Annotated in this window: 50 protein-coding genes, 1 tRNA gene, 1 pseudogene and 1 riboswitch (1 of these 53 only partly in view); of the genes and pseudogenes, 24 read left to right on the top strand and 28 right to left on the bottom strand. The window is 71.0% G+C overall.

What is annotated here, in order from left to right:
• Positions 1-60: 60 nt before the first annotated feature.
• Positions 61-297 carry a 30S ribosomal protein S18 gene (rpsR, locus tag AB0K80_RS15365; RefSeq protein WP_003949403.1) on the top strand — a complete coding sequence of 79 codons (237 nt, stop codon included), beginning with the start codon at positions 61-63 and terminating at the stop codon, positions 295-297.
• An 18-nt stretch (positions 298-315) separates the two neighbouring features.
• On the top strand, positions 316-762 hold the full coding sequence (gene rplI, locus AB0K80_RS15360; protein ID WP_358784575.1) for a 50S ribosomal protein L9: 447 nt from the start codon (positions 316-318) through the stop codon (positions 760-762).
• Positions 763-840: 78 nt separating this feature from the next.
• Here the strand turns inward: rplI and AB0K80_RS15355 are convergent, their stop codons facing one another.
• A complete protein-coding gene (locus AB0K80_RS15355; protein ID WP_365669587.1) occupies positions 841-2,178 on the bottom strand; it encodes an MATE family efflux transporter in 1,338 nt (445 codons plus the stop codon).
• 459 nt (positions 2,179-2,637) lie between these two features.
• Between AB0K80_RS15355 and dnaB the strand changes: the two genes are divergently transcribed.
• Positions 2,638-4,116, top strand: coding sequence for a replicative DNA helicase (dnaB, locus tag AB0K80_RS15350; RefSeq protein WP_365669585.1), 1,479 nt, complete (start codon positions 2,638-2,640; stop codon positions 4,114-4,116).
• A gap of 102 nt (positions 4,117-4,218) precedes the next feature.
• Positions 4,219-5,604, top strand: a complete 1,386-nt coding sequence (locus AB0K80_RS15345) for a serine hydrolase domain-containing protein (protein ID WP_365669582.1) — start codon at positions 4,219-4,221, stop codon at positions 5,602-5,604.
• A gap of 49 nt (positions 5,605-5,653) precedes the next feature.
• On the opposite strand, the gene AB0K80_RS15340 is transcribed toward AB0K80_RS15345, so the two are convergent.
• Both AB0K80_RS15340 and AB0K80_RS15335 read right to left on the bottom strand, forming a co-directional pair.
• Positions 5,654-6,106 (bottom strand): GNAT family N-acetyltransferase, encoded by a 453-nt coding sequence (locus AB0K80_RS15340; protein WP_365669580.1) that lies wholly within the window; start codon positions 6,104-6,106, stop codon positions 5,654-5,656.
• A 37-nt stretch (positions 6,107-6,143) separates the two neighbouring features.
• Positions 6,144-6,608 carry a MarR family transcriptional regulator gene (locus AB0K80_RS15335; protein ID WP_365669578.1) on the bottom strand — a complete coding sequence of 155 codons (465 nt, stop codon included), beginning with the start codon at positions 6,606-6,608 and terminating at the stop codon, positions 6,144-6,146.
• 143 nt (positions 6,609-6,751) lie between these two features.
• Between AB0K80_RS15335 and AB0K80_RS15330 the strand changes: the two genes are divergently transcribed.
• Together AB0K80_RS15330 and AB0K80_RS15325 are read left to right on the top strand one after the other, a co-directional pair.
• Positions 6,752-7,960 carry an MFS transporter gene (locus tag AB0K80_RS15330; RefSeq protein WP_365669576.1) on the top strand — a complete coding sequence of 403 codons (1,209 nt, stop codon included), beginning with the start codon at positions 6,752-6,754 and terminating at the stop codon, positions 7,958-7,960.
• A gap of 105 nt (positions 7,961-8,065) precedes the next feature.
• Entirely contained in the window at positions 8,066-8,485 is a 420-nt protein-coding gene (locus tag AB0K80_RS15325; protein WP_365669574.1) for a heme-binding protein, read from the top strand.
• Positions 8,486-8,566: 81 nt separating this feature from the next.
• Here the strand turns inward: AB0K80_RS15325 and AB0K80_RS15320 are convergent, their stop codons facing one another.
• The 6 genes from AB0K80_RS15320 to AB0K80_RS15295 all read right to left on the bottom strand — a co-directional run bounded on the left by AB0K80_RS15320 (position 8,567) and on the right by AB0K80_RS15295 (position 13,334).
• Positions 8,567-9,427 (bottom strand): GNAT family N-acetyltransferase, encoded by an 861-nt coding sequence (locus AB0K80_RS15320; RefSeq protein ID WP_365669572.1) that lies wholly within the window; start codon positions 9,425-9,427, stop codon positions 8,567-8,569.
• A 167-nt stretch (positions 9,428-9,594) separates the two neighbouring features.
• Positions 9,595-10,077, bottom strand: a complete 483-nt coding sequence (locus AB0K80_RS15315) for an NUDIX hydrolase (RefSeq protein ID WP_224736534.1) — start codon at positions 10,075-10,077, stop codon at positions 9,595-9,597.
• Between the two features lie 87 nt (positions 10,078-10,164).
• Entirely contained in the window at positions 10,165-11,070 is a 906-nt protein-coding gene (locus tag AB0K80_RS15310) for a LysR family transcriptional regulator (RefSeq protein WP_365669570.1), read from the bottom strand.
• Positions 11,071-11,266: 196 nt separating this feature from the next.
• A complete protein-coding gene (locus tag AB0K80_RS15305) occupies positions 11,267-12,463 on the bottom strand; it encodes a cystathionine gamma-lyase (protein WP_365669568.1) in 1,197 nt (398 codons plus the stop codon).
• Positions 12,460-12,951: a low molecular weight protein-tyrosine-phosphatase gene (locus tag AB0K80_RS15300; RefSeq protein WP_365669566.1), complete on the bottom strand. Its 492-nt coding sequence runs from the start codon at positions 12,949-12,951 to the stop codon at positions 12,460-12,462. The genes AB0K80_RS15305 and AB0K80_RS15300 overlap by 4 nt, the downstream gene beginning before the upstream one ends.
• 5 nt (positions 12,952-12,956) lie before the next feature.
• Positions 12,957-13,334, bottom strand: coding sequence for a phage holin family protein (locus AB0K80_RS15295; RefSeq protein ID WP_365669564.1), 378 nt, complete (start codon positions 13,332-13,334; stop codon positions 12,957-12,959).
• A 58-nt stretch (positions 13,335-13,392) separates the two neighbouring features.
• On the opposite strand from AB0K80_RS15295, the gene AB0K80_RS15290 reads away from it, so the two are divergent.
• The 4 genes from AB0K80_RS15290 to AB0K80_RS15275 all read left to right on the top strand — a co-directional run bounded on the left by AB0K80_RS15290 (position 13,393) and on the right by AB0K80_RS15275 (position 15,665).
• The gene (locus AB0K80_RS15290; RefSeq protein WP_365669721.1) at positions 13,393-13,710 is read left to right on the top strand and encodes a cupin domain-containing protein; all 318 of its coding nucleotides are present in this window, start codon (positions 13,393-13,395) and stop codon (positions 13,708-13,710) included.
• Between the two features lie 182 nt (positions 13,711-13,892).
• Entirely contained in the window at positions 13,893-14,105 is a 213-nt protein-coding gene (locus AB0K80_RS15285; protein WP_333931721.1) for a DUF5326 family protein, read from the top strand.
• Between the two features lie 301 nt (positions 14,106-14,406).
• On the top strand, positions 14,407-15,132 hold the full coding sequence (locus AB0K80_RS15280) for an IclR family transcriptional regulator C-terminal domain-containing protein (RefSeq protein WP_365669562.1): 726 nt from the start codon (positions 14,407-14,409) through the stop codon (positions 15,130-15,132).
• Positions 15,133-15,230: 98 nt separating this feature from the next.
• Positions 15,231-15,665 carry an SsgA family sporulation/cell division regulator gene (locus AB0K80_RS15275; protein ID WP_365669560.1) on the top strand — a complete coding sequence of 145 codons (435 nt, stop codon included), beginning with the start codon at positions 15,231-15,233 and terminating at the stop codon, positions 15,663-15,665.
• A gap of 95 nt (positions 15,666-15,760) precedes the next feature.
• On the opposite strand, the pseudogene AB0K80_RS15270 reads toward AB0K80_RS15275, so the two are convergent.
• Positions 15,761-17,152 (bottom strand): annotated as a pseudogene (locus AB0K80_RS15270) (YibE/F family protein); the annotation flags it as partial.
• A 489-nt stretch (positions 17,153-17,641) separates the two neighbouring features.
• Positions 17,642-17,831: riboswitch (TPP riboswitch) on the top strand.
• On the opposite strand from AB0K80_RS15270, the gene thiC reads away from it, so the two are divergent.
• Both thiC and AB0K80_RS15260 read left to right on the top strand, forming a co-directional pair.
• On the top strand, positions 17,824-19,617 hold the full coding sequence (thiC, locus tag AB0K80_RS15265; protein WP_365669559.1) for a phosphomethylpyrimidine synthase ThiC: 1,794 nt from the start codon (positions 17,824-17,826) through the stop codon (positions 19,615-19,617). It overlaps the preceding riboswitch by 8 nt.
• Before the next feature lie 70 nt (positions 19,618-19,687).
• On the top strand, positions 19,688-21,151 hold the full coding sequence (locus AB0K80_RS15260) for a VWA domain-containing protein (protein WP_365669557.1): 1,464 nt from the start codon (positions 19,688-19,690) through the stop codon (positions 21,149-21,151).
• A gap of 60 nt (positions 21,152-21,211) precedes the next feature.
• Here the strand turns inward: AB0K80_RS15260 and AB0K80_RS15255 are convergent, their stop codons facing one another.
• The 3 genes from AB0K80_RS15255 to AB0K80_RS15245 form a co-directional block, all read right to left on the bottom strand.
• Positions 21,212-22,081: a hypothetical protein gene (locus tag AB0K80_RS15255; protein WP_365669555.1), complete on the bottom strand. Its 870-nt coding sequence runs from the start codon at positions 22,079-22,081 to the stop codon at positions 21,212-21,214.
• Positions 22,082-22,264: 183 nt separating this feature from the next.
• Positions 22,265-23,356, bottom strand: coding sequence for a metallophosphoesterase (locus AB0K80_RS15250; RefSeq protein ID WP_365669719.1), 1,092 nt, complete (start codon positions 23,354-23,356; stop codon positions 22,265-22,267).
• Between the two features lie 378 nt (positions 23,357-23,734).
• Complete coding sequence (locus AB0K80_RS15245; protein WP_365669554.1) at positions 23,735-24,847, bottom strand: LacI family DNA-binding transcriptional regulator; 1,113 nt, start codon at positions 24,845-24,847, stop codon at positions 23,735-23,737.
• A gap of 431 nt (positions 24,848-25,278) precedes the next feature.
• On the opposite strand from AB0K80_RS15245, the gene hisC reads away from it, so the two are divergent.
• From hisC to AB0K80_RS15220, 5 genes are all read left to right on the top strand, one after another.
• Entirely contained in the window at positions 25,279-26,358 is a 1,080-nt protein-coding gene (hisC, locus tag AB0K80_RS15240; protein WP_365669553.1) for a histidinol-phosphate transaminase, read from the top strand.
• A gap of 346 nt (positions 26,359-26,704) precedes the next feature.
• On the top strand, positions 26,705-28,213 hold the full coding sequence (locus tag AB0K80_RS15235) for a cytochrome ubiquinol oxidase subunit I (RefSeq protein WP_365669551.1): 1,509 nt from the start codon (positions 26,705-26,707) through the stop codon (positions 28,211-28,213).
• 20 nt (positions 28,214-28,233) lie between these two features.
• The gene (cydB, locus tag AB0K80_RS15230; protein WP_365669549.1) at positions 28,234-29,238 is read left to right on the top strand and encodes a cytochrome d ubiquinol oxidase subunit II; all 1,005 of its coding nucleotides are present in this window, start codon (positions 28,234-28,236) and stop codon (positions 29,236-29,238) included.
• Positions 29,239-29,250: 12 nt separating this feature from the next.
• A complete protein-coding gene (gene cydD / locus AB0K80_RS15225) occupies positions 29,251-32,862 on the top strand; it encodes a thiol reductant ABC exporter subunit CydD (RefSeq protein WP_365669547.1) in 3,612 nt (1,203 codons plus the stop codon).
• Between the two features lie 142 nt (positions 32,863-33,004).
• The gene (locus tag AB0K80_RS15220; RefSeq protein WP_365669545.1) at positions 33,005-34,060 is read left to right on the top strand and encodes a M23 family metallopeptidase; all 1,056 of its coding nucleotides are present in this window, start codon (positions 33,005-33,007) and stop codon (positions 34,058-34,060) included.
• 55 nt (positions 34,061-34,115) lie between these two features.
• Here the strand turns inward: AB0K80_RS15220 and AB0K80_RS15215 are convergent, their stop codons facing one another.
• From AB0K80_RS15215 to AB0K80_RS15200, 4 genes are all read right to left on the bottom strand, one after another.
• A complete protein-coding gene (locus AB0K80_RS15215) occupies positions 34,116-35,003 on the bottom strand; it encodes a Cof-type HAD-IIB family hydrolase (RefSeq protein WP_365669543.1) in 888 nt (295 codons plus the stop codon).
• Positions 35,004-35,084: 81 nt separating this feature from the next.
• Positions 35,085-35,987 (bottom strand): LLM class flavin-dependent oxidoreductase, encoded by a 903-nt coding sequence (locus AB0K80_RS15210; protein WP_365669541.1) that lies wholly within the window; start codon positions 35,985-35,987, stop codon positions 35,085-35,087.
• 40 nt (positions 35,988-36,027) lie between these two features.
• Positions 36,028-36,576, bottom strand: coding sequence for an RNA 2'-phosphotransferase (locus AB0K80_RS15205; protein WP_365669539.1), 549 nt, complete (start codon positions 36,574-36,576; stop codon positions 36,028-36,030).
• A 138-nt stretch (positions 36,577-36,714) separates the two neighbouring features.
• Positions 36,715-38,469 (bottom strand): SDR family oxidoreductase, encoded by a 1,755-nt coding sequence (locus tag AB0K80_RS15200; RefSeq protein WP_365669537.1) that lies wholly within the window; start codon positions 38,467-38,469, stop codon positions 36,715-36,717.
• A gap of 216 nt (positions 38,470-38,685) precedes the next feature.
• Between AB0K80_RS15200 and AB0K80_RS15195 the strand changes: the two genes are divergently transcribed.
• The 6 genes from AB0K80_RS15195 (at position 38,686) to AB0K80_RS15170 (ending at position 42,924) form a co-directional block, all read left to right on the top strand.
• Positions 38,686-39,648: an ABC transporter ATP-binding protein gene (locus AB0K80_RS15195; RefSeq protein ID WP_365669717.1), complete on the top strand. Its 963-nt coding sequence runs from the start codon at positions 38,686-38,688 to the stop codon at positions 39,646-39,648.
• Positions 39,638-40,546, top strand: a complete 909-nt coding sequence (locus AB0K80_RS15190) for an ABC transporter permease (protein ID WP_365669536.1) — start codon at positions 39,638-39,640, stop codon at positions 40,544-40,546. Before AB0K80_RS15195 ends, AB0K80_RS15190 begins: the two co-directional genes overlap by 11 nt.
• On the top strand, positions 40,543-41,454 hold the full coding sequence (locus AB0K80_RS15185; RefSeq protein WP_365669534.1) for an ABC transporter ATP-binding protein: 912 nt from the start codon (positions 40,543-40,545) through the stop codon (positions 41,452-41,454). Before AB0K80_RS15190 ends, AB0K80_RS15185 begins: the two co-directional genes overlap by 4 nt.
• A gap of 10 nt (positions 41,455-41,464) precedes the next feature.
• Positions 41,465-42,187, top strand: coding sequence for an ABC transporter permease (locus tag AB0K80_RS15180; RefSeq protein ID WP_365669532.1), 723 nt, complete (start codon positions 41,465-41,467; stop codon positions 42,185-42,187).
• Positions 42,188-42,284: 97 nt separating this feature from the next.
• The gene (locus AB0K80_RS15175) at positions 42,285-42,524 is read left to right on the top strand and encodes a hypothetical protein (RefSeq protein ID WP_365669530.1); all 240 of its coding nucleotides are present in this window, start codon (positions 42,285-42,287) and stop codon (positions 42,522-42,524) included.
• A 306-nt stretch (positions 42,525-42,830) separates the two neighbouring features.
• Positions 42,831-42,924, top strand: a tRNA-OTHER gene (locus AB0K80_RS15170).
• Between the two features lie 20 nt (positions 42,925-42,944).
• Here AB0K80_RS15170 and AB0K80_RS15165 read toward each other — a convergent pair.
• The 9 genes from AB0K80_RS15165 to AB0K80_RS15125 form a co-directional block, all read right to left on the bottom strand.
• Positions 42,945-43,763, bottom strand: a complete 819-nt coding sequence (locus AB0K80_RS15165; RefSeq protein ID WP_365669529.1) for a Cof-type HAD-IIB family hydrolase — start codon at positions 43,761-43,763, stop codon at positions 42,945-42,947.
• On the bottom strand, positions 43,760-45,037 hold the full coding sequence (gene serS, locus AB0K80_RS15160; protein WP_365669527.1) for a serine--tRNA ligase: 1,278 nt from the start codon (positions 45,035-45,037) through the stop codon (positions 43,760-43,762). Before serS ends, AB0K80_RS15165 begins: the two co-directional genes overlap by 4 nt.
• Before the next feature lie 534 nt (positions 45,038-45,571).
• Positions 45,572-46,504: a prephenate dehydratase gene (gene pheA, locus AB0K80_RS15155; RefSeq protein ID WP_365669525.1), complete on the bottom strand. Its 933-nt coding sequence runs from the start codon at positions 46,502-46,504 to the stop codon at positions 45,572-45,574.
• A gap of 63 nt (positions 46,505-46,567) precedes the next feature.
• Positions 46,568-47,863, bottom strand: a complete 1,296-nt coding sequence (gene efeB, locus AB0K80_RS15150; RefSeq protein ID WP_365669524.1) for an iron uptake transporter deferrochelatase/peroxidase subunit — start codon at positions 47,861-47,863, stop codon at positions 46,568-46,570.
• A gap of 8 nt (positions 47,864-47,871) precedes the next feature.
• Positions 47,872-50,025: a copper resistance protein CopC gene (locus tag AB0K80_RS15145; protein ID WP_365669522.1), complete on the bottom strand. Its 2,154-nt coding sequence runs from the start codon at positions 50,023-50,025 to the stop codon at positions 47,872-47,874.
• Between the two features lie 11 nt (positions 50,026-50,036).
• On the bottom strand, positions 50,037-50,585 hold the full coding sequence (locus AB0K80_RS15140; RefSeq protein WP_365669521.1) for a copper chaperone PCu(A)C: 549 nt from the start codon (positions 50,583-50,585) through the stop codon (positions 50,037-50,039).
• Positions 50,582-51,229, bottom strand: coding sequence for an SCO family protein (locus tag AB0K80_RS15135; protein ID WP_365669519.1), 648 nt, complete (start codon positions 51,227-51,229; stop codon positions 50,582-50,584). Before AB0K80_RS15135 ends, AB0K80_RS15140 begins: the two co-directional genes overlap by 4 nt.
• 109 nt (positions 51,230-51,338) lie before the next feature.
• Positions 51,339-52,079 (bottom strand): YcnI family protein, encoded by a 741-nt coding sequence (locus tag AB0K80_RS15130; protein ID WP_365669517.1) that lies wholly within the window; start codon positions 52,077-52,079, stop codon positions 51,339-51,341.
• Positions 52,080-52,312: 233 nt separating this feature from the next.
• The gene (locus tag AB0K80_RS15125; protein ID WP_365669515.1) at positions 52,313-53,137 is read right to left on the bottom strand and encodes a hypothetical protein; all 825 of its coding nucleotides are present in this window, start codon (positions 53,135-53,137) and stop codon (positions 52,313-52,315) included.
• A 332-nt stretch (positions 53,138-53,469) separates the two neighbouring features.
• Between AB0K80_RS15125 and AB0K80_RS15120 the strand changes: the two genes are divergently transcribed.
• The gene (locus tag AB0K80_RS15120; protein WP_365669513.1) at positions 53,470-53,934 is read left to right on the top strand and encodes an ATP-binding protein; all 465 of its coding nucleotides are present in this window, start codon (positions 53,470-53,472) and stop codon (positions 53,932-53,934) included.
• A 17-nt stretch (positions 53,935-53,951) separates the two neighbouring features.
• On the opposite strand, the gene AB0K80_RS15115 is transcribed toward AB0K80_RS15120, so the two are convergent.
• Both AB0K80_RS15115 and AB0K80_RS15110 read right to left on the bottom strand, forming a co-directional pair.
• Positions 53,952-55,319, bottom strand: a complete 1,368-nt coding sequence (locus AB0K80_RS15115) for a PLP-dependent aminotransferase family protein (RefSeq protein ID WP_365669511.1) — start codon at positions 55,317-55,319, stop codon at positions 53,952-53,954.
• A 153-nt stretch (positions 55,320-55,472) separates the two neighbouring features.
• Positions 55,473-56,826: the 3' portion of an aminopeptidase P family protein gene (locus AB0K80_RS15110; protein WP_365669509.1), read on the bottom strand. Its footprint extends 107 nt past the window's final position; the window shows 1,354 of its 1,461 coding nt (coding positions 108-1,461); its start codon lies beyond the right edge, outside the window; the stop codon is at positions 55,473-55,475.

Genomic DNA, 56,826 nt, shown 5'->3' with positions numbered 1-56,826 from the left:
GGCCCGGCCGGGTCAAGGGCGGGTCGTACCCACACTTCTTGATCACACAGGAGAAACACCATGGCGAAGCCGCCTGTGCGCAAGCCTAAGAAGAAGGTCTGCGCGTTCTGCAAGGACAAGGTCACGTACGTGGACTACAAGGACACGAACATGCTGCGGAAGTTCATTTCCGACCGCGGCAAGATCCGTGCCCGCCGCGTGACCGGCAACTGCACGCAGCACCAGCGTGACGTCGCCACGGCTGTGAAGAACAGCCGTGAGATGGCGCTGCTGCCCTACACCTCCACCGCGCGCTAAGGGAAGGGTGACCGACTCATGAAGATCATCCTCACCCACGAGGTCACCGGCCTCGGCGCTGCGGGCGACGTCGTCGACGTCAAGGACGGTTACGCCCGTAACTACCTGATCCCGCGGAAGTTCGCGATCCGCTGGACCAAGGGCGGCGAGAAGGACGTCGAGCAGATCCGTCGTGCTCGCAAGATCCACGAGATCCAGACCATCGAGCAGGCCAACCAGGTGAAGGCCCAGCTCGAGGGCGTCAAGGTCCGCCTGGCCGTCCGCGCCGGCGACGCCGGTCGTCTCTTCGGTTCCGTCACCCAGGCCGACATCGCCTCGGCGATCAAGGCTGCCGGTGGCCCGGAGGTCGACAAGCGTCGCATCGAGGTCGCCGCGCCGATCAAGACGCTGGGCGCTCACGAGACGTCCGTGCGTCTGCACCCCGAGGTTGCCGCCAAGGTCAACATCGAGGTTGTCGCTGCCTGAGTGCCGCGCTCGCTGGAGCAGTGAGAGGGGCCGCACCTTGTGGGGTGCGGCCCCTTCCGCATGTTTCACGTGAAACGGTCACCGTGTCGCGCCCGTGACGAGCCAGCGGCCCGAACGGGCCCGGAGCCACAAGGTGAGCATCCGCACGGTCATCATCAGCGTCATGGCACCCCACAGCGCGGTGAGCCCGCCGCCGACAGCAGGGACGAGCAGGGCGACCGGGGTGAACACCACCAGGGTCAGCAGCATCGCCCAGGCGAGATACGGTCCATCGCCCGCTCCCATCAGGACTCCGTCGAGGACGAAGACGATGCCGGAGATCGGCTGAGAGACCGCCACGATCACCAGGGCGGGCAGCGCGGCGTCCTTGACCGCCGAGTCACTGGTGAACAGGGGGAGGAACGCCGGCCGGGTGGCGATCACCAGCACACCGAGGACGACGCCGACCGCGATGCCCCACTCCACCATCCGTCGGCACACATCGCGGGCACCCTGGGTGTCGCCCGCCCCGAGGTAGCGGCCGATGATGGCCTGTCCGGCGATGGCGATGGCGTCCAGAGCGAAGGCGAGCAGCGTCCACAAGGTGAGGATGATCTGGTGGGCCGCGATGTCGGCATCACCAAGGCGGGCCGCGACGGCGGTGGCGATCAGCAGGATCGCGCGCAGCGAGAGTGTCCGTACCAGCAGGGGTGCACCGGCTTGCGCGGAAGCCCGGATGCCGGCGGCGTCGGGACGCAGGGAGGCACCGTGTCTGCGGGCGCCGCGCAGTACCACCGCCAGGTAGGCCGCGGCCATGCCGCACTGAGCGATGACGGTGCCCCAGGCCGATCCGGCGATGCCGAGGCCGGCGCCATAGACCAGTCCCGCGTTGAGAGCGGCGTTGGCGACGAAGCCGGCGACGGCGACATAGAGCGGCGTCTTGGTGTCCTGCAGGCCCCGCAGCACACCGGTCGCGGCGAGCACGACCAGCATGGCCGGTATGCCCAGTGCGGAGATCCGTAGGTAGGTGGTCGCGTACGGAGCAGCTGTGTCCGAGGCGCCGAAGAGGTCCACCAGGGCGGGAGCGGTGGGCAGGACGGCGGCGATGACGGTGGCGCCGAGCAGCAAAGCCAGCCAGATGCCGTCCATGCCCTGGCGGATGGCGGCCTGCAGGTCACCCGCTCCGACCCGGCGGGCGACGGCCGCGGTGGTGGCGTAGGCCAGGAAGACGAAGATGCTGACGGCCGTGGTCAGCAGGGCAGAGGCGACGCCGAGTCCGGCGAGCTGGGCGGTGCCGAGGTGGCCGACGATCGCCGTGTCGGCCATGAGGAAGAGAGGCTCGACGACGAGGGCGCCGAAGGCCGGGAGCGCCAGCGCGACGATCTCTCGGTCGTGCTGGCGGCGGGCCGCTCGGGGACGCGCGGGGGCCTGTGTCATGTGCACCAATCTAATCGTCCACAGGTAAGTGATGCAAAGCTTTTGTGACCCTTACTTGGCTCAGGGTGGTCCGCACGCGTGTGTGCGGTCGTCGGCGATCTTGGCCCGAGCGGAGAAGTTTTTCTTCTGCACAGCCCGTGGATGGCAAAGCAGCAGGTCAAAGCCTGTTGGTGGGAGAGATTGGGGGCTTGTTCACAGGCCTGTCCACCGGGTCGTGCACAGGTTTCGCGGAGTTCTCCACAGCATTGGGCCTGTCGTCCACATGGCCTGTGGATAACCGGATTGGCTGACGGTGCAGACGGGCCTACGGTGGTCCGGCGCCTGCTCCGTCCGCCGGTTCGCGAATCCACGCAAAACCGGCGCGCCGTAACCGGAGTTGGGTCTCTTAGTTGTCAGTGCCGTGCCCTACAAAGGAGGGGCACGGTGAGGTCCGCTCGGCGGACGGGAGGAGGTGGCTCGGTGAGCATTTCCGAGCCCTTGGACGATCCGTGGGCCGACAGCGGTCCCAGCGATCGTCTGCCCGCCTCCCGCCGGCGCGGTGACGGCGTCCGGGGCCGTGACGAACAGCACGACCGCGGCCGGGACAGCGGGGCGTGGGACGGCTCGGGCCCCTCGTTCGAGCGTGTCCCGCCCCAGGACCTGGAGGCCGAGCAGTCGGTGCTGGGCGGCATGCTGCTGTCCAAGGACGCCATCGCGGACGTCGTCGAGGTCCTCAAGGGCCACGACTTCTACAAGCCGGCCCACGAGACGATCTACCAGGCCATCCTCGACGTCTACGCGAAGGGAGAGCCGGCCGACCCCATCACGATCGCCGCCGAGCTCACCAAGCGCGGCGAGATCAACAAGGTCGGCGGAGCGGCGTATCTGCACACCCTTGTGCAGACCGTGCCGACGGCCGCCAACGCGGCGTACTACGCGGAGATCGTCCACGAGCGCGCCATCCTGCGACGCCTGGTCGAGGCCGGTACCCGCATCACGCAGATGGGATACGCGGCCGACGACGACGTCGACGAGATCGTCAACCGCGCCCAGGCGGAGATCTACGCGGTCACCGAGCAGCGCACGAGCGAGGACTACCTGCCGCTGGGCGACATCATGGAGGGCGCGCTCGACGAGATCGAGGCGATCGGCTCGCGCAGCGGCGAGATGACCGGGGTGCCCACGGGCTTCACCGACTTCGACTCGCTCACCAACGGCCTGCACCCGGGGCAGATGATCGTCATCGCCGCGCGTCCCGCCATGGGTAAGTCCACCCTCGCGCTGGACTTCGCCCGGGCGGCGTCCATCAAGCACAACCTGCCGAGCGTCATCTTCTCGCTCGAGATGGGCCGCAACGAGATCGCGATGCGCCTGTTGTCCGCCGAGGCCCGCGTCGCCCTGCACCACATGCGCTCGGGCACGATGACCGACGAGGACTGGACGCGCCTGGCCCGCCGGATGCCGGATGTCTCGGCCGCCCCGCTCTACATCGACGACTCCCCGAACCTGTCGATGATGGAGATCCGCGCCAAGTGCCGTCGTCTGAAGCAGCGCAACGACCTCAAGCTGGTGGTCATCGACTACCTGCAGCTGATGCAGTCCGGCGGCTCCAAGCGCGCCGAGAGCCGTCAGCAGGAGGTCTCGGACATGTCCCGTAACCTCAAGCTGCTGGCCAAGGAGCTGGAGATCCCGGTCATCGCGCTGTCGCAGCTCAACCGTGGTCCCGAGCAGCGCACCGACAAGAAGCCGATGGTCTCCGACCTGCGTGAGTCCGGCTCCATCGAGCAGGACGCCGACATGGTCATCCTGCTGCACCGCGAGGACGCCTACGAGAAGGAGTCGCCGCGTGCCGGCGAGGCCGACCTGATCGTGGCCAAGCACCGAAACGGGCCGACGGCAACCATCACGGTCGCCTTCCAGGGGCACTACTCGCGGTTCGTGGACATGGCCCAGACCTGACTTGCCGTGGCGTGGCGAGTGCGGCGGCACACCTCGGCGGTGTGCCGGCTCGCGGCCGAAATGCGCTCGACGTGGGGTGGCGGGGAAGGTGGACTGATCCCTGTGACAACACCTCAGGAAGAGCTGCTCCCCGGCACCCGTCGCGCACTGCTGCACCGGGTCGCCGTCGCCCAGGCCGAAGGGCGGGCGCCCTCGCTCGTCGCGACCGTCGTACGGGGCGGGAACACCGTGTGGACGGGTGCGCGGACGTGTGTCGAAGGGCATGGGCCGGACGAGAACGTCCAGTACCGGATCGGCTCGATCACCAAGACGTTCACCGCCGTCCTCGTGCTGCGGCTGCGTGACGAGGGGCTGATCGACCTCGATGACCCGGTGGAGAGGCATCTGCCCGGCACTGGCGCCGGGAAGGCGACCATCGCCCACCTGCTCGCCCACACGGGAGGTCTGGCGGCCGAGACACCAGGGCCGTGGTGGGAGCGCAGCCCAGGATCCCTGCGCCCCGAACTCTCCGATGTCCTCGGCGAGCATCCCCTGCTGCATCCGGCCGGGCGCCGGTTCCATTACTCCAATCCGGGCTACGCGCTGCTCGGAGCGCTCGTCGAGAAGCTACGCGGCGCCTCGTGGGAAGAGGTTCTTCGGCGGGAAGTGCTCGAACCCCTGCGTCTGGAACGGACGAGCGTGCGGCCGCAGGCACCGCATGCGGGCGGCTGGGCGGTGCACCCGTGGGCCGACGTGATGCTCCCCGAGCCCGCCGAGGATCTCGGGGTGATGGCGCCGGCGGGGCAACTCTGGTCGACCGCAGGCGACTTGGCCCGCTTCGCCGCGTTCCTCGTGCAAGGCGACGAGCGCGTGCTGAGCGCCGAGTCGCTGCGGGAGATGAGGACGCCGGCGGCACCGGCCGAGGTGGCGGACGTGGCGAGCGGCTACGCGTACTGCCTGGGCATGGAGATCCGGCATCAGGGCGGACGTACTCTCGTCGGACACACGGGATCGCTGCCGGGCTTCCTCGCGTGTCTCACGATGAGCGTGGCGGACGACGTGGCGGCGATCGTGCTGGCCAACTGCACGTCGGGTCCGCTCTTGTTCACCGTCGCGGCCGATCTTGTCGGCATCGTCGCCGATGCGGAACCGCGCATCCCCAGTCCCTGGCGGCCGCTGGCCGATGTCGACCCGCTGGTGCTGGAGCTGGTGGGGCAGTGGTACTGGGGGACGTACGGCTTCGTTCTGCGGCTGACGGCCGATGGACTGGCCGTGCTGGAGCCGCTGTCCGGCAAGGGCCGCGGTTCGCGGTTCCGTTGCAACGGTGACGGCACCTGGACGGGGCTGGAGGGCTACTACGCCGGAGAGATCCTGAAGCCGGTACGGCGGCCGGACGGGTCCCTGAGTCACCTCGACCTCGGGTCGTTCGTGTTCACCCGCCAGCCCTACGACGAGGGAGCGCCCGTGCCGGGCGGGGTGGATCCCGAGGGGTGGCGCGGGATCGGATAGGGAGCGGAACGCAGGGCCACGTTTCACGTGAAACATGGCCCTGCGGCTGTCACAACGCGAGTTTGAAGCCCACGTGTGAGGCCGTGAAGCCGAGCCGTTCGTAGAAGCGGTGGGCATCGGTGCGTGTGTTGTCGGAGGTCAGCTGGACCAACCGGCAGTCCTGCCGCCGGGATTCATCGATCGCCCACTGGATGAGCCGGGTGCCCAGACCGCTGCCGCGCTCATCGGCATGGATACGTACGCCTTCGATGATCGACCGGGTGGCGCCGCGCCGGGACAGCCCTGGAACGATGGTGAGCTGGAGCGTGCCGACGACACGGCCCTCGCGGACCGCGACGACCAGGTGCTGGTTCGGATCGGCGGTGAGACGCTGCAGCGCCGCAAGGTACGGAGTGAGGTCGTCGGGGGTCTCGCGCTGGGCGCCCAGCGGATCGTCGGCGAGCAGGCCGACGATCGCAGGAACGTCGTCGGCAACCGCGGGTCGTATCTCCAGATCTCCCATGGCCACACCCTATGGGCGAGGAACCGCGGGCCGGTCTCTAGGCGGGGACCGGCGCTTTCAACGTCTCCACGACCCGGACCAGCGGGGCCAGCTCGGGGTTCTTGGCGGCCTCGTCCAGGGCTTCCCGCAGAGCGGTGTCATTGGTGGGCCGCGCTTCTTCCAGGAGCGTCAGGCCCGCCTCGGTGACGTTCGTGTAGATGCCGCGGCGGTCGGTGGGGCAGAGGTAGCGCTCCAGAAGCCCGCGGTCCTCGAGACGAGTGACGAGGCGTGTGGTCGCGCTCTGGCTGAGGACGACGGCGTCGGCGACCTGCTTCATCTGCAGATGACCTCCCTCACCGTCGTGTTGCCGGCTGAGCACGTCCAGCAGGGAGTACTCGCGCACGCTCAGGTCGTGCTTCGACTGCAGCGCGCGCTCGATGTGCGCCTCGATTCTCCCGTGGAGCAGGGAGAGGGCGCACCAGCCCTGGGCGAGGGCAGTGAGCGCCGGATCCGTCGCTGTCATGGGCGTTTCCTCCGTCCCGGGGCGGCTGTCATCAAGGATAGAGCAGTGCTGCAATATCCTGCGTTTGCACTTATCCCGCGTCTGCAAGTATTGTCGGCGAAGGAAAAGCGCTCCTGCAATCGTTTGGGAAGGTGTACCCCTTCATGCCTCTCGCGCTTCTGGCCCTCGCGATCGGGGCCTTCGGCATCGGAACGACCGAGTTCGTGATCATGGGCCTGCTGCCCGAGGTCGCGGGCGACTTCGGGGTCTCCATCCCCACTGCCGGTTACCTGGTGACCGGATACGCGCTCGGTGTCATGTTCGGCGCCCCGCTGATGACCGTGCTGGGTACCAAGGTGTCCCGCAAGCGCATGCTCATGCTGCTGATGGGCCTGTTCGTCGCCGGCAACCTGCTCTCTGCCGTCGCCCCGGTCTTCGCCGTGATGCTGATCGGCCGGGTGGTCGCCTCCCTCGCGCACGGCGCGTTCTTCGGGATCGGTTCGGTGGTCGCTGCGGACCTAGTCGCGCCCGACAAGAAAGCCGGGGCCATCTCGATGATGTTCACCGGACTGACGATCGCCAATGTCGTCGGCGTGCCGCTCGGGACTCTCGTCGGGCAGTCCGTCGGCTGGCGTGTCACCTTCACCATCGTCGCCGCGCTCGGCGTCATCGGCCTGGCCGGTATCGCCAAGCTCGTCCCCGACATGCCCAAGCCGGAGGGTGTGCGGCTGCGGCACGAACTGGCCGCCTTCAAGAACGTCCAGGTGCTGCTGGCCATGGCGATGACCGTCCTGGGCTTCGGCGGCGTCTTCGCGGCCATCACCTACATCGCGCCGATGATGACCCACGTCGCCGGCTTCGCCGACGCCTCCGTCACCTGGCTGCTCGTCCTCTTCGGGCTCGGCATGGTCGGCGGCAACCTCGTCGGCGGCCGGTTCGCCGACCGCGCCCTGATGCCCATGCTGTACGTCTCGCTGAGCGGCCTCGCCGTCGTTCTGGCGCTCTTCACCTTTACCGCCCACAACAAGCTCCTCGCCGCCGTCACCATCGCCCTGATCGGTGCCCTGGGCTTCGCCACGGTCCCACCGCTGCAGAAGCGGGTCCTGGACCAGGCGCACGGAGCTCCCACGCTGGCCTCCGCCGTCAACATCGGCGCCTTCAACCTCGGCAACGCGCTGTCCGCCTGGCTCGGCGGCCTCGTGATCGCGGCGGGTCTCGGCTTCACCGCTCCCAACTGGGTCGGTGCCCTCCTGGCCGCTGCCGCCCTGCTCCTCGCCGTCCTCTCAGCCGCGCTCGAGCGGCGCGACAGTGCCCCGAGCACCGTCGTCACGGGCTCCGTGCCCACCGAGCCGCAGGCCGCCGTCCGCCACTGAAGCGCGAGCCGGGCACGCGCGGGGCCAAGGCCGTCGCCGCCCCGGACCGGCTCCGGATCGGCACCGATCCGCGTCAACCAGCACCAGCCCTAGGAGAACCACCTCATGAGCACCACCACCGTCGCCCCGCTGACCATCCAGGACGCCGAGCTCCTCGTGTCCGCCGCGCACCGTGCCGCAGACGCAGCCGGTGTCACGGTCAGCGTCACCGTGCTGGACGCCGGCGGTCATCTGCTGGCCTTCCGGCGGGACGACCGCGCCGTGCTGATCTCCGGTGAGACCAGCACCCGCAAGGCGTACACCGCCCTCCAGCTGAACGCGCCCACCGCCGACCTCGTCGACGCCGTTCAGCCCGGGGGCCTGTTCCACACCCTGCCCACCGCGCTCGACCGTCCCCTGCTGTTCATCGCGGGTGGCGTGCCGGTGCGTCGTGACGGACGGCTGATCGGAGCGATCGGGGTCGGCGGCGGTGCGCCGGAGCAGGACCACGCCTTCGCCATGGCCGCCGTGGATGCCCTGGTCTGAGGGGCTGGCTGAACGCAGCCTCCAGCACGGAGGCCGGCTCCCGAACAGTCTCGGGAGCCGGCTTCGTCATGGCCGAGCGGGTCAGCAGGCCGCCACCGTGACCGGTGCGAACCGCCGTCGCCAGTCACCCGGCAGCTCCGGGCTGCCATACGTCATGACCGCGTTGAAAGCGACGGACGCCAGGCCACGCTCCTTGGCCCAGCTCAGCAGCTCCTCGTGCCGCACATCGATGCGCAGGGGGCGGTCCGTGTGGGCGGCGAGCGAGGCGATGAGCGCCTGAGCCGTCGAGGTGTCGCGGGCGATAAGGGGGCCCACCACCTGGGTCTCCATGTTGGGCCAGGCGGCGGCGTATCCGATGAGCCGCCCGTTGTCCTCGGCGACGCGCAGCTGGTCGGCGAAGGCGGGCAGCCGGGTGATGACGTGCGTGCGGTCCGCGCCGAACACCTCTTCGTCGAGCCGGAGGATCGCGGCCAGGTCCTCAGCCGTCGCCGGACGCGTGGACACCTCCGTTTCCAGCCGCCCGGGCGTGAAGCGCCCCGACACCATCTCCGCCCGGCCCGTGACCTTGAAGCCGAGCTCCTCGTACAGGGGACGGCCGTAGGGAGTCGCGTGCAGGGCCAGCGGTGTGGTGCCCATCGTCGAGAGGACGTGGCGCAGCATCCGGCGGCCCACCCCCTGGCGGGCATGCCGTTCGGCGACCAGGACCATACCGATGGCCGCGAGGGCCGGGTGGTCCCGCGCGCCGTACTCCGTGACGACGCACGCGCTGACGAGGCCGCCCTCGGGGTCGTCGATGCCGTAGCCCTTCCCGGCCGTCAGGAGGAAGCCCCACTTGTGCTCCTCTCGTGGCCACCCCCGGTCCTCGGACGAGTCGGCGCAGGCGGCGAGATCCCGAAGCGTCAGTCGGCGAATGGGCAGAGAAGCGAGGGGAGGAGTCGACACGCAGGTCAGGCTGTCGGACGGGGGCCCTTGACGTCCACCTCTTTCCGCAGAGACATGCGAGCTTTTGGCCAGTCGTGTACCACGGCACAGCGTCCGGCCGGGCCGCCCTGTGTTTCACGTGAAACACCGGCCCGTCGAGGTGGGCGCCTGCTGATCCCGTCCCGCGATCATCCCAGGTCGGGGGCGTGCATGGCGCGGACGCCCTCGATGTTGCCGTCCAGGTAGTGACGCAGGGACAGCGGGACGAGATGCACGGAGGCGATGCCGACCCGAGTGAAGGGCACGCGCACGATCTCGTACTCGCCCGCGGGCTCGTCCACCTCCGGGCCGTGCCGCAGGGACGGGTCCATGGACTCCAGGCGGCAGACAAAGAAGTGCTGCACCTTGACACCGGTCGCGCCACCGTCCTCACCGATGTGCTCCACGGTGTCGACGAAGCAGGGCACCACGTCGGTGATCTTCGCGCCGAGCTCCTCGTACACCTCGCGGTGCAGGGCGTGGACGACGGTCGGGTCACCCGGCTCGACCCCGCCACCGGGTGTGACCCAGTAGGGGTCCACGCCGGGCTTGGTGCGTTTGATCAGGATGAGGTCGTCACCGTCCAGCAGAACGGCACGGGCGGTGCGCTTGACCACGGGTCGGACGGTCATGGGTGAAATGTGGCCCGGCTGGTTCCACGTGAAACATAGCGAAACGTCACCGGCCGAGCCCCCAGAGTGAGAGCTGCGCACGGTCGATCAGCACCAGTCGGCTGCCGCGCGCTGAAGCCACTCGTGGGCGCGTGCGATGTGGGGCATCGCCAGCGTGCCGGTGCGTACGACCAGGAAGTAGGTCCGCAGCGGTGGCACCGCCGGTTCGTGCAGGGCGACGACGTCACCCCGCTGCAGCGCCTCCGCGCACAGGTAGCGGGGCAGCACCGCCAGCCCGGCGCCCGCCGCCGTGCAGGCGAGAACGGCGCGCAGGTCGGGGACGATGACGGTGCCCGGAGCGGCCGGGCGGGAGTCGAAGACGGCCGCCCAGTAGCGCGAGACGAAGGGCAGCGACTCATGTACCTCCACCACGGGGACCTGCTCGAGAGCGGGCGCTCCGTGGTGGTCGAGCTTCCCGGTGTCGATCTCGTCGGTCCAGCGCGGGGCGGCGACCAGGACATGTTCCTCGTCGCAAAGGGCGGTCGCCGTGAGCAGGGCACCGCGCGGCCGGGCCGTGCTGATGGCCAGATCGTGATGGCCCGCGGCCAGCCCTTCCAGGGCTTCCTCGGCGTTCCCGAAGGAGACGCGCAGGGCGAACGGCTGCCCGTCCTCGCCGGTCAGCTCGGTCAGCGCCGGCAGCGCCCGCTCGGCGGTGAACTCCGGTGGGCCGGCGAGATGCAGCGTCCGCAAGGAGGAGCCGTCGTCGAGACCGGTCCCGGCTATCTCCACCAGGGCGTCGAGATGCGGTGCGGCCTTGTGGGCCAACTCGTCGCCGATGGTGGTCGGGGTCACGCCGCGGGCCTGCCGTAAGAACAACGGGCGACCCAGCTGTCGCTCCAGGGTGCGGATCTGGGCGGTGACGGCCGGCTGGGAGAGGCCGAGCAGTGCGGCGGCACGAGTGAAGGAGCCTGCCCGGTGCACGGTCACGAAGGTGCGCAGCAAGGCCAGATCCACCACACACCCTCCCCTCGCCGCGCCCCGTCCCCAGCCCCCGGGGCGCGCTCAACTATAAATAAGTCGATAGGTCTCTGTCGCTACTGTGATTGGACACTGACAGAGAGTCAACTAGCCTTGGTGAGGCGGTTCTTCGCGCGCAGAACCGAGGGCGGTCCGAGCCACGAGGGGGGAGGCTCGGACCGCCCGTGTGGGGTCATTGCGCCGCTGCGTCCAGAGCTTGCAGCACATCGGCCACCAGGTCTGCGGGATCCTCGGCCCCGACGGAGAAACGGATGAAACCTTCCGGCACCGCGTCCCCGCCCCAGCGTCCGCGCCGCTCGGCCGTGGACCGCACCCCGCCGAAGCTCGTCGCGTCGTCGACCAGCCGCAGGGCTTGAAGGAAACGGTCGGCACGCGCGCGCGTGGGCAGGGTGAAGGACACCACGCACCCGTAGCGCCGCATCTGCTGGGAGGCGGTCTTGTGCGAGGGGTCATCGGGCAGCCCTGGATAGCGCAGCCCGGTCACGTCGGGCCGCATGCGCAGTGCCTCGGCGAGCGCCAGGGCGTTGGCGCTCTGCCGCTCGACACGCAACTGGAGCGTGGCAATCGACCGGTGGGCGAGCCAGGCCTCCATGGGGCCGGGGATCGCACCCACGATCTTGCGCCAGCGGCGTACGGCGGCCATGGCCTCGGCATCGCGCCCGGTGACGTACCCCAGGAGGAGGTCGCCGTGCCCGGTGAGCTGCTTGGTGCCGCTGGCCACCGAGAAGTCGGCGCCGAGGTCCAGCGGGCGCTGGCCGAGCGGGGTGGCGAGGGTATTGTCGACGGCGACCAGGGCACCACGCGCGTGTGCCGCCTCGGTGAGCCGCCGCACGTCGCACACGTCGAGCCCGGGGTTCGACGGCGTCTCGATCCACAGCAGCTGCGCCCCGTCGAGGACGTCCAGCTGTGCGTTCCCGCCGGTGGGCGCGGTGCGCACCTCGATGCCGTACGCCTCCAGCTGGGCGCGCGCCAGGGGCAGTGCCTGGTAGCCGTCGCTCGGCAGGACGACGGCGTCCCCGGCGCGCAGCTGGGAGAAGAGCACCGAGGAGATCGCGGCCATTCCCGAGGCGAACACCAGCGTCTCGACGTCGTCCGCGCCGGGCGCCTCCAGCTCGCCGATGGCGCGCTCCAGCAGGGTCCAGGTGGGGTTCTCGTCGCGGCCGTAGGTGTACGGGCCGGTGGGGTCGCCCGGCAGATGGAAATGGGCGGCGAACACGGGGCCCGGCAGGGTCGGCTCGTGTTTGACCGGCTCGGGCAGTCCGGCCCGCACCACGCGCGTGCCGTCCCCGAGCTCGCTCCCGGTGCCGGTGGGGCGCCCCACCGGGCTGCCCGCGTCCCGGCCCGCGTCGCCCGTAGCGGAACCGCTCATGCCGCTCGTCCCTCCACTTCCTCGCGTACGGCGGCCAGCAGACCCGTGCTCGCCGCCTCCACCATCGCCAGGCACTCGTCGAAGCCGTCCCTGCCTCCGTAGTACGGGTCCGGCACGTCGAGGTCGTCGTCGGCGGCGGGATCGTACGAGCGCAGCAGCCGGACCTTCTGCGCGTCTTCCTCGGTGGGTGCGAGCCCGCGCAGGGCCTTGAAGTGGCTGGAGTCGAGGGCGACGACCAGGTCGAGGCGGGCGAACCAGGACGGCTGGAACTGCCGGGCCGTGTGGTCGAGGGCGTAACCGTTCGCCTCCAGGACAGCCACCGTGCGGGGATCGGCGTCCTCCCCCTCGTGCCAGCCGCCCGTGCCGGCGCTGTCGATCTCGACCCGGCCGTCGAGCCCGGCCTGCGCCACGCGCGCGCGGAAGACGGCTTCGGCCATCGGGGAACGGCAGATGTTGCCGGTGCAGACGAAGCAGACGCGGTAGGTCATGGCGTTCAGTCCCCGTCGGGCAGGATGACGTGCAGCGCCCAGGACACGACCGAGATGATCAGGCCGCCCAGGACGGCCGTCCAGAAGCCCTCCACGTGGAAGCTCAGGTCCAGCTTGCCCGCCAGCCAGGAGGTGAGCAGCAGCATCAGCGCGTTCACCACCAGGGTGAACAGGCCGAGCGTCAGGATGAGCAACGGCAGGCTCAGCAGCTTCACCACCGGCTTGACCAGGAAGTTCACCAGGCCGAAGAGCAGCGCGACGATGATCAGCGTGCCGGCCTTCTTGCCCGTGCTGTCACCGGTCAGGGTGATCTTGTCGAGCAGCCAGACGGCGACCGCCAGGGCGCCCGCGTTGGCGATCGTCTTGACTAGGAAATTCTTCATGTGTCTGATCGTGGCAGACGCGAACGGCGACGAGCAGTGGGGCGAGGGCGACAAGAGGATGAAGGCATTCCGGCTGGACGAACTGGAGGCGGAACGCGCCGCGAACGAAGGGGCGTACCTCCAGTTCCTGCGGGAGCGCAACATGTCGGTCGGCCTGTACGCCCTGGACGCGGGCGAGCACGATCCGCAGCAGCCCCACCAGCAGGACGAGGTGTACTTCGTCGTCAGCGGCCGTGCCTCGATCACCGTCGGCCTGGAGACGACCCAGGTCGCGCGGGGCAGCGTGGTGTACGTCCCCGCGGGCGTCGCCCACAAGTTCCACCACATCAGCGAGGACCTCAGGGTCCTGGTGGTGTTCTCTCCTCCCGAGAGCTGACGCGCCGTCTCGGGGTTCCCTAGGGGATCGTTCAGGGCAGGACAGGGGGCGCGAGGCCCCCGTTCGCCCATGTCGCGGCCCTAGCATCGAGTGCGGGACGTCCGGGGACTCCGCTCTCCGGATCATGGAACCAGTTGGTACGACCCGGCACTCAGGCGGGCGGAGAGGTAAGGACGAGGGCGATGCGAGAGATCTTCGCGGGACTGCCGTGGTGGGTGAAGTGGGTCGCGGTGCCGGTCATCGCCCTGGTCGTGTTCGGCGGGCTGATCGCCAGCGTGGTCGGCTTCGTCATCGGACTGCTCTTCAAGCTGCTGGTCTTCGTGGCTCTCGTCGGCGGACTCATCTACGTCGTACGCAAGTTCACCTCGAGTTCGTCGTCCCGCAGCGACTGGTGAGGCCCCTGGGAAACCGGTGCGGTTAACAGGAATCACCGGTTCCCTCGGGGGAGGGAAGATGCCTGCACAGGGCGTCCCCGTGCGGTGGCGGACAGTTAAAGTCCGGAACCCGACGCGGGGACCGTCCCCGCGAGAGGCGCATCCCTCACCCGTGTTTCCCCGCACGGGCCGCCCCCCTGTGTTTCGGGAGTGACCCTTGGCCACGGCCAACACCGCATCCGTCCGCCCCCACTCGGTCCCGGTTCAACCCCACGCGCCGGCACCCTCCGACCCCACCCCACCCGGCACCCTCATCGGATCCGTGCAGCGGGCGATGCGCCTGCTGGAGACCGTCGCCCGGCACGAGCACGGAGCCCCGGCCAAACAACTGGCCCGCGAGACCGGGCTGGCCCTTCCCACGACGTACCACCTGCTGCGGACCCTCGTGCACGAGGGCTATCTCCGTCGCGACCAGGGACTTTTCTTCCTCGGCGAGGCAGCCGAGCGGCTGAGCGGCAGCGGAGCACGGCAGAAACGTCGCAGCACCGTCGTCGAACTCCTGGCGCGGTGGCGCGAGGCGATCGGCGTACCCGTGTACTACGCGGTGTACCGCGAGGGTGAAATCGACGTGCTCTGTGTTTCCGACGCTCCCGCCACTCCGGCGGTCGAGGAGTGGGCCGACTTCCGGGAGACCGGGCACGCGCACGCCGTCGGTCAGTGCCTGCTCTCGCAGCTCGACGAGGAGGCCCGCCGCGACCACCTCGACCGCTATCCGGTGCAGCCGGTGACGCCGTACACGGTGCGTGACAACCCCAGCTTGCTGCGGCGTTTGGACCGCTTGGCGCGCATGGATCCGGTGGTCGAGCGCCAGGAGTACGCCCTGGGCACGGTCTGCGCGGCGATCCCCATCACCGTCGGCGACGCGGCCGCGACGATGGCCATCTCCCTGCCCGTGCACCAGGCCGACCGGCTGCTGCCGACGGTGGAGCGGCTGCAGCGCGAGATGGGGCGGCTGCTCGGCTCGCTCGCACTTTCTATCAGTATCTGAAAACTCACTCCTTGTGATCTGCTGTGTACGTTCAGCAAGATTCCAGCAATGTTGTCAGGGTCGGTCCCGGCCAGTTCACGGCGAATGACGGGGTAGCGATGCGCGAGTCCGTACAAGCAGAGGTCATGATGAGCTTTCTCGTGTCGGAGGAGCTCTCCTTCCGCATCCCGGTGGAGCTGCGTTACGAGACCAGTGATCCGTACGCGGTGCGGTTGACCTTCCATCTGCCCGGCGATGCCCCGGTGACCTGGGCGTTCGGCCGGGAGCTGCTGATCGACGGGGTGGGCCGGCCGTGCGGCGAGGGCGATGTGCGGGTCTCGCCCGTCGAGCCCGATGACCTCAGCGAGGTTCTGATCAGGCTTCAGGTGGGGGGCGACCAGGCGCTGTTCCGCTCGTCGACGGCGCCCCTCGTCGCCTTCCTGGACCGCACCGACAAGCTGGTGCCGCTGGGCCAAGAGGGTTCCCTGGCCGACTTCGACGCACACCTCGACGAGGCCCTGGACCGCATCCTGGCCGAGCAGGGCGCCGGGTGAAGCGTTACGGCAATCGGGTGATGTAACGCTTCACCGTGTGTCGCCCGGTGCGCGGGAACGCTTCTGCTCGGGGCATATGCCCGCCGGGCCAGGGGTCAGTGCTTGCGGCGGCGGCCCCGCCCGCCTCGTCCCGCCGTCTGACGGGCGGTCTCCGGCACGTCCTGCGACTGCCCCGGGCGGTCGGCCGAGACCACCAGCGCCGCCAGGGCCGTGGTCACCGGAACCGAGGCGACCAGCCCGATGGAGCCGACCAGCGTGCGCACGATCTCCTCCGCGACCAGCTCGCTGTTGGCGACCGTCCCCACGCTGCTCTGCGCGATGGAGAACAGCAGCAGCAGTGGCAGCGCCGCGCCCGCGTAGGCGAGGACGAGCGTGTTGACGACGGACGCGATGTGGTCCCGGCCGATGCGGATACCCGCGCGGTACAGACCGCGCCAGCCCATCGACGGATTGGCCTCGTGCAGCTCCCAGACCGCGGACGTCTGGGTGACCGTCACGTCGTCCAGCACACCGAGCGAACCGATGATGACGCCGGCGAGCAGCAGACCGCTCATGTCGATCCCGGGGTAGAGCCCGTGGATCAGACCGGTGTTGTCGTCGGTGTTGCCGGTGAGGGCGGCCCACCCGATGAACAACGACCCGAGGATGCCGATCAGCAGCAGCGAGATGAGGGTGCCGAGCACGGCCACGGACGTACGGGCCGACAGGCCGTGGCACAGGTACAGCGCGATCAGCATGATGGCGCTCGACCCCACCACCGCCACGACCAGCGGGTTCGAACCCTGAAGGATCGCGGGCAGGATGAACAGGTTCAGCACCAGGAAGCTGATGGCCAGCGCCACCAGCGCCATGACACCCCGCAGCCGCCCGACGACCACGACGGCGAGCGCGAAGATGCCGGCGAGCAGCGCCATGGGGAAGCGGCGGTTGATGTCGGTGACCGAGTACTGCAGATCCTTGGGCGCGGAGGGCTCGTAGGCGACCACGACCTCCTGGCCCTGGTGCAACTGCCGTGACTGGTCCGGCTGGACGATCTCCGTGAACGTACGGCCCTTGTCCTTGCCGGTGTCGACCCGGATCGTGGCCTTCTTGCAGGTCCCCTTCTCCTGCTGTACCGCGGAGGAACCTTCCGCGGTGGAGGTGTCACCGGTCGGGGGCACGCCCGAGGCGCCGGCGTCCCTGCAGCTCACCTCGATCACCTTGGTGACCGTGGCGTCCTGCGTCTGCCGGTCGAAGCCCACCCCGGTCCGCTCGTGCGGCGGGGCGCCGCCCGGCCACAGGACGGCGAGACCGACCAGCACCGCCGCGGCGAACGGGATCAGAACCGCCGCGATGACCTTGCGCAGGTGCTGGGAGACGGGTGCGGCGGGGCCGTGGGCGTGACTGTGGGCGTGGCTGTGGCCGCCACCGCCGCCCGCGCCGGGTCCGGGTCCGGGGCCGGGGCCGGGGGGATGGTCGTGACCACCACCGGAACCGTGACCTCCACCGCCACCGGAACCGGATCCGGGTCCGTGACCACCACCGGAACCGGGTCCGAACTCCTGAGTGGCACCGGCACCGGGGTCGTGACCGGGACCGGGTCCGAACCCGTGACCGGGACGGCCCCCGGGAACATCACCGGGTCCGGGCCTATGGCCGCCACCGGATCCCCAGTCCTCGCCGTTGCCATATCCGCCTCGGTCAGGCCTGGCCTCAGGGCCCTGGCCTGGGCTCTTGCCTTCACGCTGTTCCGGCCCGAGGCGCTGGCCCTGGTCCTGTCTCTGCCCCAGCCCGGACCTGTGGCCGAAGGCACGGGCGATGCCACGGCCGTCTCTCTGCCCGCCCCCGGGCCTGCCGCCGTTTCCGGCGCCGGATCCACGAGGCGGGTCGGGCGGTGGGTACGGGGGATGCTGCGTCGTGGTCACCGACCGATCATCGCAAGAAGGAGGGGGGCCCTCTGTTCACCGCGCCAGAATTGACGCTAGCGTGGAGCCACCTTTTGTACACGCGGGAGCTCGGAGCACCGGGCTGAGAGGGCGCTGACCTCCGTCCCAGCGATGTTTCACGTGGAACGTCGCTGGAGCCGAGTGATGTTTCACACGAAACATCGGCAGACGGAAACCGCTGCGTCGACCGCCGAACCTGTTACCGGGTAATGCCGGCGTAGGGAGTAGGTCTCATGACCAACAAGGACGCGCGCACGCCTGCCTCCACGCAGATCCCCACCCACGGGACCGACGGGGAGACCGGGAAGTCCATCGGCTGGCACAAGGCGTACATCGAGGGCTCTCGCCCCGACCTGCGGGTGCCGGTCCGTCAGGTGCACCTCACCAACGGGCGGTCGGTCACGCTGTACGACACATCCGGCCCTTACACCGATCCGCTCGTAGACACCGATGTCCGCAGGGGCCTGCCGCCGCTGCGGGAGAACTGGATCATCGCCCGCGGCGACACCGAGGAGTACGCGGGCCGTCCGGTCCGGCCCGAGGACGACGGGATCAAGCACACCTCGCCACGCGGCGGCCTGCGCAACCTCGACGCAGTGTTCCCCGGACGGCCGCGCCAGCCACGCCGGGGCCGCGACGGCAAGGCCGTCACCCAGCTCGCCTACGCACGGCGGGGTGAGATCACGCCGGAGATGGAGTTCGTGGCACTCCGCGAGAACGTCTCTCCGGAAGTGGTGCGCGAGGAGATCGCGGCGGGCCGGGCGGTTCTGCCGGCCAACGTCAACCACCCGGAGATCGAGCCGATGATCATCGGCAAGCGGTTCCTGGTGAAGGTCAACGCCAATATCGGCAACTCTGCGGTGACCTCCTCCATCGAGGAGGAGGTCGAGAAGATGACCTGGGCGACCCGCTGGGGTGCCGACACGGTCATGGACCTGTCCACCGGCCGCAACATCCACACCACCCGCGAGTGGGTGCTGCGCAACTCCCCCGTCCCCATCGGCACCGTGCCGCTCTACCAGGCCCTGGAGAAGGTCGACGGCAAAGCCGAGGAGCTGACCTGGGAGATCTACAAGGACACGGTGATCGAGCAGGCCGAGCAGGGCGTGGACTACATGACGGTCCACGCCGGTGTGCGCCTGGCGTACGTGCCGCTCACCGCCAACCGCAAGACCGGCATCGTCTCGCGCGGCGGGTCGATCATGGCCGCGTGGTGCCTGGCGCACCACAAGGAGTCGTTCCTGTACGAGAACTTCGAGGAGCTCTGCGAGATCCTCGCCGCGTACGACGTCACCTACTCCCTCGGTGACGGCCTGCGGCCGGGCTCGATCGCGGACGCCAACGACGAGGCGCAGTTCGCGGAACTGCGCACCCTCGGGGAACTCAACCGGATCGCGAAGCGTTTCCACGTTCAGACCATGATCGAAGGCCCGGGCCACGTCCCGATGCACAAGATCAAGGAGAACATCGACCTTCAGCAGGAGATCTGCGATGAAGCTCCGTTCTATACGCTCGGCCCGCTGACCACGGACATCGCGCCGGCGTACGACCACATCACCTCCGGCATCGGTGCCGCGATGATCGCCTGGTGGGGCACGGCCATGCTCTGCTACGTCACGCCCAAGGAGCACCTGGGCCTGCCCAACCGTGACGACGTCAAGACGGGCGTCATCACCTACAAGATCGCCGCCCACGCGGCCGATCTCGCCAAGGGCCACCCGGGCGCCCAGGAGTGGGATGACGCGCTGTCCGACGCCCGTTTCGAGTTCCGGTGGGAGGACCAGTTCAACCTGGCCCTCGACCCGGACACGGCACGGGAGTTCCACGACGAGACTCTGCCGGCCGAGCCCGCCAAGACGGCACACTTCTGCTCGATGTGCGGACCGAAGTTCTGCAGCATGAAGATCTCGCAGGACATCCGCCGCGAACACGGCGGCAGCCAGGCCGAGATCGAGGAGGGCATGGCGCAGAAGTCGAAGGAGTTCGCGGCCGCGGGCAACCGCGTGTACCTGCCGATCGCGGACTGAGAACGGCCAGGGGGCGGGTGATCCGGCCTGCCCCCTCCCACCCCCGGCCGCGACTGGGCAGACTGAGGCCATGACAGCGATGCCCCTGAGCAAGGGCGCCAACGTACCCGTCGATGCGTCCGCCGTGCGTGCCGAGCTCATCTGGCCCGCAGGGCCCGGTGTGCCGGAGGTCGACGCCTCGGCCCTGCTGCTCACCGCGGCGGGACGCGTGCGCGACGACGGTGACTTCGTCTTCTACAACCAGCCGCGCCACGCCTCGGGCGCCGTACGGCACCTGGGCAAGCGCAGCGCCGCCGGCACCACGACCGACACGGTGGAGGTGGACCTCGGTGCTCTGGAGCCTGCCGTCGAGCGCATCGTGCTGTCGGCCTCGGCCGACGGCGGGACGTTCGGCCAGGTGCCCGGCCTGTCACTGCGGTTGCTGGACGCGGCGACGGGGACCGAGCTGGCCCGCTTCGACATGGCGGCGGCGACGGAGACCGCGATGATCGGCGGTGAGCTGTATCTGCGGCAGGGGAGGTGGAAGTTCCGCGCGGTGGGCCAGGGATACGCCGCCGGGCTCGCGGGGCTGGCCACCGATTTCGGCATCACGGTGGACGACGCTCCCCCGGCCACGGCCACCGGGCCGACCGCATCCACGCCGGCACCATCCACTCCTGCCCCGGCACCCACACCGCCCGCTCCGGGGCCGTCCGCCCCCGCTCCGGCACCAACGGCTCCCATGCCGCTCCCGGCTGCCCCGCACACCCCGCCCCCGGCTCCCACCGGCCCGCGCCTCACCAAGGGCGAGGAACGGCTCCCGGTGGACATGCGCAAGCGACTCTCCCTGCGCAAGGAACAGGTGGCGGTGAGCCTGCGCAAGCACGGAGCCACCGGCGTGACGGCACGCGTCGTCCTGGTCCTCGACGCCTCCGGCTCGATGTCCCTGCTCTACTCCAAGGGCATCGTGGCCGACGTCGTGGAGCGCATGGCGGCGGTCGCCGCACAGCTGGACGACGACGGCGAGATGCAGGCGTGGACGTTCGCCTCGAACGCGGCGCGCCTGCCCGACCTGCGCCTGGGCGAGCTCCCCGACTGGCTCCGGCTGCATGTGCGCGTCGGCCAGATCGGCCTCTTCCGCCGCGGCAGGAAGAAGGCGCTGGAGAACGGCCAGATCGACATGCGGGACATCGGCATCCAGAACGAGGAACAGAAGGTGATCGCCCAGGTCCGGGACTTCGTCCGGGACAACCCGGCGGCCGCACCGACCCTGGTGCTGTTCTTCTCCGACGGCGGGGTCTACCGCAACGCCGAGATCGAACGGCAGCTCCGCGAGGCCGTGGAGGAGCCGATCTTCTGGCAGTTCGTCGGGCTCGGGCGGTCGAACTACGGCGTACTGGAGCGGTTCGACACCCTGCCCGGCCGCCGTGTCGACAATGTCGGCTTCTTCGCCGTGGACGACATCAGCACCGTCCCCGACCAGGAGTTGTACGACCGTCTGCTGTCCGAGTTCCCGAGCTGGATCACCGCCGCGGGCCGGGCGGGCATCCTCTGACGCGGCTCCCGGTAGTCCCTGCCCCCCGGCGTCAAGCTCCTCCTCCGACGGCTCCCACGGCTACTCCGGCTGGTGTTCCGGCCCTCCGAAGTCCGGGCTGGTGTAGTCCGGGCTCGTGAAGCTCGGCCGCGGCCCGCGCGCCGCGCCCTCACCGGGGCTGGTGAAACCCGGACGGTCGTAGCCCAGATGCGGGATGCGGCCGGCCGACGCCGGCGGTGTCGCGGGGTGCAGTGCGGCGGACGTGTCCGGGTCGGCGAGCGCCTCCCGCAGGAAAGGCAGGATGCCGCGTTCCAGCAGCGCCTCGCGCCAGGCTTCCCTGGCCCGGTCCACCTCGCCGCTCAGCTCGCCGTACGGTCCGCTTTCGGCCGTCGGCTTGTTGCGCAGGGCGGTGACCAGCAGTCCCGCGGCGGCCACCAGGATCGCCACGGCGGTCACGGCGCCGAAGACCCAGCCGGTGGTGAGCATCGTCTGGGCGAAGGCCCGCTCCGGGTCCAGCATTCTCAGGATGTAGCCGACGAGCAGGAAGATCGCCGCAGCGGTTCCGGCGAGGACGGGTGCCAGGACCGCCACGACGGCGACGGCCCCCGCACCGGCGGGCTCGGCGACCTCTCCGACGGCGGTGGCGAACCCCACCGCGCTCGTGTCCGGCTCGGAGGAGTCGGCGGGGCGCACGGCGGACGAGGTGGGGGAGGCCGGCTGGCGCAGTTCCTCGCGGACCTTGACGTAGTGGTGGTACTCGGCCGCCGCGGCAGCCGTGATGAGCGCGCCGGCGTTGAGCGCCATGGTGCGCAGCTGTTCGGTGTTGAGCCGCTGTCCGACAGCGGCGAGTTCCGGACGGTGTGGTGCGGAGCGCAGCGCCTCATCGAGGAGCCGCTCGAACTCCGGGCGGTCCTCGCTCAGCAGGTGCTGCGGAACGCTGTTCATGTGCATCCCCCGATGCTCCGTAGGGCTTGGGGCTCGGCATGCTGACGAGCCGTCGGGCAGAAACGGAGGGGAGCCTGCTACGGATAAGCCGATGGTAGAGCGGTGACGGTACGCGGTGACAGGGGGTTTGCCGAAATTGGGCCCTGCCCGGTTCTGACCCGGGCGGGTGCACGTCTGTCCGGTGAACGGTCACATATCCAGCGGCAGTTGCTGGACCAGCAGCTTTCCGGCCATGGTCACGCCGCCGTCCATCGCGATGGCGAGCCCGTCGGCGTACACGTGCGGCCCCTCGACCACCGGGCCGGTGCCGTCCTCGCCGTCCTCGGAGCCGACCTCGCCGAGCAGATACGGAATCGGGCTGTGGCCGTGAACGATGCGGGTGCCGCCGTACGTATCCAGCAGGGAGCGCACGGCGTCCGCGCCGCCCTCGTCGCGGAAGGAGAACCGCTTGGTGAACTTGCGGAACAGGTCCCAGACCTCGTCCGCGTCGTTGCGCGTGAGGGTCTCGCGGACGGTGTCGTTGACCTCTTCGATCGAGCGGCCGTAGTCGAGGTAGGCGGTGGTGTCGGAGTGGACCAGCAGGTGCCCGTCGACCTCTTCGAGGGCGTCCAGGCGGGCCATCCACTGCAGGTGGTGGTCCTGGAGGCGGTCCATGTCGGTCTTCTGGCCGCCGTTGAGCAGCCAGGCCGCCTGGAAGGTGGCGGTGCCCGCGCCGGAGTTGACCGGCGTGTCGCCGAAGCGTTTGGCGCCGAGCAGCAGCAGCTCGTGGTTGCCCATCAGCGCCTTGCAGTAGCCGCCGGCTGCGGCGGCCTCGGCGGACAGCCGCATCACCAGGTCGATGACGCCGATGCCGTCCGGACCGCGGTCGGTGAAGTCGCCGAGGAACCACAGCCGCGCGGTGCCCGCGCACCAGTGACCGGCCGCGTCGATGAGGCCCTTCTCCTGGAGGGCGGCGACCAGTTCGTCGAGGTAACCGTGCACGTCGCCGACGACGTACAGCGGACCCGGGCCGGCGGCCGGCTGCGGGGCCGCCGCGACCGCCGGGTCCACGGTCACCTGCACCGTGTCACCGCGGTTGATGACGGGCAGGTCGCGCTGGGTGGGCGTGTACCCCTCCGGGTAGCTCTCCTCGACGGGCGGGGCGACGTCGCCCGGGTGCGTGCTGTGGACGTACGGACCGGTCTCGTGCACGTACGCGGGTACCCGGAAGTCGCGCAGCGTCGCCGTCCGCTCCACCTCGGGTCCCTGACCGGCCCCCTGAGTCATCGACCCCTCCACCATCGCCCGCATCTGCACCGCATCGGACTGCCTGGTCGCAGCGGCCCGCGGTGTCGTGGGCCCATCATAGGAATGCGGATCGCGCCATGTGATGACCCAGGGGTGGTGAATCAGAGCAAGAGTCCAGTTCACCGCCGCTTTCGCCCCGATTGGGCCGGGCTTCGACCACCCTGCGACCGTCTTCGCGCGCCCACTCTTCGCGGAACCGGCCCCTTCTTTTCGGCAGACCGGTCCCGCTTCCTCAAAGGTGTGGACCCCGCGTGAGAACCGGCGCCCGTCTCGCTGGAAAACCGGCGCCCGTCTCCCGTGCGCGCGTGTCGGCGCACGGCCCGGACCCCGGGCCGGGGCCCGGCTCCCGGGTGCTTCCGCCCCGGGGAGGCCCTACGTCTCCTCGGGTGAGCGCGGCGGACTGACCGTCGTACGCGGCGGACGTCGCTGGGACGAGGTACGCACGATCAGCTCCGTCGGTATCACCTGCTCCACCGGCCGCTCGGACTCGACCCCCTCGATGGCGTCGATGAGCAACTGCACCACCGCCGTGCCGATACGGCGCGGCTTCAGCGACAGGGTGGTGATGGGCGGCTCGGTGTTGGCGTACACGGCGGACTCGCTGCAGCAGACCAGAAGCAGGTCGTCCGGTACGCGCAGGCCGTAGCGGCGGGCGGCGGCGAGCAGGTCGGTGCCGTTCGGGTCGAACAGGCCGTAGACGGCGTCGGGCCGGTCGGGGCGGGCGAGCAGCCGGTCGGCGGCGACGGCGCCCGCGCAGGGATCGTGCGCCGGGTAGGCCTCGTAGACCGGGTCCTGGCCGACGCGCTCGCACCAGCGCAGGTACGCGGTGGTCGACAGGTGGGTGTACGTGTCGGTGGTGGTGCCCGTGAGCAGGCCGATGCGGCGGGCGCCGGCGTCGGCCAGGTGGTCGAGGATGCCGAGGACGGCGGCCTCGTGGTCGTTGTCGACCCAGGCCGTGACCGGGAGCGAGCCGGCCGGGCGGCCGTCGGACACCACCGGTAAACCCTGCCGTACCAGCTCGCTGACCACGGGGTCCTGGTCCGAGGGGTCGATGACGACCGTGCCGTCCAGGGCCACGTTCGACCACACGTCGTGGCGGGAGGTCGCGGGCAGGATGACGAGGGCGTAGCCACGGGCGAGCGCGGCGGAGGTGGCGGCGCGCGCCATCTCGGCGAAGTACGCGAACTCCGTGAAGGTGAAAGGTTCATCCCCGTACGTGGTCACGGTCAGGCCGATGAGGCCCGACTTGCCCGTACGGAGGGTCCTGGCGGCGGCCGAGGGACGGTATCCCAGCCGGTCGGCGACCTCGCGGACATGGCGCCGGGTGGCGTCCGGGAGCCGGCCCTTGCCGTTGAGGGCGTCGGAGACGGTCGTGATGGAGACTCCGGCGGCGGCGGCCACGTCCCTGATACCCGCCCGGCCCGGCCGGCTGCCTCGGCGTGAGGTTTCCGCGCGGCTCACCTGGTGCTTCCCTGCTGCTGTCATGGCGAGCCGATAGTAGGGCTCATGCGGTGGGGTAGTGCGGACGCATATGCATGCGTTGACAGGCACGTTTCTGCATGATCATAGACGATCAATTTCCTTGGAAACCAAGGGAGTTGGCCGGTCCAATGCCAGGACCTGACTTGTCGGCGCATGCGGGCCTGCCGCGTGTCCGATGTTGCGAAGAGGTCTCAACTCACCTTCACGGGGGATGCGCGCCAGGGCGCGAGCCACCGGCGCGTAGATATATGCCCGGCGCGCCCCTCGGTTCGTGCGCCTTCGTGCGGTGATGCCCTTGATGCCGGTGGGGCGCGGGAGTCCCTCGTCGGCCGCTCCGTCACGGCTATACGCAGCGGCGCCGAATCCTCATAAGGTGAGAAGTATTGGATGACGGCGGCGGTCCTGGGCCGCCGGTCTTCGCGAGGAGGACTGCGGTGAGCGAGATGAGCCCGAAGCTGCGCGCCGAGCTGGAGGGTATCCCCACCTACAAGCCGGGCAGGCCCGCCACGGCCGGCGGGCCGGTGGCGTACAAGCTGTCCTCCAACGAGAACCCCTACCCGCCGCTGCCGGGCGTGATGGAGACGGTGACGGCCGCGGCCTGCACCTTCAACCGCTACCCGGACATGTTCTGCACGGCCCTGGTGAACGAGCTGGCCGAGCGGTTCGCCGTTCCCGCCTCCCACCTGGCCACGGGCACCGGTTCCGTGGGCGTCGCCCAGCAGCTGCTCCAGGCCACCTCCGGCCCGGGCGACGAGGTGATCTACGCCTGGCGGTCCTTCGAGGCGTACCCGATCATCACGCAGATCAGCGGTGCCACCTCCGTCCAGGTGCCGCTGACGTCCGGCGAGGTGCACGACCTGGACGCCATGGCCGACGCGATCACCGACCGGACCCGGCTGATCTTCGTCTGCAACCCCAACAACCCGACCGGCACGGTGGTCCGGCGGGCCGAGCTGGAGCGCTTCCTGGACCGGGTGCCCGGCGACGTCCTGGTGGTGCTGGACGAGGCCTACCGTGAGTTCATCCGCGACCCGGAGGTGCCGGACGGTATTGAGCTGTACCGCGACCGGCCGAACGTCTGTGTGCTGCGGACGTTCTCCAAGGCTTACGGCCTGGCCGGACTGCGGGTCGGTTTCGCGATCGCCCATGAGCCGGTGGCCGCGGCGCTGCGCAAGACGGCCGTGCCGTTCGGAGTGAGCCAGCTGGCGCAGGACGCGGCGATCGCCTCGCTGCGCGCCGAGGACGCACTGCTCGGCCGGGTCGGATCGCTGGTCTGCGAGCGCACGCGGGTGGTCGACGCGCTGCGCGCCCAGGGCTGGACGGTGCCCGAGACGCAGGCCAACTTCGTGTGGCTGCGGCTGGGGGAGCGCACGGTCGCCTTCGCCGAGGCCTGCGAGCAGGCCGGTGTGGTCATCCGGCCGTTCCCGGGCGAAGGCGTGCGGGTGACGGTCGGAGAGACCGAGGCGAACGACATCTTCCTGAAGGCGGCGGAGGGCTTCCGTAAGGAGCTGTAGTCCTGCCAAGCGCTGTTCCGGCACCAGTCCCTCGCGTTCCCCGGGCTCCCGAGGTGGCATTCGTCACCTCGGGAGCCCGGTGTCGCTCTGGCTCCCTGACCGGCCAGGTGCCCGTTTCACGTGAAACAGGCATGGTTGTGCCGGGGTTGGCGGGCCGACCGGGGTATCTCCCGTAGGGCCGGTCAGGACGAGTCAGGGCCCCCCGGCCCTACGGTGCCGAACGTCCATGCGTCATAATTGCTTGTGAATGTGAACGCGTTCACAAGCTCGTCCTGCTTGTCCCGTGTTGCACGGCACATACAGGGCGAACTGCCGCTGTGACCACGGCGATGTAAGGAGAGACGACGTGGACCTGGCTCTGGCGCCGGAGACCCTGGCGCGATGGCAGTTCGGCATCACCACCGTCTACCACTTCCTCTTCGTCCCCCTGACGATCTCCCTGGCGGCCCTCACCGCCGGGTTGCAGACCGCATGGGTGCGCACCGAGAAGGAGAAGTACCTCCGGGCGACGAAGTTCTGGGGGAAGCTCTTCCTGATCAACATCGCGATGGGTGTGGTCACCGGCATCGTGCAGGAGTTCCAGTTCGGTATGAACTGGTCGGACTACTCGCGCTTCGTCGGTGACATCTTCGGTGCTCCGCTGGCCTTTGAGGCGCTGATCGCCTTCTTCTTCGAGTCGACCTTCATCGGCCTGTGGATCTTCGGCTGGGACAAGCTGCCCAAGAAGATCCACCTGGCCTGCATCTGGATGGTGTCCATCGGCACGATCCTGTCGGCCTACTTCATCCTCGCGGCCAACTCGTGGATGCAGCACCCGGTCGGCTACCGGATCAACGAGGCCAAGGGACGGGCCGAACTCACCGACTTCTGGCTGGTCCTCACCCAGAACACCGCCCTCGCCCAGGCCTTCCACACCCTGTCCGCGGCGTTCCTCACCGGCGGCGCGTTCATGGTCGGCATCTCGGCCTTCCACCTGCTCCGCAAGAAGCACATCCGCGAGATGAGGACCTCGCTCCGGCTCGGCCTGGTCACCGTGGCGATCGGCGGTCTGCTCACCGCGGTCAGCGGTGACGTGCTCGGCAAGATCATGTACGAGCAGCAGCCCATGAAGATGGCCGCGGCCGAGGCCCTGTGGGACGGCGAGAAGCCGGCCCCCTTCTCGGTCTTCGCCGTCGGTGACGTCGACAAGGGCCACAACAAGGTCGCCATCGAGATCCCGGGCCTGCTCTCCTTCCTCGCCAAGGACGACTTCAGCTCGTATGTGCCCGGCATCAACGACGTCAACAAGGCCGAGCAGGAGAAGTACGGTCCCGGTGACTACCGGCCCAACATCCCCGTCGCCTACTGGGGCTTCCGCTGGATGATCGGCTTCGGCATGGCGTCCCTCGCGATCGGCCTGGCCGGTCTGTGGATGACCCGCAAGAAGTTCCTGCTGCCACAGCACCTGAGGACCGGCGAGGACGAGGTGCCGCACCTCGTGCTGCTGCCCCGGAAGGCCCTGAGCCCGAAGCTCACCCGGTGGTACTGGCACATCGCGATCCTCACCCTGGGCTTCCCGCTGATCGCCAACTCCTGGGGCTGGATCTTCACCGAGATGGGACGCCAGCCGTGGGTCGTCTACGGGCTGTTCCAGACCCGCGACGCGGTCTCCCCCGGCGTCTCCCAGGCCGAGGTCCTCACGTCGATGATCACCTTCACCGCGCTGTACGCGATCCTCGCCGTCATCGAGGTCAAGCTGATGGTCAAGTACGTCAAGGCCGGGCCGCCCGAGCTCACCGAGGCCGACCTGAACCCGCCCACGAAGATCGGCGGCGACACCCGTGACGCCGACAAGCCGATGGCCTTCTCGTACTAGGCCGAGGGAGCTGCACAGTCATGGAACTGCACGACGTCTGGTTCGTCCTGATCGCCGTCCTGTGGATCGGCTACTTCTTCCTCGAGGGCTTCGACTTCGGGGTCGGCGTCCTCACCAAGCTGCTCGCCAGGAACCGGCCGGAGAAGCGGGTACTGATCAACACCATCGGCCCGGTCTGGGACGGCAACGAGGTCTGGCTGCTCACGGCCGGCGGGGCGACCTTCGCTGCCTTCCCCGAGTGGTATGCCACCCTGTTCTCCGGCTTCTACCTCCCCCTGCTGATCATCCTGGTCTGCCTGATCGTGCGCGGTGTGGCCTTCGAGTACCGGGCGAAGCGGCCCGAGGAGAACTGGCAGCGCAACTGGGAGACCGCGATCTTCTGGACCTCGCTGATCCCGGCGTTCCTGTGGGGCGTGGCCTTCGCCAACATCGCGCGGGGTGTGCAGATCAATGCCGATCTCGAGTACGTGGGCGGGGTCACGGACCTGCTCAACCCCTACGCGCTGCTCGGCGGCCTGGTCACCCTGTCGTTGTTCACCTTCCACGGGGCGGTCTTCACGGCGCTGAAGACCGTCGGTGAGATCCGGGAGCGGGCGCGGCAGCTGGCGGGGCGCGTCGGACTCCTCACCGCCGTCCTGGCGCTGCTCTTCCTGCTGTGGACCCAGATCGACAACGGTGACGGCAAGAGCCTGGTCGCGCTGGTCGTGGCCGTCGCCGCGCTGGCCGTCGCGCTGGTCGCCAACCAGGCCGGGCGCGAGGGATGGTCGTTCGCCCTGTCCGGGCTGACCATCGTGGCCGCGGTGGCGATGCTCTTCCTGACGCTCTTCCCGAACGTCATGCCGTCCACGCTGAACCCGGAGTGGAGCCTGACCGTCACCAACTCCTCCTCGAGCCCGTACACCTTGAAGATCATGACGTGGCTGGCGGTGGTCGCCACGCCGGTGGTGCTGCTCTACCAGGGCTGGACGTACTGGGTGTTCCGCAAGCGGATCGGTACGCAGCACCTCGCCGACACCGCGCACTGAGGTGTGTTTCACGTGAAACCAATCGATCCTCGGCTGCTCCGCTACGCGCGCGCCACCCGGCTCTTCCTGGCAGCGGTCGTCGGGCTGGGCGCCGTCGGGGCGGGGTTGGTCATCGCACAGGCCATGCTCATCGCCGAGGTGGTGGTCGGCGCCTTCCAACACGGAAAGCCGGTCACCGAGCTCCGCACCCCCCTGCTGCTGTTGGCCGCCGTCGCGGGTGGCCGCGCCCTGGTCGGCTGGCTCACCGAGCTGGCCGCCCACCGGGCGAGCGCGGCGGTGAAGTCGGAACTGCGGGGTCGGCTGCTGGAGCAGGCGACCGCCCTCGGCCCGGGCTGGCTGAGCGGGCAGCGGACCGGATCGCTGGTCGCCTTGGCGACCCGGGGCGTCGACGCCCTCGACGACTACTTCTCGCGTTACCTGCCCCAGTTGGGGCTCGCGATCGTCGTGCCGGTGGCGGTGCTGGCGCGGATCGTCACCGAGGACTGGGTCTCGGCGGCCATCATCGTCGGCACGCTGCCGCTCATCCCGCTGTTTATGGTGCTGATCGGCTGGGCCACCCAGTCCCGGATGGACCGCCAGTGGCGGCTGCTGTCCCGGCTGTCCGGGCACTTCCTCGACGTCGTGGCGGGGCTGCCGACCCTGAAGGTCTTCGGGCGGGCCAAGGCCCAGGCCGAGTCGATCAGGCGGATCACCAGCGAGTACCGGCGGGCGACCATGCGCACGCTGCGGATCGCCTTCCTCTCCTCCTTCGCGCTGGAGCTGCTCGCGACGATCTCGGTGGCCCTGGTCGCCGTGACGATCGGCATGCGGCTGGTGCACGGCGAGATGGACCTGTACATCGGTCTGGTCATCCTGATCCTCGCGCCGGAGGCGTATCTGCCGCTGCGCCAGGTCGGTGCGCAGTACCACGCTGCTGCGGAGGGGCTCGCGGCGGCGGAGGAGATCTTCGAGGTCCTCCAGACTCCGGTGCCGGTGTCCGGCACCGCGGCCGTGCCGAGCGGTGCGCTGTCCTTCGAGGGCGTCACGGTCCGCTACCCGGGGCGTTCGGCGGACGCCGTGTCGGATGTGTCCTTCACCGTCGAGCCGGGGGAGACGGTGGCCCTCGTCGGACCGAGCGGCGCGGGCAAGTCGACGCTGCTGAACGTCCTGCTGGGATTCGTGCCGGTGGCGCACGGACGCGTGCGGATCGGGGCCGTCGATCTCGCCGACCTCGACCTGGCGCAGTGGCGGTCGCGGATCGCCTGGGTGCCGCAGCGCCCTCACCTGTACGCCGGGACCGTCGCCGAGAACGTACGGCTGGTGCGTCCCGAGGCGGACGACGACGCCGTACGGCGGGCACTGGCCGACGCCGGAGCACTGGAGTTCGTCGACGCCCTCCCCCAGGGTCTCGACACGGTGCTGGGTGAGGACGGGACCGGGCTGTCCGCCGGGCAACGCCAGCGGCTCGCGCTGGCCCGGGCGTTCCTCGCGGACCGGCCCGTGCTGCTGCTGGACGAGCCCACGGCCGCGCTGGACGGGGCCACCGAGGCCGAGGTCGTCGCGGCGGTGCGCCGGCTGGCCGCGGGACGGACCGTCCTGCTGGTGGTCCACCGGCCGGCCCTGCTGGCGGTGGCGGACCGGGTGGTGCGGCTGGACGCGGCGGAGCACACGGTGCGGGTGGACGGTGCCCCTCACGCGGGACGGCTGGACACCCTGGAGCACTCGGGACGGCTGGACACCCCGGAGCACGCGGGCCGGCTGGATGTGGCCGAGCCCGCGGTGCACGCCGGAGAACTCCCCTCCCCTGCCACAGCCCCGACCGCGCGCCCGGCCGAGCCGGAGCAGGCGGGAGCGGGGACTCCCGCCGGTGCCGTTTCGGCACCGGCACCGGCGCCGGGTGGTGTCCTGGCCCGGGTCCGTGCCCTGTCCGGTGCCCGGCGCGGGCGGCTCGCTCTCGCGCTGCTGCTCGCCGCCCTGGCGCTCGGGAGCGCCGTCGGACTCATGGCCACCTCCGGGTGGCTGATCTCGCGGGCCTCGCAGCAGCCACCCGTGCTGTACCTGATGGTGGCCGTGACGGCGACCCGCGCCTTCGGGATCGGGCGGGCCGTCTTCCGCTACGCCGAGCGTCTCGTCTCGCACGACGCCGTGCTGCGGATGCTGGCCGACACCAGGGTCGCCGTGTACCGCCGGCTGGAGCGGCTGGCACCCGCCGGGCTGCGCAGGACCCGCCGGGGCGACCTGCTCTCCCGGCTGGTCGCCGATGTGGACGCACTGCAGGACTACTGGCTGCGGTGGCTGCTGCCGGCCGGTGCCGCCCTTGCCGTCTGCGCCGCGTCCGTCGGCTTCACGGCGTGGCTGCTGCCCGAGGCCGGGGCCGTGCTCGCGGTCGGGCTGCTGGCGGCGGGCGCCGGTGTGCCGGTGGTGACCGGTGCCGTGGCGCGGCGGGCCGAGCGCAGGCTGGCCCCTGCCCGGGGCGTGCTGGCGACACGGGTGACCGACCTGCTCACGGGCACCGCCGAGCTGACCGTCGCGGGTGCCCTGCCTGCCCGGGCCGAGGCGGCACGGCGGGCCGACGGCACTCTCACCCGGATCGCCTCACGGGCCGCCACCGCGACCGCCCTCGGCGACGGACTCACCGCGCTGATCTCCGGGCTGACGGTCACCGCCGCCGCCCTGGCCGGGGCGCAGGCGGTCGCCGCCGGGCGCCTGCACGGCGTCGCGATGGCGGTCGTCGTCCTCACCCCGCTGGCCGCCTTCGAGGCCGTGCTCGGGATGCCGCTCGCCGTGCAGTACCGGCAGCGCGTGCGCAGGAGCGCCGAGCGCGTCCACGAGGTGCTGGACGCCCCCGAGCCGGTGCGGGAGCCGGAGCGCCCCCGGCAGGCGCCCGCGTCACCGTTCCCGCTCGTCCTCAAGGGCCTGACCGCCCGGCACGACGGTCAGCACCGTGACGCGCTCGCCGCAGTCGATCTGACCCTGGAACAGGGACGCCGGATCGCCGTGGTCGGCCCGTCCGGGTCGGGCAAGACGACCCTGGCGCAGGTGCTGCTGCGGTTCCTCGACGCGGAGGCGGGGGGCTACACGCTGGCCGGTGTGGACGCGCGCACCCTGGACGGCGACGACGTACGACGGCTCGTCGGGCTGTGCGCGCAGGACGCGCACCTCTTCGACAGCTCGGTGCGCGAGAACCTGCTGCTGGCCAGGCGGGAGGCCACCGAGGCGGAACTGCGTGACGCGCTCGCGCGGGCACGGCTGCTGGAGTGGGCCGACAGTCTGCCCGACGGGCTCGACACCCTGGTCGGCGAGCACGGGGCGCGGTTGTCCGGGGGACAGCGGCAGCGGCTGGCGCTGGCCCGTGCGCTGCTGGCCGACTTCCCCGTGCTGGTGCTCGACGAGCCGGCCGAGCACCTCGACCTGCCCACCGCCGACGCGCTGACCGCGGACCTGCTCGCGGCCACCGAGGGCCGGACGACACTGCTCATCACCCACCGGCTGGCGGGACTGGAGGCGGTCGACGAGGTGATCGTGCTGGACCAGGGCCGCGTGGTGCAGCGCGGACCGTACGCGGAACTGGCCGCAGTGGACGGGCCGCTGCGGGAGATGGTGGTGCGGGAAGCGGAGACGGAACGGCTCCTGGCGGTGGCCTGACTCCGGCTCCGGCATGACGAGCCGTCATCCCGGCGTACAACACGCCCGTCCGGTCGTACGGCTGCTCCGATCGTGGTGAGCGTTCCCCCAGCCGTACGACGTGAACAGGCCGTGTGCCCGGACGCGGGTCACGATCGCTGGCATGCGTCTGACCCGCCGCCACCCTCTGCTCGTCGCCGTGCTGCTGTGCGCGCTCGCCGTGCTCGCCGCCCGGCCCACCGACGGGGACGGCCCGTACGGCTCCGACGGCGGCTCCGGGATCAGCGCCCAGGTGGCCCGGCTCTACGAGGACGCGGCGCTGGCGACGCGGCGGTACGAGGAGGGGCGCCGGGAGGCCGAGGAGCAGCGGGCGCGGGCGAGGCGGCTGGAGGAGCGCCTCGACCGCCGGCGTCGCGAGATCGCCGCGCTGCGCGAGGACATGGGCCGCATCGCCAGCGCCCAGTACCGCAACGGAGGCGGACTGCCCATTGCCGCGCAGCTCATCCTCGCCGACAGCCCTGACGAGCTGATGCGGGGTCAGCACGTCTTCTCGCAGGCGCATCTCGCGCTCAACAACACCATCGCGAAGAGCCGCCGCGCCGAGGCCCGGCTCGCCGCGGCCGAGGCGAAGGCGTCGGCGGCGTGGCAGGTGCTGGAGCAGCGCAACGCCGAGCTCGCCACGGTGAAGCGCGGCATCGAGGCGAAGTTGGAGCAGGCACGGCAGCAGCTCCAGGGGCAGGCGGACGCCTCGGTGGCGGCGGGCGCCTGCCGGGGCGCCGTCCGCCTTGACCAGCCGGTCACGAGGTTCTCCAGCGGCTGGGTCGCACCGGTGGAGACCTACCAGCTGTCCGCGTCCTACGGCAGCGGCGGCGCGCGATGGGCGCACCGGCACACCGGGCAGGACTTCGCGGTCCCGATCGGCACGCCGGTACGGGCTGTCGGGCAGGGCCGGGTGGTGCGGGTGTCGTGCGGGGGCCCGTTCGGCATCGAGATCGTGCTGGAGCACGCGGGCGGCTACTACACGCAGTACGCCCATCTGGCCGCCGTGGCCGTCGACCAGGGCGAGCGGGTGGTCACCGGACAGTGGATCGGGCAGTCCGGCACGACCGGCAACTCCACCGGCCCGCACCTGCACTTCGAGGCACGGGTCACCCCTCAGGCGGGGTCGGCGGTGGACCCGGTGGCGTGGCTGGCGGCACGGGGAGTGTCACTCGGCTAGGACGACCGCCGGGAAAGGAGGCAGGCCAGAACAGCCAGGCGGCATGACGGCAGCGCTACGCCCGTTCCGCCAGCAGCCGCTCGATCACGACCGCCACCCCGTCGTCGTTGTTGGCGACCGTCCGCCCCGAGGCCGCGGCGATCACGTCCGGATGGGCGTTGCCCATCGCGAAGGACCGGCCCGCCCACGTCAGCATCTCGACGTCGTTCGGCATGTCCCCGAAGGCGACGACCTCCTCGTGCGAGATGCCCCGCTCGGCGCAGCACAGGGCGAGGGTGCTCGCCTTGGACACGCCGGGCCCGCTGATCTCCAGCAGGGCGCTGGGGCTGGAGCGGGTGACGGTGGCCCGGTCGCCGATGGCGAGCCGGGCCACGGTGAGGAAGGCGTCGGGATCGAGCTCGGGGTGGTAGGCGAGGATCTTCAGCACCGGCTCGCCGACGGTCGGGCCGTCCTCGGCCAGCAGCTCCTCGGCGGGCGCGAGCTGGTCGGGGATCTCCATGTGCAGCTTCGGGTACGCCGGCTCCTGGTAGAAGCCGTACGTCTGCTCGACGGCGTACACCGTGCCCGGCGCGGCCTCGCGCAGCAGCCGTACGGCGTCCAGGGCGTTGTCCCGCGCCAGCTCCCGGACCTTCACGAACCGGTGGGCCCCGGGGCCGCCGTGCAGATCGACCACGGCGGCGCCGTTGCCGCAGATCGCCAGGCCGTGACCGTGGACGTGCTCGCTGACGACGTCCATCCAGCGGGCCGGGCGGCCGGTGACGAAGAAGACCTCGATGCCCGCCTCCTCGGCCGCGGCCAGCGCGGCGACCGTGCGCGGGGACACCGACTTGTCGTCGCGCAGCAGGGTGCCGTCGAGGTCGGTGGCGATCAGTCGCGGCGGAAGGGCGGCCGCCGGAATCTCGGGCTGTCGGGTCGCTGAGGTCACCCGGCCATTGTCCCGCATGGGCCCGCACGGCTGTGCGGGAGTCCGCCCGGCTGAGGCACCGCCGGTTCTCAGCGGGGCCGATGCGGGCAGCGGGAGCGGCTAGCGCAGCTGTGCCGGGGCCTCCAGGGCGATCTGCTCGAAGACCTTCTGCTCCGCCGCGAAGTCCGAGTCCGGGATCGGCCAGTGGATCACGATCTCGGTGAAGCCCAGCTCCTGGTGGCGGCCCGCGAAGTCGACGAACGCGTCCAGCGACTCCAGCGGGCGGCCACGGTCCGGGGTGAAACCGGTGAGCAGGATCCGGTCGAGCTCGGTGACGTCCCGGCCGACGGCGGCGCAGGCGTCGGCCAGTTTCTCGGCCTGTCCCCGCAGGGCCTGGACCGACTGCTCCGGCGTGCCGTGCTCGAACAGCCTGGGGTCGCCGGTGGTCACCCAGGCCTGCCCGTACCGTGCGGCGAGACGGAGCCCGCGCGGTCCGGTCGCCGCCACAGCGAACGGCAGCCGGGGCCGCTGCACACAGCCGGGGATGTTCCGGGCCTCGTGCGCCGAGTAGAAGTCGCCCTCGTACGACACCGCGTCCTCGGTGAGCAGCCGGTGCAGCAGCGGTACGAACTCGCCGAAGCGGTCGGCCCGCTCACGCGGCGTCCAGGGCTCCTGGCCGAGGGCGGTGGCGTCGAATCCGGTGCCGCCCGCGCCGATGCCGAGCGTCAGGCGCCCGCCGGAGATGTCGTCGAGCGAGATCAGCTCCTTGGCCAGGGTCACCGGGTGCCGGAAGTTGGGTGAGGTCACCAGGGTGCCGAGACGCATCCGCTCGGTGACGGCGGCCGCGGCGGTCAGCGTGGGAACGGCACCGAACCACGGGCCGTCCCGGAAACTCCGCCAGGACAGGTGGTCGTAGGTGTACGCGGTGTGGAAGCCGAGTTGCTCGGCACGCATCCAGGCCGCACGGCCGCCTTCGTGCCAACGACGGTACGGCAGGATCACAGTGCTCAGACGCAGACTCATGCGGACGAGCCTACGGGTCCGCGTGTTTCACGTGAAACGGTCAGTGGCCCTGGGGGAAGCGCAGGTACCGCGGGGGTACGGCCTTGGTGAGCCACACGCCGTTCGCACTCACGTGGAAGACATGGCCGTCGCGGTGCATGGCGCCCGCGTCCACCGCAAGGACCACCGGGCGCCCCCGGCGGGCGCCGACCCGGGTGGCCGTCTCCCGGTCGGACGAGAGGTGTACGTCGTGCCGGTTCATGGGCCGAAGACCCTCGGTGCGGATCGCGTCCAGAAAACGGCCCACGGTGCCGTGGTAGAGGTACGGCGGCGGGGTCGCGGGCGGCAGGCCGAGCTCCACATTGACGCTGTGCCCCTGGCTGGCACGGATCCGGGTGCCGTCGATCGCGAAACGCCGCTTGTCGTTCGTGGCCACGACATGGTCGAGTTCCTCGCGGGTGAAGGGGAAGCCGTGGGCTGCCGCGGCCGCCAGCAGCACGTCGATCTCCACCCAGCCGCCCTCGCCGAGCGTGAGGCCGATTCGCTCCGGCTGGTGACGCAGGTGCTTGGAGAGGTACTTCGACACCTTCACGGTGCGTCTTTCGTCCATGCCACCAGCGTGCCGGGGGAGACGCGCATCACGCGATCGATTTCCCTCAGGAGGTTTGATCCACAACGACCGGCGGTTATCCACAGCCAGTGGAGGCCTCGCTGTGGACAAGTACCCCTCATGGCACCGCTGTTGGGATCAGACCGGCGGTCGCACCCGAGCGATCGCCCGCACCAGCCCGGGCGCCCACCGGGACAGCACCCGGGCGCCACGGGCTTCCGGCGTCACGGGGACCACCGCCTCGTTGCGCACCACCGCCCGCAGGATCGCGTCCGCGACCTTCTCCGGCGGGTAGTTGCGCAGCCCGTACAGGCGGGCCGTGCGCTGCCGAAGACGGCGCTCCTGCGCCGCGTCCACGCCCGCGAAGTGCGCCGTGGAGGTGATGGCGGTGTTGACGAACCCGGGGCAGACCGCCGTCACGCCGATCCCCCGCCCGGCCAGCTCGGCGCGCAGGCACTCGCTCAGCATGAGCACGGCCGCCTTGCTGGTGCTGTAGGCGGGCAGCGCCCTGGAGGGCTGGTACGCCGCGGCCGACGCCACGTTGACGATGTGGCCGCCCTGCCCGCGCTCGGCCATCCGCTGCCCGAAGAACCGGCAGCCGTGGATGACACCCCACAGGTTGATGTCGAGGACCTCCTTCCAGTCCTCGCGGGTGGTGTCGAAGAAGGAGCCGGACAGGCCGATCCCCGCGTTGTTGACCAGGACGTCCACGACGCCGTACGCGGCGGTGACCTTCGCGGCGAGCCTGTCCATGGCCTGCTCGTCGGAGACGTCGGCCGTCTCCGCCCAGGCCTCGGGCGCCCCGGCCCGGCGGGCCAGCTCGGCGGTACGGGCCGCGGACGCCGCGTCCCGGTCGACGGCCACGACACGGGCGCCGGACTGGGCGAAGGCGCACGCCGTGGCCCGCCCGATACCGGCGCCCGCCCCCGTGACCAGCACGAGCAGCCCACCGAACCGGTCGGCGTACGCCCCTGAGGGCGCGACCCGCGGCCTGCCGCTCTCCACCGAGGTCACGAACTCCGTGATCCAGGCCGCCAGCCGGTCGGGCCGCGTCCGGGGGGCCCAGTGCCCGGCGGGCAGCGTCCGCCGGGTGAGCTGCGGGACCCGCGCGTCCAGGTCGTCGTAGAGCCGCTGGGACAGGAAGCGATCCTCCAGGGGCGTGATGAGCTGCACGGGCGCGTGCGCGTACGCGTCCGTGCGCGGCCGGCGCAGCCGGGAGCGGACGTTGTCCCGGTACAGCCAGGCGCCGTGCGCCGCGTCCGAGGGGAGCGAAGAGGTCGGATAACCGCCGGGCACCTTCTCCAGGCGCCGCAGGATGCCCGGCCAGCGCTTGCCGAGCGGGCCGCGCCAGGCCAGTTCGGGCAGGAGGGGCGTGCGCAGCAGGTAGACGTACCAGGACTTGGCGCCCTGCCCGAGCAGCTGCCCGGCCCGGCGCGGGGTGGGCCGCCTCAGGCGCCGTGCGATCCAGTGGCCGAAGTGGTCCAGGGACGGCCCGGACAGGGAGGTGAAGGAGGCGATGCGTCCCTCGGTACGCCGGACGGTGACGAACTCCCAGGCCTGCACCGAGCCCCAGTCGTGCCCCACCAGGTGCACCGGCCGGTCCGGGCTGACGGCGTCCGCGACGGCCAGGAAGTCGTCCGTCAGCCGCTCCAGTGTGAAGCCGCCCCGCAGCGGCCGCGGCGCTGTCGAACCGCCGTGGCCCCGGACGTCGTAGGCCACGACGTGGAAACGGCCGGCGAGCCGCGTCGCGACCTCGGACCACACCTCCTTGCTGTCCGGGTAGCCGTGCACGAGGACGACCGTGGGCCGGTCCGGCTCCCCCAGCTCGGCCACGCACAGCTCGACCCCGCCGCTTCGTACCCGGCGCTCGCGGGCGCCCTTCAGCAACGTCACTCGTCCTCCGCCCAAGGGCCGGGATGTTTGCCCGTGAAGTGATTCCGGCGACGCGGGGCACCTTGTTAGAGCTCGCGTCAACACAGTGGTGCCCGGCCGTGGTAACTCTCAAGCACCACATCCCCTACGGGCCCGTACGACTCCAGTCGGACGCCGAGACAGCTCTGCGGTCTGACGACGGGCGTGGCCTGCGTCACTAGTGTCGACGACGTGACTGTGATCGTGACCGAAAGCCTGAGCAAGCGGTTCCCCAGGGTGACCGCGCTTGACCGGCTCTCCGTGGACGTCGGGCCCGGTGTGACCGGACTCGTCGGAGCCAACGGCGCCGGCAAGTCCACACTGATCAAGATCCTGCTGGGTCTGTCCCCCGCCACCGAGGGCCGCGCCGAAGTGCTCGGACTCGACGTCGCCAGCAAGGGCGCCGCCATCCGCGAGCGCGTCGGCTACATGCCGGAGCACGACTGCCTGCCGCCGGACGTCTCGGCCACCGAGTTCGTCGTCCACATGGCGCGCATGTCCGGCCTGCCGCCCACCGCCGCGCGCGAGCGCACCGCGGACACCCTGCGCCACGTCGGCCTGTACGAGGAGCGCTACCGCCCCATCGGCGGCTACTCCACCGGCATGAAACAGCGCGTGAAACTCGCGCAGGCCCTGGTCCACGACCCGCAGCTGGTCTTCCTGGACGAGCCGACCAACGGCCTCGACCCGGTCGGCCGCGACGAGATGCTCGGCCTGATCCGGCGCATCCACACCGACTTCGGCATCTCGGTCCTGGTCACCTCCCACCTGCTGGGCGAACTGGAGCGCACCTGCGACCACGTCGTCGTCATCGACGGCGGCAAGCTCCTGCGGTCCAGCTCCACCACCGACTTCACGCAGATCACCACCACGCTCGCCATCGAGGTCACCGACACCGACGAGCACCCGGACGGCACCCGGGCGGTGCGCGAGGCGCTGCACGCGCGCGGGGTGGCCACCGAAGAGGGCAGCGGCCTGCCGGGCTCCGGCCACGTCCTGCTGCTCACCGCGCAGGGCGAGGAGACGTACGACCTGGTCCGGGACGTGATCGCGGACCTCGGTCTGGGACTGGTCCGCATGGAGCAGCGCAGGCACCACATCTCGGAGGTCTTCACCAGCAGCGACGAGCAGCGCAAGGAGGCGGTCGGCCATGGCGGTTGAGCAGCCCGCGGTCGCCCGGACGGGTGACCAGACCCGCATCCACAACATCGGTTACCGCAGCTACGACGGACCCCGGCTCGGCCGCGCCTACGCCCGCCGCTCCCTGTACTCGCAGTCCCTGCGCGGCGCCTACGGCCTCGGCCGCTCGGCGAAGTCCAAGGTGCTGCCGATGCTGCTCTTCGTGGTGATGTGCGTGCCCGCGGCCATCATGGTCGCCGTCGCGGTCGCCACCAAGGCCAAGGACCTGCCGCTGGACTACACGCGCTACGCGATCGTCATGCAGGCCGTCATCAGCCTGTACGTCGCCTCGCAGGCGCCCCAGTCCGTCTCGCGCGACCTGCGCTTCAAGACGGTGCCGCTGTACTTCTCGCGGCCCATCGAGACCGCCGACTACGTCCGCGCCAAGTACGCGGCGCTGACCTCGGCGCTGTTCCTCCTCACCGCCGCCCCGCTGTTGGTGCTGTACGTGGGCGCGCTGCTGGCCAAGCTCGACTTCGCCGACCAGACCAAGGGATTCGCACAGGGACTCGTCTCCGTGGCACTGCTCTCACTGCTGTTCGCCGGCATCGGCCTGGTCATCGCGTCGGTCACGCCACGCCGCGGCTTCGGCATCGCCGCCGTGATCGCCGTCCTGACCATCACCTACGGCGCGGTCTCCACCCTCCAGGCCATCGCGGACGCGCAGGGCAGCTCCGGCGCCGTTCCGTGGATCGGCCTGTTCTCGCCGGTCACCCTGATCGACGGCGTGCAGTCCGCCTTCCTGGGCGCGGACTCCGCCTTCCCCGGGGGCATCGGCCCGAGCAACGCCGAGGGCGCCGTCTACGTCCTCGTCACCCTGGGCCTCATCGCCGCCAGCTACGGCCTGCTGACGCGCCGCTACAAGAAGGTGGGACTGTGACGACCCTCTCCCTCGACCACGTCTCGCGCTGGTTCGGCAACGTGGTCGCCGTCAACGACATCACCATGACCATCGGCCCGGGCGTCACCGGCCTGCTCGGCCCCAACGGCGCCGGAAAGTCCACCCTCATCAACATGATGGGCGGCTTCCTGGCCCCCTCCACCGGCACCGTCACCCTCGACGGGCAGCCCGTGTGGCGCAACGAGCAGATCTACCGGCACATCGGCCTCGTCCCCGAGCGGGAGGCGATGTACGACTTCCTCACCGGCCGCGAGTTCGTCCTCGCCAACGCCGAACTGCACGGGCTCGGCGCCAAGGCCGCCCAGAAGGCGCTGGCCACCGTCGAGATGGAGTACGCGCAGGACCGCAAGATCGCCACGTACTCCAAGGGCATGCGGCAGCGCGTGAAGATGGCCTCCGCACTGGTCCACGACCCGTCGCTGCTGCTGCTCGACGAGCCGTTCAACGGCATGGACCCGCGCCAGCGCATGCAGCTCATGGACCTGCTGCGGCGTATGGGCGACGAGGGCCGCACGGTGCTGTTCTCCTCCCACATCCTCGAAGAGGTCGAGCAACTCGCCTGGCACATCGAGGTCGTGGTCGCCGGACGGCACGCGGCCAGCGGCGACTTCCGCAAGATCCGCCGGCTGATGACCGACCGGCCGCACCGTTACCTGGTGCGCTCCAGCGACGACCGCGCCCTCGCGGCCGCGCTGATCGCCGACCCGTCGACGTCCGGCATCGAGGTCGACCTCGCCGAGGGCGCCCTGCGCATCCAGGCCGTCGACTTCGGCCGCTTCACGGCCCTGCTGCCGAGGGTCGCCCGCGACCACGGCATCCGGCTGCTCACGGTCTCGCCGTCCGACGAGTCCCTCGAGTCCGTGTTCTCGTATCTGGTCGCGGCGTAGGAGGCCGAAGATGTACGACCCCACAGTCGCCCGGCTCACCTACCGGGCTCTGCTCGGCCGTCGCCGGGCCCTCATCCTGGGCGCGCTGCCCCTGCTGCTGATCGTGATCTCCGTGATCGTGCGCGGTCTCGTCGGCGCCGACGACCAGACGGCGGCCGACGTGCTCGGCGGGCTCGCGCTGGCCACCATGGTGCCGATCATCGGTGTCATCGCCGGCACGGGCGCGATCGGGCCGGAGATCGACGACGGTTCGGTGGTGTACCTGCTGTCCAAGCCGGTCAAACGGCCGACCATCATCTACACCAAGCTGATCGTCGCCATCGCCGTGACGATGGTCTTCTCCGCCGTGCCGACGCTGATCGCGGGCCTCATCCTCAACGGCAACGGCCAGCAGATCGCCGTCGCCTACACGGTGGCCGCGCTGGTCGCCTCCATCGCGTACGCGGCGCTGTTCCTGCTGCTGGGCACGGTGTCCCGGCACGCGGTGGTGTTCGGGCTCGTCTACGCCCTGGTGTGGGAGGCCCTGTTCGGCTCCCTGGTGCCGGGCGCCCGCACCCTGAGCGTCCAGCAGTGGGCGCTGGCCGTGGCCCACAAGGTCGCCGACGGCGGCAACCTGGTGACCTCGGACGTCGGTCTGCCGACCGCGACGGTGCTGCTGGCGGCCGTCACCGTGCTCGCGACCTGGTACGCCGGTCAGAAACTGCGCTCGCTCACGCTCGCCGGGGAGGAGTGACCGCGTCCCTCCTGACGTGTTCCCGATCTTGACGGGGGATTGACCCCCGTCCGGGCACACTCGGCGCAGGGGACGCACCTCAGGAACGGGAGGACACATGGCACAGGAGACGCCTCGGTACGAGGGGGGCGGGCAGGCCGGGGACGTCTGGGACGGCCTGGTCCTGGACGAGGAGTTCATACGGTCCGCCGAGACCTGCGAACCGTCCGCCCGCGCCCGGATGCTGGCGGCCCGCTGGCGCCGCGAGGAACCGGAACCGCAGCCCTGGCGCTCCGACGAACCCCCCGCGGGCTGGTTCTTCAGCAAGGCCCGCCGCCGCAGGTGGCGCCGCCGGTAGCCGGCGGCCGTCACCCCGGCGCAGTCGGCCCCGGCCGCGCTCCGGCGCCGTTTATTCAGTGGCGCCCGACTCGCCGCCCCGGCAGAGTGGTCGATGTCCACGCCGCCGGACGGGAGTCCGGCGCCACGTTCTGGGAGAGGAGCCGGACGATGTCCATGCACGGCAGTACGTCCAGCTCCCGGCAGGGCAGCCAGCGGCGGGCTCCGGAGTAGTCGCTACCTCTCCGTCGAGCCCGCCCCGCACGGGGAGCTGCCCGGGGCGGCCGCTTCGAGCACGCGACTTTCACGTCGCGTGGGCCGCCCACCCGGAGGATTGGCCGAGTGGTAAGGCACTGGCTTGCTCGACTCAAGCCACGGTCGGGTCTCAGCAGCCCGCGCACGTTCGATCCGTGCATCCTCCGCCGACAGCGCACCGCACGTCTCAGCCCAGCAACCGCTCCAGCACCACCGCGATCCCGTCCTCCTCGTTGGAGGACGTCACCTCGTCGGCCACCGCCTTGAGCTGCTCATGGGCGTTGGCCATCGCCACCCCGTACGCGGCCCAGGCGAACATCGGGACGTCGTTCGGCATGTCGCCGAAGGCGATCGTGTCGGCGGCCTTGGCACCCAGACGGCGGGCCGCCAGCGACAGCCCCGTGGCCTTCGACAGGCCGAGGGGCAGCAGCTCGACGATCCCCTCGCCCGCCAGGGTGACGGTGACGAAACCGCCGGCCGTGCGGGTGGCCACCTCGCAGAGCTCGTCGTCGCTGAGGTCCGGGTGCTGGATGTACAGCTTGTTCAGGGGCGCGGTCCACAGGTCCGAGGCGTCCGTGAAGGGCGTCGCGGGGAGCGCGCCGTGCACCTCGTACCCAGGCCCGACCAGCACCTCGCCGTCCAGTCCGTCGCGGCTGGCGGCCAGGTACAGCGGACCGGTCTCCGCCTCGATCTTGGCCAGCGCCAGACCGGCCAGCTGCCGGTCGAGCGTCACCGTCGTCAGCATGCGGTGCGCTCCGGCGTCGTACACCTGGGCGCCCTGACCGCAGACGGCGATGCCGTCGTAGCCGAGGTCGTCGAGGATGTGCCGGGTCCAGGGGACCGCCCGGCCGGTGACGACGATGTGCGCGGCGCCCGCCGCCGTGGCGGCGGCGAGCGCGTCACGGGTGCGCTGCGTGACCGACTGGTCGGAGCGCAGCAGCGTTCCGTCGAGGTCGGTCGCGATCAGCTTGTACGGGAACCCGCCTGCGGCGGACGCGGTACTCACTGGGCGACCGGCTCCAGGACCTCCCGGCCGCCCAGGTAGGGCCGCAGCACCTCCGGCACGCGCACGGAGCCGTCGGCCTGCTGGTGGTTCTCCAGGATCGCCACGATGGTGCGGGGCACGGCGCACAGCGTGCCGTTGAGCGTGGCCAGCGGGCGCACCTGCTTGCCCTCACGGACGCGGATCGACAGCCGGCGGGACTGGAACTCGGTGCAGTCCGAGGTCGAGGTCAGCTCGCGGTACTTGCCCTGGGTCGGGATCCACGCCTCGCAGTCGAACTTGCGGGAGGCCGAGGACCCCAGGTCACCCGAGGCGACGTCGATCACGCGGAACGGCAGCTCCAGCGAGGTCAGCCACTGCTTCTCCCACTCCAGCAGCCGCCGGTGCTCCTCCTGCGACTCCTCGGGGGTGACGTAGGAGAACATCTCGACCTTGTCGAACTGGTGCACCCGGAAGATGCCCCGGGTGTCCTTGCCGTGCGAGCCGGCCTCGCGGCGGAAGCACGGCGAGAAGCCCGCGTAGCGCAGCGGCAGCTTCTCGGCGTCGATGATCTCGTCCATGTGGTACGCGGCGAGCGGCACCTCGGACGTGCCGACCAGGTACAGGTCGTCCTTGTCGAGGTGGTACACGTCCTGGGCCGCCTGGCCGAGGAAGCCGGTGCCCGCCATGGACTGGGGGCGGACCAGCGCCGGGGTGAGCATGGGGGTGAAGCCGGCCGCCGTGGCCTGCGCCATCGCCGCGTTGACGAGCGCCAGCTCGAGCAGCGCCCCGACACCCGTCAGGAAGTAGAAGCGCGAACCCGACACCTTGGCGCCGCGCTCGACGTCGATGGCGCCGAGCAGCTGGCCGAGTTCCAGATGGTCCCTGGGCTCGAAGCCCTCGGCGGCGAAGTCGCGGATCTCGCCGTGCGTCTCCAGGGTGACGAAGTCCTCCTCGCCGCCCACGGGCACGTCCGGGTGGACGAGGTTGCCGAGCCGGAGCAGCAGCTCCTGGGTCTCGGCGGCGGCCGCGTCGCGGTCCGCGTCGGCCGCCTTGACGTCGGCGGCCAGCTGGCTCGCCTTCTTCAGCAGCTCGGCCTTCTCCTCGCCGCTCGCCTTGGGGATGAGCTTGCCGAGCGCCTTCTGCTCGGCGCGCAGCTCGTCGAAGCGGACGCCGGACGACCTGCGCCGTTCGTCGGCAGACAGGAGGGCGTCGACGAGCGCGACGTCCTCTCCACGGGCGCGCTGCGACGCACGCACACGGTCGGGGTCCTCACGGAGCAGGCGAAGGTCAATCACGCGGTCAAGGCTACCGGTGCGGGCTGACGGCTCACGACTCACATTTCCGAGGCGCGGTTTACGTTGTGTTATGGGTGAAATGCCCTGTGTGTCCTTGGGGTCAACCCCACGCGTCTCAGTCCCTGGAACGGGTCGGCCGGAAGGCGCCCCCTTGACCCGAATTCCTTGGGGAGAACGGGACTTGGGGCTTCGTTGTCCACAGCCATCCACACGAGCCGAAGAGTTATCCACAGGCTGTGTGGAAGATCTGTGGACTCCGGAATTGATCAATCCGAATTAAGTGGAGCTTCCTTGGAATTCCCGGTCCAAACCCGCCCCACCCTCCCTTTCGAGTGGAAACGGGTCACGTAAGGCCACCTCAAAGGGTGACGCATGAGGGAACAGGGGACGAAGGGTGAGTCGCGCGGCCGTGGATGCCTCGGCGGTCGGCAGGGCGATTTGTCGACAGGGTCAGGGCTTGCTGTCGACTTGTCCCCAGGTCGAGAAGCCCACCTGTGGATAACTCCTGTGGATAACGAAGATATGCAGGTAGGCCTAGAACCGGCCGTCCTGGCAGCGCGCCACCCAGTTCGCCGCCGCGATGAACTCGTCGTCCGACGTGCCCGGCAGCGCAGGCCGCACCTCTCCCGGCTTCACGTCCGCGCGCGGGTACGAGCCGAGGAAGCGCACCTGGAGGCAGATCCGCTTCAGACCCATCAGGGCCTCGGCCACCCGGCGGTCGGAGATGTGCCCTTCGGCGTCGATGCAGAAGCAGTAGTTCCCGATGCCCGCGCCGGTGGGCCGGGACTGCAGGAGCATCAGGTTGATGCCCCGGGTGGCGAACTCGCCCAGCAGGTCGCGCAGCCCACCGGGGTGGTCGTCGCGCTGCCAGAGCACCACCGAGGTCTTGTCCGCGCCGGTCGGGGCGGCCGGCCGGGCGGGGCGGCCGACCAGCACGAACCGGGTCTGGGCGTTCTCCGCGTCGTGGATCCCGGTCTCCAGCGGCTCGAGCCCGTACCGGGCGGCCGCGAACTCGCCGGCGAAGGCGGCGTCGTACCGGCCCTCCTGCACCAGGCGGGCGCCGTCCGCGTTGGAGGCGGCCGACTCCCACGTCACGTCCGGCAGGTTTCTGCGCAGCCAGTTGCGCACCTGCGGCTGGGCGGCCGGGTGGGCGGTGACCGTCTTGATGTCCGACAGCTTGGTGCCGGGCCGCACCAGCAGCGCGAAGGTGATCGACAGCAGCACCTCGCGGTAGATCATCAGCGGCTCGCCCGCGACCAGCTCGTCGAGGGTCGTGGTGATGCCGCCCTCGACGGAGTTCTCGATCGGCACGAACGCGGCCTCGGCCTCACCGGCTCGCACGGCGTCGAGCGCGGACTGCACGGACACGTAGGGGATGAGCTCCCGGGTCGCCGCCTCGGGCAGCGTGCGCAGGGCGACTTCGGTGAACGTGCCCTCGGGGCCGAGATACGCATAGCTCGCTGGCATGAAGCTCACCCTAATGGGCCCACGGAAAGGGAATCCCCAAAAAGCAACTCAGGAGTGACACTCTCACCCCTCCAGCAACTTCTGTCCCACATATTCGCCCGGCGCCGCTCCGCCCGGCACCGCGAAGAGACCGCTCGCCTCGTGCCGGATGAACGTCGACAGCGCGTCGCCGCGGTCCAGCTTGCGCTGCACCGGCACAAAGCCCCGCAGCGGATCGGCCTGCCAGCAGATGAACAGCAGACCCGCGTCGGGCACCCCGTCCGCGTCGATGCCGTCGTGGTACGAGAAGGGGCGCCGCAGCATGGCCGCCCCGCCGTTCTGGTCCGGACGGCTGATGCGGGCGTGCGCGTTTAGGGGGACGAGCGGGTTGCCCTGCTCGTCGGTCTTCTCAAGATCCATCGCAGTGGTCTCGGTACCCCCGGACAGCGGTGCCCCGTCGGACTTGCGGCGCCCGATGACCTCCTCCTGCTGCTTGACCGAGAGCTTCTCCCAGTCGTCCAGCAGCATGCGGATACGGCGTACGACGGCGTAGGAGCCGTTCGCCATCCAGGCCGGCTCGCCGTTCTCCGGCACGAAGATGCGCGCGTCGAAGTCGGAGTCGGTGGGCTTGGGGTTGCGGGTGCCGTCGATCTGGCCCATCAGGTTGCGGGCCGTCATCGGGTGGGCGGTGGCGCCCGGCGAGCGGTTGAAGCCGTTCATCTGCCAGCGGACCCGGACGGCGGAACCCGTGTCCTTCTGCAGGGCGCGCAGCGCGTGGAAGGCGACGAGGGCGTCGTTGGCGCCGATCTGCACCCACAGGTCGCCGTTGCTGCGCGCCTTGTCGAGGTGGTCCGAGGAGAAGTCGGGCAGCGGGTCCAGGGCGACCGGACGCTGCCTCTCCAGACCGGTCCGGGCGAAGAAGCTGTGCCCGAACCCGAAGGTGATCGTCAGCGAGGAGGGTCCGGCGTCCCGGGCCACGTCGGTGTCGCCGTGCGCGGTGGGCTCGCCGGCCATCAACCGCCGGGCCGTGTCGGACCAGCGGCGCATCAGGGCCGCCGCCTCCCTGCGGCCCGCGCCCGCGGCCAGGTCGAAGGCGATGAGATGGCCACGGGCCTGAAGGCCCTGGAGGATGCCGGGCTGATGTTTCCCGTGAAACATCACCTCCTCGGCGCCCAGCGAGGTGAGCGGGGTGGCGTCGGCGGGCCGGGCGGCGTACCCCACGGCTCCGCCCGCCGCGCCCAGCGCGAGCCCGGTCGCCCCGGCGGTGCCGAGCAGCAGCCGCCGGGAGATGCCCTGGGCGGAGGCGTCGGATGCCGCGGTCTTGGACCCGGCCCCCGCGTCGAGAGGGGGACGGTCCTGTGGAAGGGACTGGTCAGCCATGGTGCGGTTCAGCCGATCTGCGCGTTCTTGGAGACGGTCACCTGGTCGATGTCGGAGGTCCGCACGGTCACGGCGACCTGCCAGTCGCCCGCCATGGGGATCTGCACTCCGTTCGCCGACCAGTGTCCGGTGGTGATGTGGTCGGGGACGACGGGCAGCGGCCCGATGTCCTTGGCGGTGAGAGTGAAGGCCACCTTCACTTCGGGGACGTCGAAGGCGCGGCCGTTGGGCCGCTCCACGTAGAGGTGCATCTCGTTGGCGCCCACCCGGGCGGGGTCGAGGTCGATCGTGACGACGCCCTTGCCGTCCTGGCCGCCGGTGTCGAAGGGGATGTTCAGGGTGACGGCTCCCGACGCCTCCGTGGCTCCGACCGAGGAGGACGAGGTGGCCGCCTTGGCCTGCTCCTCCGTCCGCCCCGGCTCGGTCTGCGTCAGCACGGTGGTCACCGCGAGCAGGACGACGGCGACGCCCGCCTCGGCGAGCACCGAGCCGCGCAGGCCGAACCGGTTCGGGTCGGCGTCCCGTGCCCGCTTCTGCCGGGCGGCCTCCCGCGCGGCCCGCTGCCGGGCGAGCTGCGCGGCCCGCTCGGCGTCGACGGGCCCGGGGTCGACAGGTTCGGGGTCGACAGGCTCGGGGCCGACGGGGTCGGTGTCGTGCCGGCCGGTGTCCTCACCGGCGTGGGCGTCGGCGCCGGTATCGGCCTGCGCGGCGCCGGTCTCGGCCCTCGCATTGGCCTGCGCGGCGCCGGTCTCGGCCCTCGCATTGGCCTGCGCGGTGTCGGCCGCGGCCTCAGTAGCGGCCTGCGCTGCTGCTTCCCCGCCGGCGACCGCCTCACCACCAGCCCGGTCCTGGTCGGTTCGCCGCCCCGCGCCCGCTCCGGCCCGTGCCCCGACGCGCTCGCTCTCCCGCTCGCCGGACACGGGGACCGGCACCGTCTCCGTCAGCCGTGCCGTCCATCGCCGGGAGATCCAGGCCAGGCCGACCAGCACAGCCACCAGCCCGATCTTGGCGAGCAGCAGCTGCCCGTACCGGGTGTCGGTGAACGCCGACCACGACCCGAGCTGCCGCCAGGACTGGTACGCGCCGGTCGCGACCAGCGCCAGCACGCTGCCGAAGGCGACCCGCGAGAAACGCCGTACGGCCGCCGCCTCGACGGGAGTGTCGGCGGGCGCCCGGTACAGCGCCACGAGCAGGGCGGTCAGCCCGCCGAGCCAGGCGGCGACGGCCAGCAGATGGACGACGTCCACCGGCATGGCGACACCCGCCTGGAGCCCGGTCGAGGCGTGCTCGGACATCGCCCAGCTGGCGGCGAGCCCGGCCGCGACCACACTCCCGCCGACCGCGAGCCCGAAGGTCAGGTCCCGCTTCTCCTCGTCCTCCCGCTTGTCGTAGGCGCCGAACAGCACGGCGATGAACAGCGCCGCGGCCGCGAGCAGCAGCAGCCGGGACACCAGCGCCGCGCCGCTCTTGGTCTCCAGCACCTGCCCGAGCAGGCCCAGGTCGAAGATGTCGCCGACCTTCCCGGAGCTGGTGTAGGAGCCGCGCAGGAGCAGCAGGGCGAGGGTGGCCGCGGTCAGCGCGACCCAGCCGGACACCACGAGCCGCTGCACCGCCCGTACGCCCGAGCCGCGCGGCCAGCAGGCGAGCACGAACGCGGCCCCGCCGGTCATCACGAGGAACCCGGCGTACGACATGTACCGCCCGAAGCCGTACAGCCAGCCGACGACCCCGCCGCCCGCCTCCTGCCCGGCGACCGCGACGGACGTCTTGGAGGGGGCGCCGATGGAGAAGGTGAAGGCCCCGGAGACGGGGTGGCTGTCCGCCGACACGACCTGGTAGGTCACGGTGTACGTGCCGTCGGGCAGGCCGCTGTGCAGGTTCACGGCGTACGTGGCGCCGCTGACCGCGGCCGGCTTGCCGGTGTCGACCCGCTTGCCCTTGGGGTCCAGCACCCGCAGCGCGCCGTCGGACAGGGCGACCTGCTCGGAGAAGGTGAGCGAGACCCGGTCCGGCGCCTTGTCGACCACCGCCCCCTGCCGGGGGTCGCTGCCGGTCAGCGCGGCGTGCGCGGAGGCCGGGTGGGCCCCGGCCAGCAGCGCGCAGGCCGCGGCCAGGAGCAGCAGCACCAGGGTCCGCGCGCGGAGGGCGAAGGTCTGCGTCACAGGGGTCCCTCTCAGTGTCCGGTGGCCGGGGTGTAGGTGGGCGGCTTCACCGGCATCGCGACCGTGACGGGGCCGGAGTGGGCGAAGTGCAGCACCACGGAAACGGTCTGGCCTTCCTTCGGCTTCCGCTTGAGGTTCTCGAACATCAGGTGGTTGCCGCCGCTCTTGAGGACGAGCCGGCCGTGGGCGGGGATCGTCACGCGGTCGAGCTCCTGCATCGCCGAGCCGACGGTCTCGTGCACGGTGACCTGCCCGGCCACGTCGCTCGTCACCGAGGTCAGCTCCGCCGGGGCGCCGCCCTGGTTGGTGAGGGTCAGGAAACCGGCGGCCATCTCGTCGGAGACCGGCTGCGGCATGTAGGCGGAGCTGACGGACAGCTCCGCCTTCCCGCCGCCGGAGCCGGAGCCCGATCCCGATCCGGAACCCGAACCCGAAGCCGATCCCGAGCCCGAAGCCGATCCCGAGCCCGAAGCCGATCCCGCACCCGCGTCAGAGCCGCCGCAGCCCGCCAGGAGCAGCGCCCCGGCCAGGACGGCGGCCGCCGGGGCGAGGCGCCTCACGGGTTCTCCCCCTTGATGATCTTGGGGAGGTCCTTGGTGTAGTCCTGGACGGTGGCGTCCTCGCCGTACAGCACGTACCCGCCGTTCGTCTTCGGCGAGAAGGCGATGACCTGGGTGCCGTGCTCGGAGACGACCTTGCCGTTCTTGTCCTTGCGCGGCGGGTCGATGGAGATGCCGAGGGTGCGGGCGCCGGCCTGGATGGTCGCGAAGTGGCCGGTCAGGCCGACGAACTGCGGGTCGATGCCCTTCAGCCACTTGCCGAGCTCGGCCGGGGTGTCGCGCTCGGGGTCGGTGGTGACGAACACCACGCGCAGCTGGTTCTGCTCGGCCTTGGGCAGCTGCTTCTTGGCGACGGCGATGTTGTTCATGGTCAGCGGGCAGATGTCCGGGCAGTGGGTGTAGCCGAAGTAGATCAGCGTGGGCTTGCCCGCGGTCGCCTGGCGGAGGTCGTACTTCTTGCCCTGCGTGTCGGTGAGCACCAGGTCCGGCTTCTCGAACGGCTTGTCGAGGACGGTGGCGGCCTGGTCGGAGCCCGCCTCCTCGGAGACCACGGCGACGGGCTTGTCCTTGTCGCCGCCGCAGGCGGTCAGGGTCAGGGAGGCGGCGGCGAGCAGGGCCGCCGCGGCGAAGGTCTTCGTGCGCATAGAAAAATGTCCCAGATGTGAGTACTCGGGCGCGCACCGGGGGCGCCGGGGCGCCGGGCCACCAGGCCCGCACCCCTGGCCCCCGGCACGCGCCGCGAACAGCGACTGCTCAGGCGGTGGTGCGCCGGCGGCCGGCGAGCACGCCGTACGCGACGCCCGCCGCGCCGATCACGATGCCGACCACGCCCAGCACCCGGGCGGTGGTGTCGGTGCCTTCGCCCGAGGAGGCGGAGGCGTCGGAGGAGGCGGAGGTGTTCTCGGCGGACCCGGCGCTGCCGGAGGGCTCGTCGCTCGCCTGCCCGTGATGGCCGCCCTCGGCGGCGGACAGCTCGAGCACCGGCGCCGGGTTGTCGGGCTCGGCCTGCCCCTCCTGCGGCACCTCGATCCAGCGGACGACTTCCTTGTCGGAGTACGTCTGCAGGGCTTTGAAGACCAGCTGGTCGGTGTCCTCGGGCAGCTGGCCGACGGAGACCGGGAACTTTTCGAAGTAACCCGGCTCGATGCCCTTGCCGTCGGCGGTCCAGGTGACCTTGGTGACCGCCTCGGAGATCTTCTCGCCGTGCAGCTCCAGCGGCTTGTCCAGCTTGGACTTGGTGACCACGATCTTCCAGCCGGGCATCGGCTCGGGCATGACCGAGGCCAGCGGGTGATCGGTGGGGAAGGCGACCTCGAGCTTGGTGGTCGCGGCGTCGTCGCGCTCGTTGGGGACCTTGAAGTCGATGACCGCGTAACCGCCCTTGGCGGCCGTTCCCTCCGGCTGCACGGTGACGTGCGCGAAGGCGGGGACGGACAGGGCGAGCACGGCGGCCCCGGCGACGGCACCGGCGGCGGCGATACGGGAAGCCTTCATGGCAGGCAGCACTCCGCTTCGAAGAGGATGTCGGTGAGGAAGAGGCGTACACGCGCGTGCAGGTGCCCTCGGCCGACAGCCTGAGGACGACAGCGGACGGCAACCGCCGGCTGCGGCAGCTGCGGACCACCACGGACGGCTGCGGTAGGGCTCCCGGAACGCGCGGATCAAGGCCGCACACGCGCGTGCCGCGCGACGACGCCTCCCCCGGGTGAAGCGGAGCAGTGGTCGCGTCAGACGGCCAGGGCGTGGGCGGCGGCGGCCGGCGGGCCGCGCCGGATCACCGTGTGCTGGAGTGCGGTCGTCCGGGGCCTGAGCGGCGCGCACCGGGCGGTGCGCGGCAGGCGCGCGAGCAGGTCCGGCGCCCCCGGCAGCCCGGCGCGCAGGGCGCGTACCAGCCCGAGCGCGGCGCGCAACGACCGTACGAGCGACCCCTCGGCGACACCGTGCGCCGACTGTGCGGACAGCTCCATGAGCCGCAGCAGGGCCAGGTCGCCCCGGTGCAGCAGCCAGCCGGCGGCCAGCGCCGCGAGGAGGTGGCCGAGCAGCATCGGCAGGGACGGCAGCAGCGCCGCGGCGGAACCCGGGGCGGTGGACATGGCGTCCGCCGGGTGGTGCGTGGGGACGGCCGGGCCCGGGTAGAGCCGTGCCTCGGTGAGGATCCGGTGGGCCTGGGCGGGGCTGATCGCCGCCGCCGTCGCCCCGCACACCAGCCGCGCGGCCCGGTGGACCAGCGCGGCGTCGGACATCGACCCCACCGCGCCCGTGGCCTGGGCGGCGGTGTGCTGCCCGAGCCCGAACAGCGTGTGCAGCACCGTCTGGCCCACGGCCAGCAGCCCCGCGATGCCCGGAAGTGAACGCTCCCGTCCGGCGAGCGGCACCGCGACCACGGCCACCCCGAGGAACCCGGCGCCCAGCGCCCACAGCGGAACCGTGGCGCAGGAGGCGAGCGCGTGGCCGGCCGCGGCCAGCAGGACGCAGACCGCGGCGAACACCGCGGCCCGCAGGATCCGGAGCTGGCGTCCGGAGCGCGCCGTGCGCGGACGGGGGGCAGACATGGCGGGCTCATCATCCCACTGGGCGCACCGGCCCCGTGCGGCAGGTCGGTAAGAAAGCCGTACGACCGGAAGGTCACCGTCTGTCCGGCCCCCGGGAAGGAGCTCCTCAGGCCTCACACACCGGGCTCCTCAGGCCTCACACACCGGGCTCGTCAGGCCTCACACACCGGGCTCGTCAGGCCTCACACACAGGCCTCCTGAGGCCTCACATACACCGATCAGGCCGAGCGCGCATCCGCCGTATGGGCGGTGTCACCTCGATTCCGCGCTTACGCACGGCGACCGGGGGCAATACGTAACGGTATGTCGAGCCGCGGCCAGGAGGCTGGAGCATGAGCATCTGGTGGTCACTCCATCTGCGGCGCGAGGCCGCGAGCGTGCCGCTCGCGCGGCGCCTGCTGCTCGGCACGATGGAGACCGCGGGCGTCGATCCCGACATCTCCTACGACCTCTCCGTCGCCCTCAGCGAGGCCTGCGCGAACGCGGTGGAGCACGGCGGGCACGCCGATCCGGGCGGCCGTTCGGAGGCCTACCGCGTCACGGCCTACCTCGACGGCGAGCTGTGCCGTATCGAGGTCGCCGACGCGGGCCCCGGCTTTCCGGCCGGGGCCTCCGGCCGTTCCCGCCCGCCGGCCCCGACCGCCCCGTGCGACGCGGAGAGCGGCCGGGGCCTGTGCCTGATCGAGGAGCTCGCCGACCACGTCCACATCGACAACAAGCCGGGGCGGGGCGGGGCGGTGGTGAGCTTCGACAAGATACTGAAGTGGCGCAAGGACGCGCCCCTGATCGCCGTATAGGCGCCCGGACCTGCCTGTCACGCCCCCCGCAACACCTTCCCCAGCACCTCCAGCGCCTGCGGGTACACCCGCTCCCGGGGCGTCCCGTACCCCACGACCAGCCCCTGCGGGCGCCCCTCGCCCGGCGCGTGCCAGTGCCCGCCCAGACAGCCGACCGCCAGGCCCTCCGCCTCCGCCCGCGCCAGCACCTCCGCCTCGTCGTCGACCTCCACGAGCGCGTGCAGCCCGGCCGCGATGCCGCGGACCCCGCGCCGCGTCCCCAGCAGGTCCAGGAGCAGGTCCCGGCGTCTGCGGTAGCGCAGCCGGCACGCGCGTACGTGGCGGTCGTAGGCGTGGCTGTCGATCAGCTCGGCGAGCGCCAGCTGGCCGATGGACTCGGTGTGGTGGTCGCTGTGCAGCTTGGCGTCGGCGACCGCGTCGACGAGGTGCGGCGGCAGCACCATCCAGCCCAGCCGCAGCGCCGGCCCCAGCGTCTTGGACGCGGTGCCCAGGTAGACGACCTGCCCGGGCGCCATCCCCTGGAGCGCGCCGACGGGCTGCCGGTCGTAGCGGAACTCCCCGTCGTAGTCGTCCTCGACGATCAGCCCGCCCCGCGCGCGTGCCCAGTCGGTCAGCGCCCGCCGCCGCTCCGGGCGCAGCGTCACCCCCGTCGGGTACTGGTGGGCCGGGGTGACCACCACGGCCCGGGAGTCGCCCAGATCCTCGGTACGCGCGCCCCGCTCGTCCACCGGGACCGGCACCACCGTCCCGCCGTTGCGCCGCACCACCTCCCGGTGGAACGGCAGCCCGGGGTCCTCCATGGCGATCTCGGCACCGTCCAGCACGCGCGTCAGCAGCGCCAGCCCCTGCACGTACCCCGAGGTGATCACGATCCGCTCCGGCGGCGCGATCACGCCGCGGGCCCGCCCGAGGTAGCGCGACAGCGCGGTCCGCAGCTCGATCCGGCCGCGCGGATCGCCGTAGTCGTACGCCAGGGAGGGCGCCGTCGCGATGGCCCGGCGCAGCGCCCGCAGCCAGGCCGCCGCGGGGAACGCCCCGACGTCCGGGCTGCCGGGCCGCAGGTCGAAGCGCGGCACCCGCGCGCGGGTCTGTGTGTCCGGCTGCTCGTCACAGGGCGAGGGCAGCTCGGCGACCCGCGTGCCCGACCCCTGCCGCGCCGTCAGGTACCCCTCCGCGACCAGCTGGTCGTACGCCGCCTTGGCCGTGCCCCGCGAGATGCCGAGCTCGGCCGCGAGCCGCCGGGTCGCCGGCAACCGCGTCCCGGGCGCCAGCCGCCCGTCCCGTACGGCGTCCCGCAGGGCCCGCTCCAGGCCCGCTCTTCGTCCTTCGGCCGAGTCCGGCTCCCGATGCAGGTCGACCCCGACACCGGACCAGAAGTCGTTCACTGCTGACCCCCGTGACTGCGGCGCGCCCCCGAAGGGGCGCGGGGCTGTGTCCTTCATGCGGCTCCGCCGCGTGGGCGTGACCAGCCACCCCCCTACCCGCGGACCGCAGGAAAAGACCGGGCACCTCTGCGGTACCCGGCCCTGGACCCCACCTCAGCCCTGGAGCGAGGCCATCCACTCCTCGACTTCCTCCGACCGCCGGGGCAGCGCGGCGCTGAGGTTCCGGTTGCCGTCCTCGGTGACCAGGATGTCGTCCTCGATCCGCACCCCGATGCCCCGGTACTCCTCCGGCACGGTCAGGTCGTCGGCCTGGAAGTACAGCCCGGGCTCGACCGTCAGCACCATGCCCGGCTCCAGGACGCCGTCCACGTACGTCTCGGTGCGCGCGGCCGCGCAGTCGTGCACGTCCATGCCGAGCATGTGCCCGGTGCCGTGCAGCGTCCACCGGCGCTGCAGCCCGAGCTCCAGCACCCGCTCCACCGGACCCTCCACGAGCCCCCACTCGACGAGCTTCTCGGCGAGCACCCGCTGCGCCGCGTCGTGGAAGTCGCGGTACTTCGCGCCCGGCTTGACGGCCGCGATCCCGGCCTCCTGGGCCTCGTACACGGCGTCGTAGATCTTCTTCTGCAGCTCGCTGAACCGGCCGCTGATCGGCAGGGTGCGCGTGACGTCGGCGGTGTAGTACGTGTGCGTCTCCACGCCCGCGTCGAGCAGCAGCAGGTCACCGGAGCGCACCGGCCCGTCGTTGCGCACCCAGTGCAGGGTGCAGGCGTGCGGGCCGGCGGCGGCGATGGTGCCGTAGCCGACGTCGTTGCCCTCCACGCGCGCGCGGAGGAAGAACGTGCCCTCGATGTAGCGCTCGCTCGTCGCCTCGGCCTTGTCGAGGACCTTCACCACGTCCTCGAAGCCGCGCACGGTCGAGTCGACCGCCTTCTGCAGCTCGCCGATCTCGAAGTCGTCCTTGACCAGCCGCATCTCGGAGAGGAAGACGCGCAGCTCCTCGTCGCGCTCGGCGGTGACCTTGTCGGTCAGCGCGGCCTCGATGCCGGCGTCGTGGCCGCGTACGACGCGGACCGGGCCGGTGGCCGCCGTCAGCTTCCCGGGCAGCTCGCGCACGTCGGAGGCGGGGATGCCGTACAGCCGCTCCGCCTCGGTGAGGGAGTGGCGGCGGCCGACCCACAGCTCGCCGTGGCCGTCCAGCCAGAACTCGCCGTTGTCGCGGTCGGAGCGGGGCCGCAGGTAGATCGTCGCCTCGTGGCCCTCGCCCTTCGGCTCCAGGACGAGGACGCCGTCCTCCGTCTGGTTGCCGGTGAGGTACGCGTACTCGACCGAGGCCCGGAAGGGGTAGTCGGTGTCGTTCGAGCGGGTCTTGAGGTTGCCCGCGGGGACGACCAGGCGCTCGCCCGGGAAGCGGGCGGACAGCTTCGCGCGGCGGGCGGCGGTCTCGGCGGCCTGCGGGATCGGCTCCAGGTCACGCAGCTCGGTGTCGGCCCAGCCGGTCTTCATG

The sequence above is a fragment of the Streptomyces sp. NPDC052682 genome, assembly GCF_040678435.1.
Lineage (GTDB): Bacteria > Actinomycetota > Actinomycetes > Streptomycetales > Streptomycetaceae > Streptomyces.
The sequence above is the reverse complement of the archived record's forward strand: the minus strand, read 5'-3'. Positions and strand labels throughout refer to the sequence as shown.

Coding starts and splice junctions, on each gene's coding strand:
- rpsR (WP_003949403.1), top strand. CDS start 61: ATGGCGAAGCCGCCTGTGCGCAAGCCTAAGAAGAAGGTCTGCGCGTTC.
- rplI (WP_358784575.1), top strand. CDS start 316: ATGAAGATCATCCTCACCCACGAGGTCACCGGCCTCGGCGCTGCGGGC.
- AB0K80_RS15355 (WP_365669587.1), bottom strand. CDS start 2,178: ATGACACAGGCCCCCGCGCGTCCCCGAGCGGCCCGCCGCCAGCACGAC.
- AB0K80_RS15340 (WP_365669580.1), bottom strand. CDS start 6,106: ATGGGAGATCTGGAGATACGACCCGCGGTTGCCGACGACGTTCCTGCG.
- AB0K80_RS15335 (WP_365669578.1), bottom strand. CDS start 6,608: ATGACAGCGACGGATCCGGCGCTCACTGCCCTCGCCCAGGGCTGGTGC.
- AB0K80_RS15330 (WP_365669576.1), top strand. CDS start 6,752: ATGCCTCTCGCGCTTCTGGCCCTCGCGATCGGGGCCTTCGGCATCGGA.
- AB0K80_RS15325 (WP_365669574.1), top strand. CDS start 8,066: ATGAGCACCACCACCGTCGCCCCGCTGACCATCCAGGACGCCGAGCTC.
- AB0K80_RS15315 (WP_224736534.1), bottom strand. CDS start 10,077: ATGACCGTCCGACCCGTGGTCAAGCGCACCGCCCGTGCCGTTCTGCTG.
- AB0K80_RS15305 (WP_365669568.1), bottom strand. CDS start 12,463: ATGAGCGGTTCCGCTACGGGCGACGCGGGCCGGGACGCGGGCAGCCCG.
- AB0K80_RS15300 (WP_365669566.1), bottom strand. CDS start 12,951: ATGACCTACCGCGTCTGCTTCGTCTGCACCGGCAACATCTGCCGTTCC.
- AB0K80_RS15295 (WP_365669564.1), bottom strand. CDS start 13,334: ATGAAGAATTTCCTAGTCAAGACGATCGCCAACGCGGGCGCCCTGGCG.
- AB0K80_RS15290 (WP_365669721.1), top strand. CDS start 13,393: ATGAAGGCATTCCGGCTGGACGAACTGGAGGCGGAACGCGCCGCGAAC.
- AB0K80_RS15285 (WP_333931721.1), top strand. CDS start 13,893: ATGCGAGAGATCTTCGCGGGACTGCCGTGGTGGGTGAAGTGGGTCGCG.
- AB0K80_RS15275 (WP_365669560.1), top strand. CDS start 15,231: ATGCGCGAGTCCGTACAAGCAGAGGTCATGATGAGCTTTCTCGTGTCG.
- thiC (WP_365669559.1), top strand. CDS start 17,824: ATGACCAACAAGGACGCGCGCACGCCTGCCTCCACGCAGATCCCCACC.
- AB0K80_RS15260 (WP_365669557.1), top strand. CDS start 19,688: ATGACAGCGATGCCCCTGAGCAAGGGCGCCAACGTACCCGTCGATGCG.
- AB0K80_RS15255 (WP_365669555.1), bottom strand. CDS start 22,081: ATGCACATGAACAGCGTTCCGCAGCACCTGCTGAGCGAGGACCGCCCG.
- AB0K80_RS15250 (WP_365669719.1), bottom strand. CDS start 23,356: ATGGTGGAGGGGTCGATGACTCAGGGGGCCGGTCAGGGACCCGAGGTG.
- AB0K80_RS15245 (WP_365669554.1), bottom strand. CDS start 24,847: ATGACAGCAGCAGGGAAGCACCAGGTGAGCCGCGCGGAAACCTCACGC.
- cydB (WP_365669549.1), top strand. CDS start 28,234: ATGGAACTGCACGACGTCTGGTTCGTCCTGATCGCCGTCCTGTGGATC.
- AB0K80_RS15220 (WP_365669545.1), top strand. CDS start 33,005: ATGCGTCTGACCCGCCGCCACCCTCTGCTCGTCGCCGTGCTGCTGTGC.
- AB0K80_RS15215 (WP_365669543.1), bottom strand. CDS start 35,003: ATGCGGGACAATGGCCGGGTGACCTCAGCGACCCGACAGCCCGAGATT.
- AB0K80_RS15210 (WP_365669541.1), bottom strand. CDS start 35,987: ATGAGTCTGCGTCTGAGCACTGTGATCCTGCCGTACCGTCGTTGGCAC.
- AB0K80_RS15205 (WP_365669539.1), bottom strand. CDS start 36,576: ATGGACGAAAGACGCACCGTGAAGGTGTCGAAGTACCTCTCCAAGCAC.
- AB0K80_RS15190 (WP_365669536.1), top strand. CDS start 39,638: ATGGCGGTTGAGCAGCCCGCGGTCGCCCGGACGGGTGACCAGACCCGC.
- AB0K80_RS15180 (WP_365669532.1), top strand. CDS start 41,465: ATGTACGACCCCACAGTCGCCCGGCTCACCTACCGGGCTCTGCTCGGC.
- AB0K80_RS15175 (WP_365669530.1), top strand. CDS start 42,285: ATGGCACAGGAGACGCCTCGGTACGAGGGGGGCGGGCAGGCCGGGGAC.
- pheA (WP_365669525.1), bottom strand. CDS start 46,504: ATGCCAGCGAGCTATGCGTATCTCGGCCCCGAGGGCACGTTCACCGAA.
- efeB (WP_365669524.1), bottom strand. CDS start 47,863: ATGGCTGACCAGTCCCTTCCACAGGACCGTCCCCCTCTCGACGCGGGG.
- AB0K80_RS15135 (WP_365669519.1), bottom strand. CDS start 51,229: ATGCGCACGAAGACCTTCGCCGCGGCGGCCCTGCTCGCCGCCGCCTCC.
- AB0K80_RS15130 (WP_365669517.1), bottom strand. CDS start 52,079: ATGAAGGCTTCCCGTATCGCCGCCGCCGGTGCCGTCGCCGGGGCCGCC.
- AB0K80_RS15125 (WP_365669515.1), bottom strand. CDS start 53,137: ATGTCTGCCCCCCGTCCGCGCACGGCGCGCTCCGGACGCCAGCTCCGG.
- AB0K80_RS15120 (WP_365669513.1), top strand. CDS start 53,470: ATGAGCATCTGGTGGTCACTCCATCTGCGGCGCGAGGCCGCGAGCGTG.